Raw genomic sequence first — 56,275 nt, 5'->3', positions numbered from 1 at the left:
TCGACCTGAATGTGCTCTCCGGCGAAGGTCACCGGCTCAGATGAGCTCCACAGTTCGCGCACCACGTGCAGGAACTCTGCGGTCCGGGCGTACCGGGCCTGCTTGTCCAGATAGTCCCCGTAGGCACGCTGCTCGTGTGCTTCACCGCCGGTGACGACGTTGAGCAGTAGCCGGCCGTCCGAGTGCTTCTGGAAGGTGCCGGCCATCTGCGCCGCCAGGGTCGGACTGATCAGCCCGGGGCGAAACGCGATCAAGAACTTCAGCGTCTCGGTGCCCTCGATCAGCATCGCCGTCGTCAACCAGGCGTCCTCGCACCACAATCCGGTGGGCGTCAGCACCGCCTCGAAGCCGTTGATTTCGGCCGCCGCACACACCTGGCGCAGGTACTTCAGCGTGGCCGGGCGGTCGCCACGCATGGATGTACCGTGCCCACCCGCAACCAGGTTGCGCGAATCGCCGTAGGTCGGCAGAAACCAGTGAAATGCCAAGCTCATTGATAAGTTCTCTTTCGCCTCAAGTCCAACGGTCGATCATCTTTGACCCGAGTAGCCCGCACGAGGGTTCTAACCTGCGGGATTAGATATCGAAAAACGAAACGATGATCACGCCGCCGTTACGAGTGCCTTGCAATACGGCGTGGCACGGGCGTCAAAACCCCGTTCGCCCGGCATCATTGACCATCGTGGCCGACCTGACCCGCCGCTCGGTGCTGCGCATGGGTGCCGGCGCCAGCGTCGCGGCGGCCGGCGGATGGGCGCTCGGCGCCCTGCTGGATCCACTGAGCGCGCTTGCGGCGCCATCGGCACCGGCCCCCTTTGATCCCCCGACGGCGGGCAAGACCCTGCCGACCAAGCTCACCGGCTCGTTCGTGTCGGCTGCCCGCGGCGGAATTCCGACCAACTGGGTGATCGCCATGCCGCCCGGCCAGACCAAGATGCTGCGGCCGGTGATCGCGCTGCACGGCAGGGACGGCGACGCCAACACGATGCTGGAAAACGGCGTTGAGGACGCGTTGGCGCAATTGGTCAGCGAGGGCAAGCCGCCATTCGCCGTGGTCGGCGTTGACGGCGGTCCCAGCAGCTACTGGCACCGGCGATCCAACGGCGAGGACTCCGGCACCATGGTGCTCGAAGAACTGCTGCCGATGCTGACCGCGATGGGCATGGACACTTCGCGGGTCGGATTCATGGGCTGGTCCATGGGTGGGTACGGCGCGCTGCTGTTGGGTGCCCGGCTAGGGCCGGCTCGCACCGCCGGCATCTGCGCGATCAGTCCGGCCCTCTACATGACCTACATCGGCAGCGATCCCGGCGCGTTCGACAGCGTCGAGGACTGGAACCGCAACACGGTGTTCGGCTTGCCGGTGCTGAACTCGATTCCACTGCGCATCGACTGCGGCCTGAGCGACCGTTTCTTCTTCTCCTCGAGCCAATTCGCCAGCCACCTCCAGAAACGCCCGGCAGGCACCTTCTCCCCCGGCGGTCACGACGTCGATTACTGGCGTGCGCAGCTGCCCGGTGAGCTGGCCTGGATGGCGACTTGACCGAACCAGAAACACCCAGCCCGCCCCGCCCCGCGGAGCGCATCCCCCGGGCCCCGTTTCGCCCGGACATCGAGGGCCTGCGCGCCATTGCGGTGATCGCGGTCGTCCTCTATCACGCCGGCCTGCCCGGCATCGGCGGCGGCTACATCGGCGTCGACGTCTTCTTCGTCATCTCCGGCTTCCTGATCACCGGTCTGCTCTGGCGCGAGGTCTCCGCCACGAAAACCGTTGCACTGGGCAGCTTCTACGCCGCCCGCGCCCGCCGCTTGCTGCCGGCGGCGGCGACCGTCGGCGTCGTCACCGCGATCACCGCGGCCGTTGTGCTACCCCCGCTGCAGGCCCGCCGGGTGTTCGTCGACGGCATCGCCAGCATGTTGTACGTCGGCAACTACCGATTCGCCGCCCAGGGCACCGACTACATGATCTCGGACTTACCGCCGTCACCGTTCCAGCACTACTGGTCGCTGGGGGTGGAGGAACAGTTCTATCTGGTGTGGCCCGCCCTGATCATCGGCACCGCGTGGCTGGTCGGCCGGTTCCGTCGCACCGCGGTGTCCAGCGCCACGCCGTACGCGGCACTCCTGGCACTGGTGGGTGCCGCGTCACTGGCGGCAGCCGTGATCTGGACCCACACCTCGCCGCCCTGGGCGTTCTTCTCACTGCCCACCCGGGCCTGGGAGTTGGCCGCCGGCGGCCTGGTGGCTCTGACCATCGAACAGTGGCGGCGACTACCGCTGCTACCCGCGACGATCGCCGGCTGGGGCGGGCTGGCGCTGATCCTGCTGACCTGCACCCAACTGGGCCCACACACGCCCTACCCGGGCACCTCAGCGCTGCTGCCGGTGCTGGGCACCGCGCTGGTGATCGGGGCCGGGTGCGTCACCGGCGGCATGGGCGTCGGCCGGGTGCTGTGCCCGCCGGTGATGCGCGCGATCGGCCGGGTGTCGTACTCCTGGTACCTGTGGCACTGGCCGGTGCTGCTGCTCCTACCGCCGCTGTTGGGTGACCCGGGTGGCCTGCCCGGCCGTCTGGCAGCGACGATGGTCTCCGCGGGGCTCGCGGTGATCACCATGCACGCCGTCGAGAACCCCGGCCGGTTCGCCGCGGCGTTGCGCCGATCCGCCAAGCGCAGCCTGGCCGTGGCCGGAGCGGCCAGCGGAGTTGCCGCGTGCGCGTGCGCGCTGCTGTTGACCGCCGTGCCTGCGCCGGTAGGCCACGGCGCCGCCGCCCCGCAGGCCAAGATCGTCGCGTTGCCCCCCGCTTCCGACCCCCAGGTCAGCCCCCAGGAAGCGGCTGTCCGCCAAACGTTCCAGCAGGCGCGCAAGATGCTTGCGGCCTCGGCGGGTCTACGCGCCATCCCGTCCAACCTGAATCCGTCGCTGGCCGTGGCGCCCGGCGACAAGGCGGCGGTGTTCGTCAACGGCTGCATGCGTTCCTGGCGTGATGTCGGGCAAAGCGAGTGCGCGTCGGTTCCGGGGCCGGCTGGCAAGGACTCGCGCACGGTCGCGCTGATCGGCGACTCGCATGCCGCCATGTGGGAACCGGCCCTGCAGCAGGTGGCCGAGCAGCGGCACTGGCGGTTGGAAACCATGGCCAAAGTCACCTGCCCGTTCCTCGACCTGCCGATCGTCAGCCCCTACCTGGGCCGCAAGTACACCGAGTGCGAACAGTGGCGTGGCGAGATCATGGGCAGGTTGATGACCGAGCGTCCGAAGCTGGTGGTGCTCAGCATGAGCCGCCGCTATCACGACGATTTCAGCTTCGCCTCCTACGACCGCGCGTGGATCGACTCACTAGCCCTGGTGGTGACGACGCTGCGCGGGATGGGGTCCGACGTGTTGGTGCTGGGTCCCGTCGCCGACCCCACTTCGTCGGCACCGACCTGCCTGTCGGCGCACCTGGACGACGCCGGCGCCTGTGCGCCGCAGCGGTCGGTCGCGGTCAACGGCGACGGCATCGCTGCCGAACAACGCGCGACTACCGAAGCCGCCGGGTCCTATGCGGATCTGACCGACCTGTTCTGCACGCCGGACCGCTGCCCGATGATCGTTGGCAACACATTGGTGTTCCGCGACGACAACCACGTCACCACCGAGTACGCGCAGCTGTTGGCGCCGGTGATCGGTGCGCTCGCCGACCGCGCCCTGTCCGAGTGACCGAATCGGTCGAAATAGTTACCGACTTTTCCCCCAAATGAACCTCGCGGCGACCACGAACGTGGTCCAATTAAAGGGATTTGGAGGTTTGAGATGAGTCCGATGCTGGTGGTGGTGCTGAGCGCAGCTGCGCCGGTCGCCGGGCTCGGCTTCCTGCAATTGCAAGCGCGCCTTGAACGTTGGGACTACGACAGGCACGCAGAAGACTAGACGTGATCGCGCGACGCTGAAGACGTTGCACGACTGCCGTTTTAGCCCTGAGACAGCTGCCAACGAATAAGCGGCACCATTTTGTCCGCCATATATTCGTGCCCCGCATCGTTGGGATGCACACCGTCAGTGCCGATCAGGTCGGGCCGGTCGACGAACCAACGGTCGCCGATCGGGTCGACGAACGCCGCACCCGCCGCCCAGGCAGCCGCGGCGAGCACGTCGCGAATCACCAGGATCGGCACCGGTACGGCGAGTGTCGGCCAGGGCGGCCCGATCACCAGGAATCGTGCCGCAGGAGCCTGACGACGCGCCAGATCGAAAGCAGCCTTGGCCCGTTGGGCCAGCAGCACCGGATCGACGTCCTGGTCATTGCGGGAACCGAAGAAGACCACCAACTCGTCGTCGGCTTTGACGGCCCGGGCGGTCAGATCCGCAAAGATGCTGCCGTGGTCGCCGATTGCGCCGTATCCGGCGCGACCTTCGGCCGCCACCTCGCTGGCGATGCGCAGGCCGGGACCAGTCAGGGTGCGCCAGGTACGGGAGGTCCATGAGTTCGGACCTTGGCCGCCCTCGTCGGTGCCGGTGGTATAGGAGTCACCGATCACGGCGACGTGCCGCAGGCGCAGATCCAGCGTCAGGACGTGGTACGGCCGGACCTGAACCGGACGCGGCGCATATGTCACAAAGGCCAGGAAGATAGCTGTCGAGAAGGCCACCAGGCGGCCGATGCAGGTGGCGAACGTGGCCAGACGAATCACGATCACCTCCGCAGTCGATGCTTGATTGAGGGGACGCCTGGAATGGCGAGCGCATCTATCTAAATCGTACGAGGTATCGCGGGGAACTCGGCGTCAACTCGCTTGCGGCCCCGACGAACTGGGGCGATCCGCGGCTCTCACACCGCGCGAGACGGAACCCCGGACAAGGTGCCGTCGATGGGATGCAGCTTGGCTCCGGGCGAGTCGTTCGGCAGCGAGCCAGCGGGTGCCGGCCTGGCGCCGATCATTCGGCGCATCCAACGACGTGCCGGCTCTTCGACGAAGCGATACATCAGCATCGACAGCAGTAGCGCGATCACGATCAGACCGAAAATGTTCCATCGCCACGGGTTGTCCTGTTCCCACGGCTGCAGTTGGAAGTTGACCACGGCCCACGTCCACGAGGTGTGTACCAGCTCGTGGACCATGTACAGGCCGAACGAGATCTCCCCGCCGTACACCATCAACCTGGTCGACAGCAGCCTCGGCAAACTGCCCAGGCCGACCGCCAGCGTGATCACGATCGGGACGAACAGCAGGTCGACAACCCCGCTGCTGTCGATCACCCCGGAGATCGGATGCGCGTCGAAAAAGTACAGAATGCCGACCAAGGCGACGACCAGCAGCAGAGACACATAACCGGCGACGAGACGGGCGCGTTCACTCAGGCGCAATCGGCGCACCGCGGCACAAGCCAAGGCGCCGGCGGCGAACTGAGTCACGATGCGCGGCAACCAACTCCACGGCGTGTAGAACACTCCGCTGGACAGCAGCATCAGCACCGGGGGCAACGACGCCGCGAAAGCCAGCAGCATGAGGCCGCGGGCCCTCGTCACGATCTGAATCCGGAAGATCACCAGCACGAGCAGGCCGAACAGAAGGTAGGCCAGCCACTCCGCACTGATCGACCAGGCCGGCCCGTCCCAGCTGGAAAAGTCGAAGTAGGGCTGAAACCAGAGCTGTACCAACAGCACTTGGCGCACATAGCTGATCGCGGTGAACCTGCCCACCTCTGGCGAGGGCGTGTGGCCGACGTGCAGCGTGAGGATCACCCAGAAGGCCGCCAGATGCAAGGTGACCAGGTAGACCGGCCACACCCTGGCCAGCCGCAGCCACAGAAAGTTCAGCGTTGCCCGGGTCGACCACGCCTCGCCCATCCGGTCGAGGTAGTTCCAGGTCAGGACGAACCCACTGAGAATGAAGAACAGGTCGACGCCCTGCGCTCCGCAGTTCAGCACCGGCGCGAGGTTCTCACGGAAATCCGGCGACGCATCGGCCACCATCGGACGGAAGTGAAACAGCACTACCCACAGCGAGGCGATGATTCGCAGCCCGGTCAGGGCTTTGATCTCCCCTTTGATCTGCCCCCTGATCTCATTCTTGGGCTCTCCGCTGGACACGAGGTTATTTCCGCCTGGATTCTGCTGTTCCGCTGTCTGGATTGCCGTTCATCTCGGCCTGATCGGGGCGTAACCGCCCCTATCGCGAGCCCCCGCCTGGGGCAGCGAAAGCAGCCTAACAGCGTGATCGGGGCGCACGGCGGCGAGTCGCTCCTCGCCTGGACAGCGCTTCCTTAGTAAAGAGTTAGTCGCGGCTGTCGGTCTCCTTACATTTAGCGGGCACCTTATAGACAGGGCTTGGTCGTCGCGCCAAGGGGAATGGGGCTGTTCAGTGACTATCGCAATCGCAAGGCCGATCGCCGTCGAATGTGGCGGCGCCCAGATCCGGGCGCACTACCGCCATCTGGCCACAGTGGTGACGATCCGTGGCGAGCTTGACGCCGTCAACGTCGATCAGGTGAGCGAGTACGTACGACGTTTCGTGCTGGCCGACCATCCCGTGGTGCTCGACCTAAGCGATATCAACCACTTCTCGTCAGCTGCCATCGCGTTGTTCTGCACGTTCGACGACGAGTGCCGCGCCGCCGGGGTGGAGTGGACCCTCGTCGCCAACCCCATCGTCAGCGCGCTGCTGGGCGACCCCGAAGAGGCCGCATTCCCGATGACCCACTCGGTGCACAAAGCCCTGCGGAACCTCGCCGACGCGATCGCCTGGCGCCGGCAGCTGGTCCTGCCGCTGGTCAAAAAGTCTGCTTAGCGCGCCTCAACCTGTTCAGGCCGACGACCGCAAAGATTCCCGCGACCGTAGCCAGCGTCAGCGTCAACACGAGTAGCTGCGGGTGGTAGACGACTGACATGGTCGCGGGCTGGCCCTCGGTCACTGGCGCAACAGCGATTGTGGACCGAGTGTGCAGCCAACTCACCGCCATCGCGACCAGAGCAACGCCCGCGACGAGCAGCTCAATCAACGCTCGGAGTCGGCGGTTCACAGAATCGACTCGTTGTCGTCGTCGTCGACTTCTTCGACGGCATCATCAGCGACAAATTTCCCAGTCCGCTGCTCAATCAGTGGAACTAGGACATCACGTAGGTGACGATGGCGCCGCGCCCACGCCTGCGCGGTGCGATCCCCGGTGAGTCTGAGGCCGATGCCGTAGCGGCCGCGCGGCACGCCGAACAGTTCACCGAGCGCGCGCGCCTCCTGCCATCTGGCCAGCGGCTTGTCGGACTTCACCGAGTTCTCGGCCTCCGGATACACCTTGACGATGTCGCGAACCAGGATCGTCTCGGTGCCCTGCCGCAATGTCTTGTCCGTCAGCTCAACCGAGGTGTGGATACGCGCCGCCTTGACCTGCAACGCCACGAAGCCTGTGATCAGCACCAGAAAAATCGTTGGAACCAAGAGCGAGATCGGGACGTGGTTGACGTGCTGGATATAGATCAACGACCCCGCCGCCGCCGGGCCGGCCACGATCCAGTACCAGGTCGCCCCGGGCTCGAAGAACAACCGCCTTTCTGGGGGTTCCTTCGGTGCTGTCATATGAACCTCACGTTTTGATTGTTACCCAGCGGGCTTGTCAGGAAAGCCAACGCGCCACGTCGGCAGCCCAATAGGTGAGCACGATATCGGCTCCGGCCCGCCGGATGCTGGTCAGTGTTTCCAGCGCGACGGCACGCTCGTCGATCCAGTTGTTGGCCGCCGCCGCACAAATCATCGCGTACTCCCCCGACACCTGATACGCCGCCACCGGAACCGGAGACACCGCTGCTGCGGCCGCTACGACGTCCAGATACCCCAGAGCCGGCTTGACCATCACAATGTCGGCGCCCTCGGCGAGATCCAAGTCGATCTCGCGCAGCGCCTCGCGGGCGTTACCGGGCTCCTGCTGATAGGTGCGTCGGTCTCCGGACAGACTCGAGCCCACTGCCTCACGAAACGGGCCGTAGAACGCGGATGCGAACTTCGCGGCGTACGCGAGGATCACCACGTCGGTGTGGCCCGCCGCGTCCAGACCGTCCCGAATCGCGGCCACCTGGCCATCCATCATCCCGCTGGGCCCCACCACGTGTGCGCCGGATTCCGCTTGCGCCACAGCGAGTTTCACGTAGCGAGCCAGGGTGGCGTCATTATCGACCCGGCCCGACGCGTCCAACACGCCGCAGTGCCCGTGGTCGGTGAACTCATCCAGGCAGGTGTCTGCCATCAACACCGTGGTGTCGCCGAGGTCTTTGGCCAGGTCGCGCAATGCGACGTTGAGAATGCCGTCGGGGTCTGTGCCGGCGGAGCCGTATGGGTTCTTGTCTTCCTCCCGGGGCACGCCGAACAGCATCAGCCCACCCACCCCGGCGGCCACGGCGTCGGCGGCGGCACTGCGCAACGAGTCGCGGCTGTGTTGCACCACGCCTGGCATGGATTCGATCGGTCGCGGTCCGTCAAGTCCGTCTGCGACGAACATCGGCAGCACCAGATGCCTTGGCTCCAAGGAGGTCTGCGCCACCAGACGGCGCAAAGCCGGGGTGGACCGCAGCCGGCGCGGTCGCTGCCGGGGAAACGCCACTGAACCTCCTAGCCGCGTGCGCTGACTCTGCGCTGAGGGTGAGAGCTACTCGCACTTTTGCGCCCTGGACGCAGAGTCAACGCCCGAAAAGTCACCGCCTACGGCTCTTTTTGCGCGGCGGGGGCAGCGCTCCCTCGGCGCGCAACCGCGCGGCATGCTCGGCCAGCGCGTCTACCAGCGGTCCGACCGCTGCAGTCTCCGGCTGGACATCCACCCGCAGGCCGAACTCGGCGGCCGTCTCGGCAGTCTTGGGACCGATGCAGGCAATGATGGTGCGCGCATGCGGCTTGCCGGCGATGCCGACCAGGTTGCGCACGGTGGAGCTCGAGGTGAAGCACACCGCGTCGAACCCACCCGTCTTGATCATCTCGCGGGTAGAGGCCGGCGGCGGGGCCGCGCGCACGGTCCGGTAAGCGGTCACGTCCTCGATTTCCCAACCACGCTCGCGCAGACCCTCGGCCAGCGTCTCGGTGGCGATGTCGGCACGCGGCAGCAGCACCCGGTTCACCGGGTCGAAAATGCTGTCGTACTCCGGGAATTCGTCCAGCAGCCCCAGCGAGGACTGTTCGCCGGACGGCACCAGCTCGGGGCTGATTCCGAACGCGCGAACCCGGTCTGCCGTCGACTCGCCGACACACGCGATCTTCACGCCGGAGAACGCACGGGCGTCCAGACCGAACTCGCCGAACTTCTCCCACACCGCCCGCACCGCGTTGGTGGACGTGAACACCACCCACTGGAACCGGCCGTCGACCAGGCCCTTGACGGCGCGTTCCATCTGCGCCGGGCTTCGGGGAGGTTCGACGGCGATGGTCGGCACCTCGATGGGCAGTGCGCCGTAGGACGTCAACCGCTCGCTCATCTCGCCGGCCTGGTCCTTGGTGCGCGGCACCAGCACGGTCCAGCCGTACAGTGCCCGGCTCTCCCACCAGTTCAGCTTGGCGCGGCTGGTCACCGTCTTGCCGATGGTCACCACCAATGGCCCGGTCAACGGACCGGCCGGGTCGCTGCTGCCGCCCAGGACGGCGGGATCGAGCAGACCTTGCAACGTGGTCTCCACCGACCGCTGCTGACAGGTGGTGCCCTGCGCGGTCACCACGCACGGAGTGCTGTCGGCCAGCTCGTGGTCGATCAGTGCGCGCGCGGCCTCAGCCAGGTGCGACGTGGTGGCCTGCAGGATCAGTGGCCCCGGGGCCGCGGCAAGCGCCTCCCAGTCCACGTCGCCCCGCACGTCGGCAACGGTGTGCGAGGAACCCAGCGGCAACCCCGCGTAGGTCGGCACGGCGCTGCTGGGTGCCAGGCCGGGGACGATCTCGACGTGCAGATGGGTCCGCGCGACGGCGTTCACCTCGGTGATCACCGAATCCACGGACAACGGGTCACCCGCCACCAACCGCACCACGTCGAAGCCGGAACGGGCTTCGGCGGTGAGGGTCTTCGCGACCTCGGCGGGATCCCCGAGTGCGGGACGGATGTCGGGACCACCCGACAGCACCGCGCTCGCCGTTTCCGGACTCGACGTAGTCGCACCGGAATCTGAACTGCCGGACGCCGGCTCCGCAGGCGCCGGACCGGAAACCGGAGGCAGATCTTTGCCGATCAGCGCGAGCACAGGCTCGGGCACGTCGGGGTCGGTCAGCACCAACGCTGCATTCGCAAGCACCGTCGCAGCCCTGGTAGTCAGCAGACCGGGGTCGCCAGGCCCAGAGCCCACGAATGTGATGCGGCCCGGTGTCGGCTTACGCCCTCGCGTCATCGTTGTCGCTCCCACGTCTCTTTCAACTTCTCCGCACGGGGTCTTCCCGTGCTCCCCACATCAATTCACGAGCACCCAGTTCGAACAGCTCCGCAGCAACCGAGAGACCTAGCTCCCGTGCCCGATCGGAGGCGCCGATACCGGACGCGCGGATCACATCGGATCCGTCGAGTGCCGCCACACATGCGCGCAGCGACAGCTCTTCGAAGACCCGCCCCTCCTCATCGATCGACTCGACCACTTCCGCGATCGCGCCGACCGGTGCGGAGCAACCAGCCTCCAATTCGGCGAGCAAGGTTCGCTCAGCGGTGACGGCCACACGTGTGTCGGCGTGGTCCAATTCCGCCAACACTGCGACCAACCGGCTGTCGCCGGCCCGACACTCGACGGCGAGAGCCCCCTGAGCAGGCGCTGGCAACATTTGTACCGGCTCCAACGTCTCGGTGATGTCGTCGAGACGACCTATTCGGGCCAGACCGGCCCGGGCCACCACGACGGCATCAAGATCACCACTGCTTACCCTGTTCAACCTGGTATCTAGGTTGCCTCGTAGGGGGCGGATTTCCAAACCGAGACCCAGTGCTCTAAGCTGGGCCGCCCGCCGTGGCGAGGACGTCCCCACCAGCGAACCCACCGGCAACTCCCCGAGCACCATCCCGTCACGGGCTACAACAGCATCGCGGGCGTCGTTCCGTGGCGGTATGGCCGCGATGACGAAGCGTGGGTCATGGGCCGTCGGCAAATCTTTGTGCGAGTGCACAGCAGCGTCGACGCGACCGTCGTCCATGGCCTCCCGCAGCGCGGTTGTGAAGACCCCCACACCTAGCGTCTCGATGGGTGCCGACGATTGATCGCCCACTGTGCTGATCGTCACCAATTCGGCCGGATGGCCGTTGGCGATCAGTGCGTCTCTGACGGTCGCGGCCTGAGTCGTAGCCAGCAGACTGCCCCGAGTGCCTATCCGGATCACATACACCAATCAGTTATTCGGCCGACTGCTTAGGATTATCGAAACTGCTTGGTATGACTGGTAATTCACCAGCCGCTACCGCGTCGACCGCGGTCTGGTCCAGTTCGAAAAGCTCGCGTAGCGCTTCGGCATAGCTGTCGCCGCCGGGCGCACTGGCGAGTTGTTTGATACGTACCGTCGGGGCGTGCAGCAGCTTGTCGACCACCCGTCGCACCGTGCGGGCCACTTCCTCGCGCTCCGTGCGTTCCAGCCCCGGCAACCGGTTATCCAGGCGCAGCAACTCTGCCTCCACCACGTTGGCGGCACGCTGACGAAGTGCGGTAACCGTCGGTGTGACCTCTGCCATACGCTGGCCCGCCAGGTACGCGGCAACCTCTGCGGCAACGATGTGACGGGCGGCATCGACGTCCGCGGCCGCCACGTGCGCCGAAGGTTCGTGTTGCACCCGATCCACGTCGACGACGAGGACACCGGGTAGGCCGGCCACCGCCGGGTCGACATCCCGCGGCATTCCCAGGTCGCAGATGACCAGCGGCTTCGTGGCTTCGTCACGCTGCGAGTTGGCCAGTGCGTTATGGACGTCGGCGAGCGAGATCACCGGGCTGATCGCCCCAGTGCAGCTGACCACCACGTCGGCGTCGGCCAACGCGTCGGCGAGGCGATCCAGAGTCAGCGCCTCGGCCGATATGCCCGATTCGCTGATTCGGCCCGCCAGTCGCTGCGCCCGGGTCAGTGACCGGTTCACGACGTGCACGCGGTCGATACCGGCGCGCGTCAGGTGGGCCACCGACAGCGCACCCATAGCCCCGGCACCGACCACAGCGGCCGTCTTGCCGCCGAGGGTGCCCAGCTTGCGCTCGGCGATGCACAGGGCCACCGACACCACTGAGGCACCGGCGGCGTCGATCGCGGTTTCGGAGTGCACGCGCTTGCCTACCGACAATGCGCGCTGCGCCAGTTCGTGCAGCACCCGGCCTACGGTGCTGTTGGCCTCGGCGGACGCATAGGCCCGGCGCACCTGGCCCAGCACCTGCTGCTCGCCCACCACGGCCGAATCCAACCCGCTGGCCACCGCGAACAGGTGCTCGACGGCGGCCTCGCTGTAGCGGACGTAGGCGTGCTTGGTCAGGTCGCCCATCGGCAGACCGGAGTACTCGGCGAGCACCTGCCCGATCACCGAGAGGCCGCCGTGAAACGCATCCACTACGGCGTAGATCTCAACCCGGTTGCAAGTCGACAGCACCATCGCCTCGGTCACCAACGGTGACTGCAACAGCTGGTCGACGATCTTGACTTGATCCGACTCGTCGATGCTGAGCTGTTCCAAAATGGAAACCGGCGCGCTGCGGTGCGAAACCCCGAAGAGCAAGATGCTCACGGCAGCATCACCCGACCCCCGCTCCCTTACTGCGTCGGAAAGTGAACTTCTACCTACGGTAAACGGTTGTCAGGTGTGTGACCAAATACGCGGGAGTGACGTCGCTCGTGACATGGGGCCAGCGTGACGCCGCTCACCGGGCGATTGCCGCGATGTCGGCCCGCAACCGGGGTTCGTCGACCTCCCAGTAGCTGTGTTCCCGACCGTCCAGCAGCACCACCGGCAGCCGATCACCGAACTCGGCCCGCAACCCGGGGTTTCCGGCGCCGGCAGCCGCATCGACATCGGTGCTGGTCAGATCGAAGTTCAATTCGGCGGCAAGCTCGGCCAACTCGGCGTGCACGCGCACGCAGATCGAACATCCGGCCCGCGTCAACAACTCCACTCGAGGTCGGCTCACGGGCTCGGTCATGCTCACCAGTCTGGCATTCCCTCGGCCGGATAGGGTTGATGCCAGCTCGCTAGCTTCCAGGGACCGGGAACCGGCCTACTCAGCGACTTGGGAGGTGTGTGATGGCTTCCTCTGACCCCACCGACGGCTCCGCCGACCCCGGGGCCCACACCGGTCATTTAGACCTCGAGTCACTGGCCGCCAATGCCAGCGCCGAACGTGCGCTCGACGGCTTGCACGCCGCTTCCCCGGGCGATCGCCCCCAGCCGCCCGTCGATCTGACCGCCGCCGCGTTCTTCGACGTCGACAACACGTTGGTGCAGGGCTCCTCGGCGGTGCACTTCGGCCGCGGACTGGCCGCGCGGGACTACTTCACCTATCGGGACGTGCTCGGATTCGTTTACGCCCAGGCCAAGTTTCAGGTACTCGGCAAGGAGAACGCCGAGGACGTCGCCGCCGGCCGCCGTAAAGCGTTGACCTTCATCGAGGGCCGCTCGGTCGACGAGCTGATTCAGCTTGGCGAGGAAATCTACGACGAGATCATCGCCGACAAGATCTGGTCTGGGACCCGCGAGCTCACCCAGATGCACCTCGACGCCGGCCAGCAGGTGTGGTTGATCACCGCCACGCCTTACGAGTTGGCTGCCACCATCGCCCGCCGACTCGGCCTGACCGGGGCCCTTGGCTCGGTGGCCGAATCGGCCGACGGCATATTCACCGGCCGGTTGGTGGGTGACATCCTGCACGGCGTCGGCAAAGCACACGCGGTGCGCTCCCTGGCCATCCGGGAGGGCCTCAACCTCAAACGCTGTACCGCGTATTCCGACAGCTACAACGATGTGCCGATGCTGTCGCTGGTGGGCACCGCGGTTGCGATCAATCCCGACGCCCGACTGCGCAGCCTGGCCCGCGAACGAGGATGGGAAATTCGCGACTTCCGCACTGCTCGCAAGGCCGCGCGCATCGGGGTGCCGTCAGCCCTGGCGCTGGGCGCGGCGGGCGGCGCGCTAGCGGCTTTGGCGTCCCGTCGTCAATCACGCTGATAAGCTGCGCCGCTGAGCAAACTCTTCGAGCGGAAAGCGGCGTCATGACACTTCCTCAGGGAGCCGAAGGAATCATCGGTAAGCACTACCGGCAGGAAGACCACTTCGTAGTCGGCCGCGAAAAGATCCGCGAATTCGCCCAGTCGGTCCAAGACGAGCACCCGTCCCACTGGGACGAGGCCGCCGCCGCCGAAGCCGGTTACCCCTCGATCGTGGCCCCGCTGACGTTCCTGGCTATCGCCGGACGCCGCGTTCAGCTGGAGATATTCACCAAGTTCAGCATCCCGATCAATATCGCCAGGGTCATGCACCGTGACCAGAAGTTTCGATTTCACCGGCCGATCCTGGTCGGTGACGAGCTGCATTTCGACACCTACCTGGACTCGGTTATCGAGTCCCATGGCACCGTGTTGGCCGAGATCCGCAGCGAAGTGACCGACGGGGAAGGCAACCCCATAGTGACCAGCGTAGTCACCATGCTGGGCGAGGCGGCCAGCCACGACGCCGACGCTGAAGCAACCGTGGCCGCAATTGCATCCATCTGATCGTGGCAGGTAGCGTCGCTTTTATGACATCAGAAGGCACCGGGGGTGGAACCCAGCTGCAGCCGCCAGTAGAGGCAGTGCAGTCGCATTACGACCGTTCCAACGAATTCTTCAAGCTGTGGCTCGACCCGTCGATGACGTACAGCTGCGCTTATTTCGACGAGAACCCGAATATCGACGAGCCCCAGAGTAAGACGCTGGAAGAGGCGCAGTTCGCCAAGCGCAAGCTGGCACTGGACAAGCTCAACCTCGAGCCCGGCATGACCCTGCTCGACATCGGCTCCGGCTGGGGTTCGACCATGCGGCACGCTGTCGAGCACTACGACGTCAACGTCATCGGACTGACGCTCAGCGAGAACCAGTTGGCACACTGCCAGCAGAAGTTCGACGAGATGGACAGCCCCCGCCGCAAAGAGGTGCGGTTGCAGGGCTGGGAGCTTTTCGACGAGCCGGTCGACCGCATCGTCTCGCTGGGTGCCTTCGAGCACTTCGCCGATGGGGCCGGCGACGCCGGATACCAGCGCTACGCGACCTTCTTCAAGAAGTACTACAGCTTGCTGCCCGACGACGGCCGTTTCCTGCTGCACACCATCGTGGTGCCCACCGCCGAAGAGGGTAGGGCGATGGGCTTGAAGACGACGATGACGCTGCTGCGCTTCATCAGCTTCATTCTGAGGGAGATCTACCCGGGCGGTAAGTTGCCTCAGGTGGAGCAGGTGGACCGCTACTCGACGGAGGCGGGCTTCAAGATCGAGCGCCACCACTACATCGGGAAGAATTACGTTCCCACCTTGGACACCTGGTCCGAGGCGCTTATCCGACACAAGGAAAAGGCCATCGAGCTCAAAGGCCAAGAGATGTACGACATCTGGCAGCACTACCTGACCGGTTGTTCGGATCTGTTCCGGGACGGCTACACCAACGTGTGCCAGTTCACCCTGACCAAGTAACCCAAGACGACTAAACGCCGCCGCGAATCCGCGGCGGCGTTTTAGTTTGGGTAGCGGGGAAGGTCAGCCGAAGAAGATGTTGCGACGCCCGGCCAACAGCCGGTACAGCGTCTGCTGGATGGTCTCGCGCACCTGGTCGGTCAACTCGAAGGTGACCATCGGGTCCTCGGCGTCACTCTGGGCATAGTCGGCGGTGTTGATCGGCTCACCAAACGCGATGCGCCACTTCGACGGCAACGGGACCAGTCCGGCCGGGCCGGCCAGCGGGAACAGCGGAGTCACCGGGAAGTACGGCAGACCGAACAGTCGCGCCAGCAGCTTCACATCGGTCAGCATCGGATAGATCTCTTCGGACCCGATGATCGAGCACGGCACGATCGGCGCCTTGGTGCGCAGCGCCGCCGAAACGAAGCCGCCCCGACCAAACCGCTGCAACCGGTAGCGATCCTCGAATCGCTTTCCCAGGCCCTTGTATCCCTCGGGAAACACCGCGGTGAGTTCGCCAGAGGCGAGCAACCGGTGTGCGTCCGCCGTGCACGCCATGGTGTGGCCTGCCTTGCGGGCAGTCGACCCCACGACAGGTAAATCAAAGACCATGTCGGCGGCCAGCAACCGCAGGTCCCGCTCCGCCGGGTGTTCGTCGTGCACCGCCACCGACAGCATCAAACCGTCGAACGGCAGTACGCCGGCGTGATTGGCCACGACCAATGCCGCGCCATCACTGGGGATGTTCTCGATGCCGGTGACCTCGACGCGGAACCAGGACTTGAAGAAGAACCTCAGCAGCGGCCGGACGATGGCGTCGTTGAAGTGCGGATCGAACCCGAATTCGTCGACGGTGTAGTCGCCGAGCAACCGCTGCCGGAAGAATCCGGCAACTGCGGCGACCCGCTGCGCAACGTCGGTGAGGGGTGCTTCTTCCGGCGTCGCAGCACCCGCGGCACGCCGGTGCTGATCGATTTCCCGGACGACGGCGGCGAGTTCTTCGGCCGAGGCGCGACCGCTCGGGTCAGAGAGCAACGAAGGATGTTGACCGGACGCATCTGCCCGCTGAGCGGCGCGACGCCGCGCAGCTACACGACCCCGATTGGTGTGCAGTGGTATGACATTGGCTTTGGAATCACCCGCCACGTTGCTTATCCAAATCTATCTTTTACCCGATCGCGGAAGGGGACTTTGTCTACCCCAGCGCTGCGCCAACGATATGGCACGACCCTCCCAGGAGCGTACCCGATGCGGGTCGATTATGGGAGTCATGGCGCGGCCGCGCAGGTAGTCGTCGAAGGCCTCTGCCGTCGACCATTTTGGCTGGTAGCCGAGGTCTGTTCGCATCCTGGTGGTGTCCATCACGCGGCCGTAACTGAGGTAGTTGAACTGCTCGCGATTGATCTCGGTATACCGATTGGCCCGTCGCAGCGAATCCAGGGCCCACACACCAAAACCTGGAACTGGCAACGGAATTCGACCGGACCGGCGAATTGCCTGGGACAGCATGATGATGCCGCTGCCGCCGATGTTGAACGTGCCGGCCCGTCCGGCCATCGCCGCCCGCTCCAACGCACCCAGCGCGTCCTGCTCGTGTAGCAGTTGGAATCTCGCGTCACGACCGAACATCGTCGGCACCACAGGGCCGGCCAAGTATCGCGACAACGTGGTGTCCATCGCCGGCCCGATCATGTTGGCCAACCGCAGGATGGTGACCGCGATATCGGGTCGGCGCCGGCCGAGCCCACGCACGTAGCCCTCGATATCGAGGCTGTCCTTGGCGAAACCCTCCCGGAAGGGTTTACGGCTGCTGCTGTCCTCGGTGAACATCACCGGATCGTGTTCGCTCGACCCGTACACCTCGGACGTCGACTTGAGCACGACGCGGCGCACCGTGGGCGCCTTCTGACAGGCAGCGAACAACTGCATCGCGCCCATCACGTTGAGTTCCTTGAGCGCCGCGCTACCGCCGGACCGCGGCGCATAGGACGCGGCCGCGGCGTGCACCACGGTATCGACATCGCCGTTTCGAATCACCTTGGCGATGAAAGGATTACGGATGTCGGCGCGCACAAACTCGGCGCGCCCCATCCGGCGCAGCATGTCTTTGCTCGGCGCGATCGCATCCACCGCGATGACGCGGTTGATCAGCGGGTTCTGCACGAGCCGAGCAGTTAGATAACCGCCCAGGAATCTGCACGCACCGGTGACCAGCACCACCTTCGGGTAGTGCACGGCATCCCCGCCGCTGGTCCCCCCGCCATCACGATCATTCGACGGATCCACTCCGACAGCCTAACGAGGAGCAGGGACGACGGCGTTACGGACTGGTGACAGCGCGCGCCGGCAAGACTTACTTGCCAAGTTTTCTGCGCTGCACCCGGGTGCGACGTAGCAGCTTGCGGTGCTTCTTCTTGGACATACGTTTGCGCCGCTTCTTAATTACTGAACCCATGAACTCCGCTATCTGACCCGTGACCGCATTATGAATTGACCGTGTAACTTTACCCAACTGCTTACCCGCAACACCAAACCGGCTAGATGCCTACCGGCTTGACCACGGCTTTCGCAATTTGGAACCCGCCATCCGCGCAACCGCTGACGGCGACTGTCGAAGCTGGGCCCCAGCTGTCGCTGTGCCCGACCTGAGACCGAGGCTAGTCCGAATGGTCGCGGCCCGCCGCACCCGGCTACGCCGCGCTTGCGACCGCTCCCGGCCCGACTGGTCGCGGCCCGAATGGTCGCGGCCCGCCGCACCCGGCCACGCCGCGCTTGCGACCGCTCCCGGTTAGCCCGCGTCGAAGTAGGACGTCTCCAACATGTCGTGGACGGCCTTGGCGTGGACCCGGAAAGAACGGCCGACCCGAACCGCGGGCAGCTCGCCGTTGTGCACCAGCCGGTACACCGTCATCTTGGAGACCCGCATCAGCGCCGCAACCTCGGCGACAGTCAGAAACTGCGCACGTGCTTGCTGCGCATCGGCCGGACCGTTGTCTCGTGCCCCTTTGCCTGCGGAATCCCGTACCGACGGCCCGTTCGTTGACGTCATCGCAACCCAATCCTGTCAGGCCCGAGCAATGCCAGCGGCTTCCCCTCCGCTGGCACCCACACAGGCATACAAGAGGAGAATAGCGGGACCAGTGGGGTTACTGGTACTGGTGAGAGACAATCAGTTCGAAATTCTTTTATTACTCCGATGTAATTCTTAGCTGCTCAGAACGGTTTTTGGCAGCTTGGATGGCATCATCGACCGCCACCCGGAATCCACCCCGTTCGAGCGCGCGCAGCGCCGCTGCGGTGGTACCACCGGGCGAAGTGACCGATGCCCGCAGCTGGGCAGGCGACGAGTCGACCCGCAAGCCGATCGGCTCGCCGTCGGCGGGTCGCCGCTCTTCATCCATGCGCTCCAACAGCATCGCCGCCGACCCCGCCATGGTCTGGGCGGCCAGATCCGTGGCCACCTGCCGGCTCAACCCCACCGCGACGCCTGCGTCCACCAGGGCTTCGACGAGCAGGAAGAAATACGCCGGTCCAGAACCCGACACCGCGGTGACCGCATCCATGTGCTGCTCGGGAACCGTCAGCACGCCGCCGACCGCGTCAAACAGTGCGGAAACCTCATCAAGCTGGTGCGGGGTGACGAACCGGCCCTTGGCCAGTGCGGTGACACCCGCCCCCACCAGCGCCGCCGCGTTGGGCATGGCCCGGATCACCGGGGTTCCGGCCGGAAGTTTGGATTCGAAGAAGCCGACGGTGACGCCGGCCGCGACGGTGACGAAAACCTGCTCAGCGCTGTCGTGCTCGGCCGCGGCGGCGGCGCTGGTCAGGTCGCCCATCACCGCCTCGACGTCGGCCGGCTTGACTGCGACCACCACGAAGGCCGCGTTCTGCGCCGCGTCCTTGGCCGAGGGGACCACCAGCACCCCGTAGGTCGTCGACAGATACTTGGCCCGATCCGGCATGCGTTCGGCCACTACCAGGTCTTTGACCTGGCGGCCCGCCCGCAGCAGACCCGACAACAATGCCTCGCCGATACTCCCGCCACCGATGATCGCGATTCTCGCCATGCGGGAAAGCATGGCAGACATCGGACTTGGGCTACCGGGTAGGCAGCTCAGGCGGCACCAGGGCCAGCTGGCGCGTTTGCACCACCAGGCGCCCCGCCGAATCGACGACGGTGTGGTCTTCATCGAACCAGTCCTGGCCGATCTCGACACAGGTGCAGATCACTCTCAGCCAGCCGTCGACCGGCAATGCCCGCAGGAAGCCGGTGATTTGCACGGTCGGCGCCCAGCCCATGCGGTCGACAGCGAAGGTCACCGGCGCCGACAGATCGCCGCACAGGAGGGCGAACAGCGCATCCGGTGCCACCCCGCGTGGTCGCGCCCACATCTGCAGCAGTGGCGGCCGGCCATCGGTCACCGGGTCCATGGTGGAAAGCACCGGCCGGATATCGCAGCCCGCACTCAGATGCACCAGGCCCGCCGACCGGTGGCCGGGTCCGATCGGTGCCACGTCATCAGGCGGCTCGGGTGCCATCAGATCCAATACCGGGTTCGCCGACAGTAGCGGCTGGCTCTTACCCGGAAGATGATGCTCCGGCTCACCCAACGTGACCACGGCGTGCACCGCGGCGCGTTCGCCCTGGACGAGTTCGACGTCGACCACGCTGATCCGGCGGCCACGCTTACGGATCGAGGTCACCAGTTGCATCGGCCCCGGATCAGGCGCGGACAGAAAATTCGCCGAGACCGCCACCGGCTGCAGGTTTGCTCCGCCGACGGCCGTACGCGCCGCCTTGGCGCACAACGCGATCATGGCCCCGCCGTGCACCTTGGCGCCGATGGTCCAATGCTCGTTGAGCTCGCCCTCGAATACCGGACCGTCCGGTCCAGCAGTCACCTCACGCAGCGCCATGGCCGCGGTGAACAGTGTGCTCATGTCACCGCAGCAGGTGGGTGCGGGCGAATTGAAGCGACTCGACGAGCATGGCCTCGCGTTCCGCGGCGGAACGGGCGCTGGAAGTGGAGACTTCCAGAACGACGTGACCGGCGAAGTTGCTGTTGGCCAGCATCTGGCACACCTCGGCGGTCGGCTGGGTACCGCGACCTGGCACCAGGTGCTCGTCGGCAGGCAGACCGCTGCCGTCGCACAGGTGCAGGTGCACCAATCCCGGCCCCATCCGGCGCGCCATTTCCACCGAGTCGGTTCCCGCGGTCGAAGTGTGCGATAGGTCCAACGTGTAGTGCGCGTGCTCGCCGTCCAGCGGATCGTAGGACGGTGCGAACGCCGAGATGGCAACGCCCGGGCCGCCGCCGCGCCGGCGCATCCGTTCTCTGGTCTGATCGAGCCCGAAGAACCGGTCCGCGCGGAAGGGGAACATGTTCTCCACGGCGACCATCACGTCGCTGGACGCTTCCAGCGCCTTGACCTGCTCGCTGAATCCCTCGGCATAGCGCCGTTGCCACCGAAAGGGCGGATGCACGACGACTGTCTGTGCCCCCAACTGTTCTGCGGCACGCACACTGCGGTCCAGCTTGTGGATCGGGTTCGCGCCCCACACGCGCTGCGATATCAGCAGGCAGGGTGCGTGCACAGACAGCACCGGCACGCCAAAGCGCTCCGACAGCTTGCGGACGGCGTCGATGTCCTGGCTGACGGACTCGCTCCAGACCATCAGCTCGACTCCGTCGTAGCCGAGTCTGGCGGCATACTCGAACGCGGCCTCGGCCCGCAGGGGGTATACCGAGGCCGTCGACAAGCCGACTTTGATTGCTGGGCGCACTGTGTGTCTGTGACGCCTAACCCGTTTGCAACAAGGCCATCGGCCCCAGAGTGATCAGCGCACCCACCGCAACGGCGATCAGGGTGCTGGCGATGTCCTCGGTCTTGCGAACCACCCGGACCCCGACCACCAGGCCAAGGATGACCAACACCGAGAGCACCAGAGCCACGATGGCATTCCAGCGCCACAGCTGGTCGAACGCGATGAACAATCCCCCGCCGAACGCCACGGCCAGAATCGACTGCAGCACGGTCAAGATGCCGCGCCCCACAGCCGCCATCTTGCGGCCCGAGCTGCGTGGCGTCGCCGCGTCACCCGGACGGGAAGGATCCTCGGCGAACACCGCTGGTTGCTGCTGCTCGCCGCGACGCCGGGCGACCTCGTCGGCGATGGACTGGCCACCGAAAAGGGTCTGTTCGGTGTTGCCGTCCAGGCCTTCGGGACCATGTAGGTAGGAGCGCACGTACGCGGAGTCCTCGACCGACGATTCCGCCTCGCGCACCTCGCTGTCCATCACATCGACGGAGGCGTCGGTGTAATGGCCTACCGGATCCGGGCTCATGCCCTCGGCGCCGGACCGAGCGTCGGCGTCGTTGACGCTGATATGACGCAGTGGGCGCGGATACTCGCTGCGCTCCGGTCCGGAGCCGCGCTTGGTGAACGGGTCGGACTTGGGCCAGCGCGGTTCAGGTTCCGACCAGTACACCGTCCTGGCGGCGGGTTCGACGGCCTTCTCGGCGGCGGGCTCGGGAGCCCGCGGAATGACCGGTTGGGGCGGTGCCGAGACAGCCGGTTCGACGACCTGGACACCGCCGTTGGGCGGGGCCGAGGGTGGCGCCGGAGCGGCGGGAGCCGACGGCGCGGGGTGTTGCTGGGGGGCCTTGATGTCGGGCTGTCGGGCCGGCGCATCCGGTGGGCGAGGAACGTCCCGAATGATGGGGATCTCGCCGGTCAGCTCGGCGACGGAGACGGAGTCGTCACCGCGTCGTCGGCGGCGGCGCCGCGTGACCGTCGGCTCTCCGATGGTTCCATTCCTGGCCAACAGCTCGGCCACCGAAACCTGCTTGGCGTCCTCGGTCTCCGAGTGTGGACCGCTCATGGTTTGCTGCCTCTCGATCGGGTGGGCGTGCTCCGATCAACTAACTGACCTCCAGCATCGCGCACCGGCGTCTCAACGAGTGCGGTTCCGTCCGCTTCGCTGTCGAGTTTTCGCAAGATGAGACCTTCCCGTAACGCCCACGGGCAGATGTCAACCATTTCCAACGACAGCGCACGCATGCTCGCCTCCGCTACCAGAGCGCCCGCAACGATCTGCGGTGCCCTCTCGGCGCTGACTCCTTCCAGTTCTGCCCGGTCGGCGGTCGTCATCCTAGAGATGAAAGATATGAGTTGTCTGAGGCTGTTTGCTGTCAGCGTTCGCTTCACCCGCGGTCCGGCAGCGGACGGGGCGGCACCGGTCAGACGCGCCAGCGACCGGAACGTCTTCGACGTCGCGACCGCGAGATCGGGTGCCCCGGCGTCGAGGACCGAGGCGCTGGCATCGGCCAGTTCGGCGTCCAGCCAGTCGCGCAGCATGGCCATCCGACGTCGCCCCGGCGGATCCTCGGACAACCATTCGCGGGTCAGCCGTCCGGCGCCCAGCGGCAACGACAGCGCGACATCGGGCTCTTCATCCACCCCACTGGACACCTCCAGCGAGCCGCCCCCGATGTCGAGGTTGATGATGCGTCCCGCGCTCCAGCCGAACCACCGCCGCACGGCCAGGAAGGTCAGCCGCGACTCGTCGACTCCCTGCAGGGCTTGCAACTCGACGCCGGCCTCTTTGCGTACCCGCGCCAGCACGTCATCGGAATTTTCCGCGTCGCGCACCGCGGAGGTGGCGAACGCCATCAGTTCGGCGCAGCCGGAGCTGACCGCAATCTTGGCGAACTCGTCGATGGTTGAAACCAGCTTGTCGGCCCCGCGCTTGGTGATCTTGCCGGAACTGTCAGTGGCCTCCGCCAAGCGCAGAGTCGCCTTGGTCGAACTCATCGGCGTCGGATGCCCGCCGCGGTGAGCATCGACCACCAGTAAGTGGACGGTATTGCTACCCACGTCCAACACGCCCAATCGCACGCAACAAAACTAGCCGGGATGACGACGCGCCCAAATCGCGACCCGCTCCATCAACCGGACGACACCGCGGACTCGCGCTGAGCGGCGAAGCCGGTACCAACCGAAATCCTGGACTAACGTTGCATCCGTGGCTAACTCGCTGCGCGGACAAGAGGTCGAACTGGATTTCGCCCGTGAATGGGTGGAGTTCTACGACCCCGACAATCCCGAGCACCTGATCGCGGTGGATCTGACCTGGCTGCTGTCGCGCTGGACGTGCGTATTCGGCACGCCGGCCTGTCAGGGCACCGTGGCGGGTCGCCCGGACGACGGTTGCTGCTCGCATGGCGCGTTTCTGTCCGACGACGACGACCGGGCGCGACTCGACGACGCGGTGAGCAAGCTGACCAAGGCCGACTGGCAGTTTCGCGATAAGGGACTGGGCCGCAAGGGGTACCTGGAACTCGACGAGCATGAGGGCGAACCGCAATATCGCACCCGCAAATACAAGGACGCCTGCATCTTCCTGAACCGGCCCGGATTCTCCGGCGGCGTCGGCTGCGCGCTGCACAGCAAAGCCCTCAAGCTGGGTGTCACACCGCTTTCGATGAAACCCGATGTCTGCTGGCAGCTGCCGATCAGGCGCAGCCAGGACTGGGTGACCCGGCCCGACGGCACGGAGATTCTGAAGACCACCATCACCGAGTACGACCGCCGCGGCTGGGGATCCGGTGGGGCCGACCTGCACTGGTACTGCACGGGAGACCCAGCCGCCCACGTCGGCGCCAAGCAGGTGTGGCAGAGCCTCGCCGACGAACTCATCGAACTTCTCGGCGAGAAGGCATACGCGGAGTTGGCCGCAATGTGCAAGCGCCGCAGTCAATTAGGGCTTATCGCGGTGCATCCGGCGACCCGCGCGGCCGAATAGCCGGAGCATTCTCACCGAGCAACCGAGTCGCGTCCGGCTAGTCCTTGGCGCCCCTGGTGTACGCCAGAACCATCCGCAGCGCACTCGCGTTCAGGTATGTCTCGACCGCCGCCGCAGCCCGCGCTGCATCGTGCTCGAGTACGGCTTCGGTGATCGCCAGCAGGTCGGCAATCACCGGATCGGGATCGTCATAGGCGCCGGTGAGCTCGTGCTCACGCCCACCGAAGGCATGTTCGACCCAGCGGTACAGCAACCCCAGAGCCCGGTTGCGCGTGCTGTGAATCAGCACATGAAAGTAGGCAAGATCGGCCGCCTGGCGTGCCTCGGAGGTGTCGGTTTCCCGAACCGCGGCCAGTGCGGCGCGCAATGCCTCGCCGTCGTCGGGCGTACCTCGTTCGGCTGCCAACCGGCCCATCAAGGGACCTAGCGCCGCGCGGATCTCCAGGAGTTCCACCAGAAATTCGGGACCCAGCTTGCGGACCAGCGCCTCCACCACGGCCGGATGGGTGAGTCCTTCGGGATCGCGAACCATGCTGCCGCTGCCCTGGCGGACTTCGATCAGACCCATCTGCTGCAGCCGGGCCAACCCCTGGCGTAGCGAGGTGCGGTTGACACCGAGCTGATCAGCGAGTTCGCGCTCCGGCGGCAACGTCGTGCCGGGCGGAAACACGCCATCCAGGATGGCGTCCGCGATCGACGCAGCGATCTGTTCGTCGACTCGCTGACGTTCGGGCGGTGGGATCGGACTTGACTGGTTCATTGGCTCAACCAATTATAGTAGGTAACCGACACCGCGGTCTAGACGGTCCAGTCCCAGGAGTGCGTGTCGCAACCGGAGGTAAGCGATGGACGACGAGATGCGATCGGCGGTGACGCCGCGCTGGCAGGGCGCGTCGGGCCGCCTGGAGGTTTGGTACGCGACCCTTTCGGATCCGGTGACGCGCGCCGGACTCTGGGTGCACTGCGAGACGGTGGCCCCCTCGACCGGGGCGCCGTACGCGCACGGCTGGATCACCCACTTTCCGCCCGACGCTCCACCTCGTACCGAGCGCTTCGGCCCCGAGCCTGTTCAACCCGCGACGGGTCCAGCCTGGTTCCAGGCGGCGGGAGCCTTGATCGGGCCGGAGCAGCTGACCGGACGCGCGGGCTCACTGGCCTGGGACCTGTCCTGGAAGGACGCCGCGGCGCCGCTGTGGACGTTCCCTCGCATCGCCTGGGAGCGCGAGTTGTTGCCCGGCGCCCAAGTGGTACTCGCACCGACCGCGGACTTCGCCGGCTCGCTGACGGTCGACGGCGCCGCCACTCCCGTCGACGGGTGGCGCGGGAACGTCGCCCACATCTACGGGCACGGTAACGCCAAGCGCTGGGGCTGGATTCACGCCGATCTCGGCGACGGCAACGTTCTGGAGGCCGTCACCGCGGTGTCGCACAAGCCCGGACTGAACCGCCTCAAACCCTTGGCGTTCGTCCGCCTGCGCGTGGACGGAAAAGACTGGCCCACAGGGCCTTTGCCGTCGCTGCGGATGCGAACCACGCTCGGCCTGGAGCACTGGCAGCTCGAGGGGCACATCGGCCGACGCGAGGTTCTGATCCGGGTCGACCAGCCGGCTGACCGGTGCGTGAGCCTGGAATACATCGATCCCGATGGAGGCCGGTGTGTGTGCACCAACACCGAACGGGCCGACGTCCACATCGAAATCAGCCGCCGGGTGAATGGCACCCGAGTGGTGGAGCGCCGCTGGTCGGTAGTCGGCACCGGCCATACCGAGGTCGGCCTGCGCGGAGACCAGGCACCCGTCATCAACGAAAGGATCCCGTCATGAGCTTTGCCCTTGACCCACCACTGCTGTTCGCCTCCGGAGTGCTCATCGAACGCCGCTTCCCCGCTGCGCGTCGCGACGTCGTCGAAGCCGCGGTCCTCGGCATATTCTTCGCTGGGTCGTTCGGCCTCTACAACAATGTGCCCGGACTGGGCTTCCTGTGGCGCCCGTTCCGTGCCCAGAACGGCCGCGACTTCATGTGGAACAGCGGCGTTTTCGCGGTGAACACCGACGAGCTGGACTGGCCTGCACACGCCACCGCCGGCGGTATTTTCGCGACCTACCCGTTCTTCCTCAAGCTGGGTCGCGGGCTCGGGCGCCTGCTTTCGTCGCGCGCATGAGTCGGCTCGCAGAGCGAGCGACGGCGTCGTTCGGCACGGCGCTGCTCCCCGAGGAACACGGCGGTCCGCCACCGGCCAAGTTCGTCGAGCGCGTTGACCGGTACCTGTCCCAAATGCCGGCCACCACGCGACTGGCGGTGCGCGCCGGACTGATCTCGATGTCCGCCGCGAGCTACCTCACCACCGGCCGGTCGTTGGCAAAGCTGCCACCGGCCGAACGAGAACGGGTGCTGCGCCGCATCGCCGCGCTGAACACCGACGCGGGCGCGGCCGTCGAGGGAATGAAGGTAATCGGGCTGTTGGCCAACGGCGCCGACAACTTCGCACAGGAACTGCTGTCCCGCGCCGAGGATGACATCGTGGTACGCCCGGACGCGGTCTTGAACGTCACCCCGTCAGCCGAAAGCGCCTCCGTCGTCACCACCGATGTGGTGATCGTCGGTTCCGGCGCCGGCGGCGCGATGGCAGCCCGCACCCTGGCCCGCGCAGGCCTGGACGCCGTCGTTCTGGAAGAGGGACGGCGGTGGACGGTCGAGGAATTTCGGACCACCCACCCGATCGACCGCTACGCGGGCCTCTACCGGGGTGCCGGCGCCACGTTTGCGCTGGGACGCCCGACCGTGGTGTTACCGGTGGGCCGGGCGGTCGGCGGCACCACCGTCGTCAACTCGGGCACCTGCTTCCGGCCCCCGGATGCCGTGCAGCGACGCTGGCGCGACGAGTTCGGCCTGGCCATTGCCGACCCGCAGCGGTTGGGCAGCCACCTGGACGAGGTCGAGCGCACGCTGCAGGTCGCACCGGCGCCGCGCGGCGTCATGGGCCGCAACGGCAACTTATTGCTCGACGCCGCCGACTCACTGGGCTGGCGGGCGGCGCCCATCCCACGCAACGCGCCGGGCTGTGCGGGCTGCTGCCAATGCGCGATCGGCTGCCCGCACAACGCCAAATTCGGTGTGCACCTCAATGCGCTGCCGCAGGCTTGTGCGGCCGGAGCCCGCATCATCTCGCAAGCGCGCGTCGAGCGGGTGCTGCACGAGAACGGCCGCGCCACAGGAGTGCGGGCCCGTAGGCCCGACGGCACCGCGATCGACATCCTGGCCGAGACCGTGGTGATCGCGGCTGGCGCAACCGAGACGCCAATGCTGTTGCGGCGCAGCGGACTTGGCCGACATCCACGACTGGGCCGCAACCTGGCGCTGCATCCCGCGACCTTGCTCGCCGGGCGCTTCTCCGAAGACGTCTACGCCTGGCGCGGCGTTCTGCAAAGTGCAGCCGTCCACGAATTCCACGAGTCCGACGGGGTGCTGATCGAGGCAACCTCCACGCCCCCGGGCATGGGGTCGATCATCTTTCCCGGCTTCGGCACCGAGCTGCTGCACTGGCTTGACGAAGCACCACGGATTGCGACGTTCGGCGCGATGGTGGCCGACGAGGGCGTCGGCTCGGTGCGCTCAATCGGTGGCGAGACAGTGGTGCGCTACGACATCGCCCAGGGCGACGTCGCAAAGCTGCGAGTCGCACTGCAGGCAATCGGCCGGTTGCTGTTCGCTGCCGGAGCCGTCGAGGTACTCACCGGGCTACCCGGTGCGATGACGGTGAAGTCGGAGACGGAACTGCAGGACGTGCTGGCGCGTACCAACCCGAAGAGCCTGCACCTTTCTGCTTTCCACCCGACCGGCACCGCGGCCGCCGGATCCCGTGAGCAGTTGTGTCCAGTCGACGAGGCGGGCCGACTGCGGGGCGTCAACGGCGTGTGGGTCGCCGACGCATCGATCCTGCCCAGCTGCCCCGAGGTCAATCCGCAGTTGTCGATCATGGCGATGGCGCTGGCCGTCGCCGACGAAGTGGTCGGTGGGGCACGCTAACTACACTCCGACGCCGTGGGCGACTATCAGTGGATTCTGGACGCCATACATCCGTTTGAGTACGACGTCGCATCTTGCGTACCGCCGGTCTTCGATGCCTATGCACGGGTGTTTCATCCCGCGTACGGCACCGACGCCCCGCAGCTGGACCAGCCGGTGGCATGGGCAACAGTGGCAGCGGCCAACAATCGGATAGCCCATCCCGCGATGGAGTGGGGATCCCTCGTCGGCTCGTGGCAGTTGCAGTCTCAGCCAGGGGTCTGGGCCCGTCGGCCGGATACCGGCCGGTTGCCCGCTCCTACCACCCGAGAACTCAGCCGCATTCTGCGATCTTGTTCGCGCACAGACGACGTCATCTACGCCCTCTGGAATGGCTACGGCGAAATGCCGGTCGGAAATGCCGCGCTGATCGAACTGCCGCACCGACCCATGTATGCGCTGGGCGGGTCAATCGACCATGCGACCCGGCCGTTCGGAATACCGGGTCGCACTGCGAATTTGTGGTGGGCGCGCGATCAGCAATGGTGCGTCGCCACCGACGTTGACTTGATGACCACCTACGTGGGCGCCGGAACGCGCTGCGTGCAGGAAATACTGCGCAGCAACGCACTGGAAGCGTTCGAAGTTGCCAGCGATCAGCGCGTGACCTGGGACGCTGACACCCTCAATCCGCGCCCCGAACCTCCGGACGGCTACCCCTCCAGTTTGTAGCCCAGGCCGCGCACCGTGACCAGGTGCACCGGATTGGCCGGGTCGGCCTCGATCTTGGAACGCAGACGCTTGACGTGGACGTCGAGCGTCTTGGTGTCGCCAACGTAGTCCGCACCCCAGACCCGGTCGATCAACTGGCCACGGGTCAACACCCGCCCGCTGTTGCGCATCAGGTATTCCAGCAGATCGAATTCCTTGAGCGGCAGGGTGATCGCGTCGCCGTTGACCGAGACGACATGGCGTTCGACATCCATCCGCACCGGCCCTGACTCGAGCACCCCATCGCTGATCTCGGTGTCGTCGTCGCCACCGCGACGCAATACGGCCCGGATCCTGGCGATCAATTCACGTGCGGAATAGGGCTTGGTGACGTAGTCGTCGGCGCCCAGTTCCAGTCCGACCACCTTGTCGATCTCACTGTCCCTGGCGGTCACCATGATCACCGGCACGCCCGAACGTGCCCGCAACTGCTTGCAGACGTCGGTGCCCGACATACCGGGCAGCATCAGGTCGAGCAGCACGATGTCAGCGCCGGCCCGATCGAACTCGGCGAGCGCCGCGGGACCGTCGGTTACCACCGTGGCCTCGAAACCCTCCTTGCGCAGGAGAAACGCCAGCGGATCGGCCAGCGACTCCTCGTCTTCAACGATCAGCACGCTAGTCATTTGCGCAGTTCCCTTTCTCCGTCTAGCTCCGCATGGTCGTAACCGATGGTCATCGACTCAGCTCTTCCTCTCGTTGTGGTCTGCTGGGCTTGACGTCACGGCTCAGCTTTGACTCGGCTTGCTCGTCGTTGAGCGACTCATCGGCGTCCGATTCGAACGCCGGTATGGACAACGTGAAAGTGGATCCGGTTCCCGGCTTGCTCCAGACGCCGATGCTGCCGCCGTGGTTGGCCGCAACATGCTTGACGATGGCCAGGCCGAGACCGCTGCCACCGGTAGCGCGCGACCGCGCCTTGTCGCCACGGAAGAACCGCTCGAAGACCCGCTCCTGGTCTTCCAGTGCGATGCCGATCCCCCGGTCGGTGACCGCGATCTCGATGTTGTCACCTTTTCTGCGCCGGCTGATCGAGACCAACGAGCCGCGCGGCGAATAGGCGATCGCATTGGACACCAGGTTGGCCAGCGCGGTCACCAGCAGCGTTTGGTCACCCAGCACCTGCAGTCCGCTGGCGGCGTCGGTGCGAACCTCGATAGAGGCGTTATCGGCAGCCACCTTATGGCGAGAAATCGCCTCGGTCACGACGCTGTCGATCTCGACATCGGTCGTGTTGGACAACCGCTCGGCACCCTGCAGTCGGGACAGTTCGATCAGTTCGGCGACCATGTCGCCCAACCGGTTGGCCTCGATGAGTACCTTCTCGGCGAACCGGCGGACGGTTTCGGAGTCATCTGCGGAAGCCAGCAACGCCTCGGCTAGCAGCGCCATGGCGCCGACGGGGGTTTTGAGTTCGTGGCTGACATTGGCAACGAAATCGCGCCGGGTCGCTTCCATGCGGGCGTAATCGGACTGGTCGAGCACGAACACCACGGCGAACCGCCGGTCCTCCTCGCTCAGCAACCGCGCGTGCCCGTGCACCGATAATCCGGATCTGCCGCCGGAACGCTTGGCCGGCGACAGATCGAACTCGAAGTCCTCACCACGCAGCGCATGTTGTGCGGCCTTCCAGGCGTCTTCATCAAGCTGCCGGTCGCGGACCAGACCCAGTTCCCTGGCTCGATCGTTGAGATAGACGACGTCGCGATGGCTGTCGACCACGGCCGCGCCCATCGGCATCAGCGCCACGATCCGTTGCAGCATCTGTGCGACGGTGATACCCGTCCACTCGGCGGTCCCTTGCTGGCGGCCTTTCCGGCGACCCAGTCCGGCCCTCGAGGACAGCCGGACTCCCGCCGCAACACCGACGGCCAGTGCCACCGCGGACAAGACCCCGGCCAGCAACAGTGCCGAGAACACAGTCACACCCGAAATCCTACAAATCAGGTGAACGTAGCCCTAGCGGAGCGCGGACAAAATCGGACAAGTCACACCCTTCGCCACAGCTATTCGGCCGCAGTTCACGCGATGTTTAGCGACGTGGCCTTTTACGGACCGGCAACGGTCTTTCGCTCAGGCTTTCGCCGCACCCTGGCTAGCTACCGCGGCGGCTCCGGCGGCGGCCGCATCGGGGTCCAGATACGTGCCACCCGGCACGGCCGGACGCAGTTCGGCGTCCAGGTCGTAGCGCAGCGGAATGCCCGTCGGGATGTTCAATCCGACGACGTCCTCGTCCGACATCTGGTCCAGGTACTTCACCAGCGCCCGCAACGAATTTCCGTGCGCGACGATCAGGACCGTCTTGCCGAGACGCAGATCCGGAACGATCACGTCGGTGTAGTACGGCAAAAAGCGGTCAACCACGTCGGAAAGGCACTCTGTGAGCGGGCCGCCGCCGACATTCGCGTATCGGGGGTCGGCGTCCTGGCTGAACTCGCTGCCCTTCTCGATCTCCGGTGGTGGAGTGTCGTAGCTGCGGCGCCAGGCCATGAACTGCTCTTCGCCGTAGCGTTCCTTGGTCTTGGCCTTATCCAGGCCCTGCAGCGCACCGTAGTGGCGTTCGTTGAGCCGCCAACTGCGATGAACCGGGATCCACAACCGGTCGGCGGCGTCGAGAGCCAGGTTCGCGGTGGTGATGGCGCGTCGCAGCAGCGAGGTGTACAGCACATCGGGAAGCAGGTCCTGCTCGGCCATCAGTTCGCCGCCACGCACGGCCTCGCCGCGACCCTTCTCGGTCAGCCCGACATCGACCCAGCCGGTGAAGAGATTCAGCGCGTTCCATTCGCTCTCGCCGTGGCGGAGCAGCACCAGCGTGCCAGCATCACCCATGAGCGCAAGTCTCTCACGCGGTCAGTTCCGGCCGTCATCCTCGTCGTCGTCGGAACTGATGAGGTGTGCGAACGCTTCGAGATTCTTCAACGACTCGCCGCGGGACACCCGCCATTCCCACTCTTTTTCGATCGAGGTGCGAAAGCCCAACTCCAGCAACGTATTAAAGTCCGAGTCCACCGCCTCGAGCACCTGCCCGAGCACGCGGTCTATTTCGTCGGCGTCGACCGAAGCCAACGACATTCGGCCGACCAGATAGATGTCGCCCATATTGTCGAGTGTGTACGCGACCCCATAAAGACGGCGGTTGCGTTTGAGCAGGAACCGGTAGACGCCTTCGTGGTTTTCGTCCGGCTTGCGGCACACGAATGCTTCGACACGCACCGAGTGCTCACCGATGCTCAGGATGGTGTTGGTCGTGAGTCTGCGCTCACCGGGCAGCTCCACGATCAGCCCCGGCAGTCCGCCCGCGGCGCCGGCGTGTTTCGAATACGGCAGCTCGCTGGCCAATAGCGCGTCCTCGATCACGCGTTCCACAGTTGAGGTCATGCGTCCACCCCGCGACGCGCCGTCCAGCGCCGAGGTTTGCGCTTGGCGACGAGGTCGCGTACCCGGCGCTGACGCTCGATGTTGAAGTCGCCGATGGCACGCCGATAGCTGGCCAAAAGCGCGTCGGTGGTGTTCTCCCAGGAGAACGTGGCCGCGTGCAGGGCAGCGGCGCGGCTCATCGCCGACCCCTGCGGTCCGGCGGTGACCCGCAGCAGGTCGCCGATTGCGTCAGCCCACTGGCCGACCTCGTGACCGGCTACCAGCGTGCCGGTGACGCCGTCGCGCACTGCAACCGGCAACCCACCTACCGCGGCCGCGACCACCGGCGTGCCGCACGCCTGCGCCTCGACCGCGACCAGGCCGAATGATTCCGAATAGCTGGGCACCGCAACAAGATCCGCCGCGTGAAACAACCTGGCCAGATCCACGCGGGACTGCGGCGGCAGAAACGTCACGCGCTCGGAGATGCCGAGTTCGCCGGCGAGCCGCGCCAGTCCGTCCGGCGAGGCCAGACCACTGCCCGACGGTCCCCCGGCCACGACGATGCGCACACCCGGCAGCCGCGCGGCCGCCCGCAGCACGATGTCGGGTGCCTTCAGCGGCTGGATACGACCGACGAAGGCCACCACCGGCTCTGCCGGATCGAGCCCGAGCGCTGCCCGGGCCGCCAGCCGATCACCCGGCCGAAACACCGCCAGGTCGACCCCGGGGTGCACCACGTCGATTCGCGCCGGATCGGCGTGATGCAAAGAAATCAGTTGCTTCGCTTCGTCATCGGTGTTGACGATGAGCCGATCAGCCTCGTCGACGACCTGTTGTTCGCCGACGGTGCGCAGGGGCGGCTCGGCCGTGTCGCCCTCGGCCAGCGCCGCGTTCTTCACCGCGGCCAGCGTGTGCGCGGTGTGCACCAACGGCACCGCCCAGCGATCGCGGGCCAACCAGCCCACCTGACCGGACAGCCAGTAGTGCGAATGCACGATGTCGTAATAGCCCGGCTCGTGGGCCGCCTCGGCGCGTAATACTCCGGCGGCGAAGGCGCACAGCTGGGTGGGCAGGTCGTACTTGTCCAGTCCCTCGAAGGGCCCCGCGACGACATTGCGCACCAGCACACCGGGTGCGGCGCGCACGATCGGCGGGTCCGCCGACGCGGTGGCCCGGGTGAAGATCTCCACCTCGATGCCCCGTCGGGCCAGGTGTAACGCGCTCTGCAGCACATAGACGTTCATGCCGCCCGCATCGCCGGTGCCGGGCTGCGCCAGCGGCGAGGTATGGACCGCCAACAGAGCAACCCGGCGGGGGTTCTGATTTGTGTCCGAATTGCCTCGGCCCGGCAGATTAGCGCCCCGGGCCTGAGTCCTGTTCAAGGGAGGAACGTCTTGGCCGGACATTGGGTACCGCACACTGCCATCTTTACAGGACGCAGCCAGCCGCCTGATTCTGCGTGCGGATTGTGCAGCTCAGGGGCTACTTGGCCAGAACCTCGGGCTCGACCTCGGTTAGCCGCGCCCCCAACGCTCCGGAGCGTCGCATCGCCCCAAGGGGGTCGGCGTAAAGCCCGTCCAGCGAGACGATGCCCGCGCCAGCTTCCTGTACCCGGTTGCCGAAAGCGGTGACGCGGATATCACGCGGCGCCAGTACCGAGCGCGCCGCAAACGCAGCGGTCACGTTCTCCATGCCCTCCGGGTACTCGGTGAACGCTTGGCCACCGACCACCACTTCGTCAGGGTTGAGCAGATCGCGCAGCAAAGCAACCGCCTCGCCCAGCACCCGGGCCCGCTCTGCCAACAACTCACGCGCCTGCTCGTTGCCGGCGCGAGCGATACGGAGCAGATCGGCCATCCCGGTGCTCGCGGCACCGGTGCGGTTGTTGGGCGCGATCCCCGGCAGGATGCGCAACCGTCGCGCAGCAGCCAGCACGGCCTCGTCGCTGACCGTGGATTCCAGTTGCCCGGACCCACCCAGCAGCTCGGATTGGACCGGCAGCGGCGCGATGGTGCCCGGTCCGCTTGCCGGGCAGTGCACCCGCCCACCGATCACCAGGGCGTATCCCACAGTTTCGCGTGCGTAGACATACAAGCTGGTCGACGAGTTCGGCCCGAAACGCCGCTTGCCCAGCAACAGTTCTGCTCCGGCCATCGCGTCCACGTGGGACGCCACCGAAACCGGCAGGCCCAGCGCATCGGCGAGCACCGGCCCGACCGGGGCCTGGCGCCAGCCGAGCCTGGGATGGTCGACCAGGCCAGTGGTGCTGTCGACGGTGCCGCCGATCGCCACGCCGACCCAGAGCGGACGGCGGCGGTGCCAACGTCGCAAATAGCGGCTGGCGCTGTGGCTCAGCGACGTCAGCGCCGGACCGGCGGCGTTGAGCGGCGTCGGCGTCTCGACGGTGTCGAGGGTGCGGCCGAACAAGTCGGTGGCCACGATGCTGGTGGTACGCGCGCCGACGTGGATGCCCAACGTGACGAACGGTTCGTGGTTCACCTCCACCGGTACCCGCGGGCGTCCGATCGCCCCCGAAACAGCCAGGTCGGCGCGCTCACGCAGCAAACCTGCGTCTAACAAGGCAATGACCTGACGGTTTACCGTCGCGATGCTCAGTGAGGTGACATTGGCGATGACGTCGCGGCCAACCGGCCCGCGCAACCGCACCGCGCGGAAGACCGATGCCGCGGCGGAGTCCGACAGATGCAGGGCCGGCGGCACCACCTGGCGGTACGCCCCCAGCGGGCCCTTGTGGCCCGTGCGGCTGTGCGAATGATGGTGGGTGAGAGATGTGGAATGCACTGGTGTCCTATCCGAGTTCCGATGGCCGGGTCCTTGGCCACACCAGTTGACTTGCGTCAGTTCAGGCGCGGCAAAGTGCGCGGCGACAACACGCGCCCGCGTAGAGACACGCGGTCGTCGTGCGGAACAGGGCGCTGCAGTACACACCGAAAACGTAGCACTGTTTATTAAAGTTGTCCCAATGACTCTCCCCGACGCTGACAGCCGAGTCGCGGTGGTAACCGGAGCAAGTTCCGGGATCGGCGAGGCCACTGCGAAAACCCTTGCAGCTCAGGGCTTTCACGTTGTGCCAGTGGCGCGCCGGGCAGACCGCGTAAACGCGCTGGCCGCCGAGATCGGCGGCACTCCGTTTGTGGCAGACGTCACAAAAGACGAAGACGTAGCCGCATTGGCCGCCGCCCTGGACCGAGTGGACGTGCTCGTCAACAACGCCGGCGGGGCGAAAGGACTGGCATCGGTGGCCGACGCCGACCTGGAGCACTGGCGTTGGATGTGGGAGACCAACGTGCTGGGCACCTTGAGGTTGACCCGCGCACTGCTGCCCAAGCTGATCGAATCCGGCGATGGACTGATCGTCACCGTCACGTCGATTGCCGCCTTTGAGATCTACGACGGCGGGGCCGGCTACACGGCCGCAAAACACGCTCAGGGCGCACTGCACCGGACGCTGCGTGGCGAACTGCTGGGCCTGCCGGTCCGTCTTACCGAGCTCGCGCCCGGCGCGGTCGAGACGGAGTTTTCGCTGGTGCGCTTCGACGGCGATCAACAACGCGCGGATTCGGTCTACGCGGGGATGACCCCGCTGGTGGCTGAAGACATCGCCGAAGTGATCGGGTTCGTGGCCTCGCGACCGCCACACGTCAATCTCGACCAGATCATCATCCGGCCGCGCGACCAAGCCTCAGCTACGAGGAGGTTTAACCACCAGGCCCAGAGCTAGGCGACGTCGTCGTTGTGGTGGTTGTCGTCGGCGTGCCCGAAAGGCTGGGCGCGGTCGACGGGGTGGCCGGCGCGGTGACGGGGATGTGAGTGCCCGGCGGGTGCGCCGAAGGCGGCGGTAGCGCCGACATGCCCACCCAGGTGTCCCAGTCCACTGCCCAGTCCCAGATGTCGCCATCGGAGTACGAAAGTTGGATCGTGCTGCCGGTCACCTCGACCGGGTCGCCGTAAATCGCGGTGGCGTAGTACTCCGAAGCGTCGCTGGTCGACAGATTGATGCAGCCGTTGGTGACGTTGCTATTGCCCTGAGCACCGGCGCTCGACGGGTTGGCGTGGATGAATTCGCCGTTGTTCGAGATCCGCACCGCCCAGCGTTCGTGCGCGTTGCTGTAGCCGGCGGCCGGGTTGGACATATAGAAGTCGGCGTACTTCTCGGTGACGACGTGAATCCCGTTCCGGGTGACGTTGCGGGCCTTGTCGGCCTCGCCGTAACTGCACGGGAAGTCCATGATCACGCCGGCGTCAGTGACGACCTGGATGCGGTGCGAAGACACCTCGGCCTTGACGACCTGGCGCCGACCGACCTGGATGTTCAATGAGAAGTCCTGGGCGCCGAAAGCGTTGTCCCCGAAGGGAACGCCGTACAGCTTGGCCTCGACGTTGACGCTGGTGCCCGCCGGGTAGTACTCACGGGGCCGGTAGTGGATGCGGGCGCCCTTCGACTCGTCAGGCAACCACGCCCAACTGCCCTCGACCGGCGGATTAGTGGTTACGCTCAACGCCCGCTCTACAGCCGCCTTGTCAGTGATCGGTGCGTCGAACTGGATGATCACCGGCGCCGCGACCCCGACGGTCTGACCGTCGGACAGCTGGAATCCGCCGTCGATCTTCTTCTTCGGCGTGACGGTGATGAACTTGCCCGCCACCGGAATCGCCTTGCCGTCGTGACCAACGGCCGACCCGCCCCAGATGTAGGTGGTGTCATAGCCCAGCGGCTCGGTCGTCATGAAGACGGTGCGGTCCTGGTTGAACGTGCCGGCTACCGGCTTTCCGTCCTTATTTGTCAGGGTGACCTTCTGGAACCAGCCTTCAGCGACCTGGACGCTGATCGGTGCGATCGGCACCACGTCCTCGGTGGCATCAGCCGGTTGGTAGGTCAGGTGGACTGCCGCAGGTGGCTTTTTCTCTGCTTGGGGGGTGACTTTGCCGCCGGCGCAGGCGGCCAGCACGCTCGGAGCGAAAACCCCGAGTCCGAGGGCCGCCAGAGCCGCGCGCCGATTGATCGGCCCGGGACTCGGAGGGGTGCTGGATGTGGTCACAACCGTCAAGAATACCGGGCCAAACGCCCTCTCCCCCACCGTGAAGACGCCCGCGACAGTGTTCGGCGGTCACCGCCGACGCGAAAACGAGCAGCTACAAGGCGCATCCGACCAGGACGGGCTCCGGTTTCAATGTGATACCAAACACGTCACTCACACCGTCGCGAACCGCGCGCGCCAGTAATATCACGTCCTCCGCGGTGGCACTGCCCCGGTTGGTGAGGGCGAGCGCGTGCTTGGTGGACAGCCGGCACGAGGCCTCATTCTCATTGGCCCCCGGCACCGGATAGCCCCTGCCGAATCCAGCCCGTTCCACCAGCCAGCCCGCGGCCAGCTTCACCCCGTCCGGTGCCGGATAGTTCGGCACCGGCCCGTCGGTCGCCCCGACGATCCGCTCATAGTCCTGCGGTGCGACCACCGGGTTGGTGAAGAACGAGCCCACGCTCCAGGTGTCGTGGTCGGCAGCGTCGAGCACCATGCCCTTACGGGTCCGCAGCGCCAGCACGGCCTCGCGGACGGCTTGTGGGTCCCCTCGCTCCCCGCTCGACGCCCCGAGAGCCGCCGTCAGTTCCCCGTAGCGCAATGGCGCGCTGCGTCCCGCCGGATCGAGAGCGAACTCCACTTCGAGGACGACAGCCGGCAAATCGAGACCATCTGCCCGTTTGAGCACGCTGCTGCGGTAGCCGAATCCCATTTCGTCGGCCGATGCCCAACGCACCTCGCCGCTGCTTCGGTCCAGCAGTCGAACCCGGGTGACCGTGTCCGACACCTCTACGCCGTACGCGCCGACATTCTGGACCGGGGTGGCACCGGCCGAGCCGGGGATCCCGGACAAACACTCCAGACCGCCCAGACCTTGCTGGATGGATCTGACGACCACGTCATCCCATACCGCGCCCGCCTCCGCGCGCACCAGGTTGCCCTCGACGGTGATGCCCGCGTTGGCCAACCGCACCACCGTCAGGTCGGCGAGCCCGTCACCAATCACCAGGTTGGAACCGCCAGCAAACACCAGCACAGGTCCACATCCGTCGTCGTGGGCTTGGCTATCCAGGTGCTGCAGCACCGCGACCACTTGATCGCTGGTGTCGCAGGTGATTACACGTCGCGCCACTGGACCGACCCGCAACGTAGTCAGCGGCGCGAGCGATACCGACTCGGCGACGCGCGCACCGGCAAAGACCGGCCGGGCATCGCTCGGTTTCATGGGCCGTAACGGTAGCGTGGCCAGCTATGCCGCGTTCATTCGACATGTCGGCCGACTACGAGGGCACCGTGAAAGACGTCCACCAGGCCTTTCACGACCTGGGCTATTGGCGGGGCCGGTTAGCCGAGACACCGGTCGACGTCGCCACCTTGGAATCGATGCGAATCGGTGGTGAGTCCGGAAACGACGGCACCATCGAAGTCGTCACGCATCAGACCATGCTCGGTCAGAATCTGCCTGCGCTGGTCACGCAGCTACATCGGGGCGATTTGTGCGTGCGGCGCGAGGAGCTGTGGGGCCCGATCACAGACGGCATCGCGACCGCTGTCATTTCCGGATCAATCGTGGGTGCGCCGGTGAATCTGTCGGGCACCGCGTTGCTGACACCTATCGCCGATACGGGCGGCTCCCGGATGACGCTGCAGCTGACCATCCAGGTGCGCGTCCCGTTCATCGGCGGAAAGCTGGAGCGGATCATCGGCAGCGAACTGGGCCAGCTGGTGACCATAGAGCAGCGCTTCACCACGCTGTGGATCAGCAGCGCCAACGGGCCTGCATCGACCAACGGGGTCGGTTAGTCGCTGTCGCTTCGCGCAAATCGGCGGCGAGCCCCGTCCTGATTTGCCCACCTTCTCCTCGCGCCGCACGCGGCGCGCATCGGCGGCGAGCCTAAGCTGGCGGCCATGCGAGTCGCATTGGCCCAGATCCTCAGCGGCACCGATCCGGCCGCGAATCTGCAGCTGGTGCGCGACTACGCCGAACGTGCCGCCCAGGCCGGAGCCAAGTTGGTGGTGTTTCCAGAAGCGACGATGTGCCGATTCGGTGTCCCGCTGGGGGCGATCGCCGAGCCTGTCGACGGGCCCTGGGCCGGCGGCGTCCGGCAGATCGCGAGGGACACGGGCATCACCGTGGTCGCCGGCATGTTCACCCCATCGGGAGACGGCCGGGTGACGAACACTTTGATCGCGGCGGCACCAGGCAGCGGCGACGGGCAGATTGCCAGCTACGACAAGATCCACCTCTACGACGCGTTCGGCTTCACCGAGTCGCACACCGTGGCGCCGGGTCGCGAGCCGGTGGTCATCACGGTCGACGGCGTCGGTGTGGGGCTCAGTCTCTGCTACGACATCCGATTCCCGGCGCTGTACGCCGAGTTGGCCGACCGCGGAGCGCAGCTGATCGTGGTGGGCGCGTCCTGGGGTGCTGGCCCCGGCAAGCTCGAGCAGTGGACGTTGCTGGCCAGAGCGCGTGCATTGGACTCGACGAGCTATCTGCTCGCCACCGGCCAAGCAGACCCGGGCGACTCAGCCGGCGCCTCGGGTGCTCCAACCGGCGTAGGTGGAAGCCTGGTGGCATCCCCGTTCGGCGAGGTGGTGACGTCAGCAGGCTCCGAGCCACAATTGCTGGTCACCGACATCGACCTCGCCAAGGTAACGACCGCCAGAGACAACATCGCAGTGCTCCGTAACCGCTCAAGCTTCGTTCAGGTTGATAGGGCAGAATCGCGAAGGTGACGACTCCGCAGGGACCACGGAACGAAGGCCCATCGGGTTGGGCGCGTCCTGGCGAACAGGGCCCGTTCGGCAGACCCCCGACTCCCGGTGACCCCCCAGGCGGGCGGCTGCACCCCAATGATCCCCGAGCGGGGCGGCCTCAGCCGCCTCCACCTCCCTCCCAGCAGCAGACCGAGCACATCGCCGCTGCCAACGCTGACACGAGGCGAATCAACCAGCCACCGCACCCTCTGGCGAGCACCGACCAGACAACTTCGGTCGCTACGCCGAAGGACGAGCCGGCCGAGGTAAAGAAGAAGCGCAAGCGGCGCGATCCACTCGCGATCGTGCTGGTGCTGATCATCGTGTTTTCGCTGGTCGTCGCCGGGCTGATCGGTGTAGAGCTCTACATCCGTCACGAGGCCAACAACAAGATCGCCGCGGCCACGGCGTGCGTGGTCAAAGACCAAGCCACCGCATCCTTCGGGGTGACGCCACTGGTGATGTGGCAGGTGGCCACCGACCACTACTCCAACATCACGATCGAGACGGCGGGCAACCAGATCCGCGACGCCAAAGGCATGAAGCTGCAGCTCAGCATTCAAGACGTCAAGATCGACAACACCGCAAACTCCAAGGGCACGATCGGTGCGATCGACGCGACCGTCACCTGGACGTCTCAGGGCATCAAAGAGTCAATCCAGAACGCGATTCCAATTCTGGGTGAGTTCGTCACCAGCAGCGTGACCACTCATCCCAAGGACGGCACCATCGAGTTGAAGGGCATGCTCAACGACATCGTCGCCAAGCCGGTGGTGTCGGGTGGCGGCCTGCAGCTGAATATCGTCAGCTTCAACACGCTGGGCTTCTCGCTGCCGAAGGAGTCGGTCCAGTCGACGCTGAACGAGTACACGTCGAACCTGACCAAGAACTACCCGCTCGGCATCCAAGCCCAGAGTGTTGAGGTCACCGACAGCGGCGTGGTCAGCAAGTTCGCGACCCGCAACGCAACCATCCCGGCCGGCAACAGCGACCCCTGCTTCGCCGATCTCTGACGGTTGGTCCGATGGCGGCGACCCGCTGCACCCGGCCTCGCCGCGCTTGCGATCGCCGCTAGCCCCATGGCGGCGACCCGCTGCACCCGGCCTCGCCGCGCTTGCGATCGCCGCTAGCCCAGGCCGTCCAGTACGGCCCGGGTGCCGGATAAACCCAGCCTGGTGGCGCCGGCGTTCAGCATCGTGAGAGCGTCGGCGGTGGTGCGAATACCGCCGCTCGCCTTCACACCGAGCCGTCCGCCGACCGTCGCAGCCATCACCTCGACGGCGCGCACGGTCGCACCGCCGGCCGGATGAAAGCCCGTCGACGTCTTCACGAAGTCAGCACCGGCGTCCTCGGCGGCGCGGCACACTGCCGCGAGCGTGTGCTCGCCTGCCTGGCCCAGCAGCACCGCCGACTCAACGATCACCTTCAGCACGGCACCGGTGGTGGCCGCGCGTACCGTCGCGATGTCGGCCCGCACTGCATCGACGTCGCCCGCCAGCGCGGCACCGACGTCGATCACCATGTCGATCTCGACCGCTCCGGCGGCGACGGCAGTCGCCGCCTCTTGCGCCTTGACCGCGGAGGAATGCTTGCCCGACGGGAACCCCGCCACCGCCGCGATGCGCACCTCACCGGCGCTGACGGCGACCGGCACCATCGACGGCGATACGCACGCCGCATATGCGCCCAGCTCAGCGGCTTCAGCCACCATCGAGACAACGTCGGCCGCAGTGGCCTCGGGTTTGAGCAGAGTGTGGTCGACGAGTGCCGCCAACTGCTGTCGGGTCGGTTGGTTCGTCATCAGAACGGCTCCTCCGAGCCGCCGGGATTGCAGCCGGCGGCCACCATTTCCGCGTCGTCGACGACCGGCCGCCACGGCTCGAGGTTCCAGCTGGTCTTGCCCGGTTGGGCCAATTCGGCGAACTGCCAATGGCAGACGAACTGCGCCCGCATGCCAGGCGTGTCTGCATCGGGTGATCGCGTGAGAACCTCAGTCCAAGCCTCGTCGACCGCCGACGGCGTACCGGCTTGCCGGGATGCGGCGCGTCCGGATGGAGTCGGATAGACGCGCAAACTGGAAAGCCGACCCCAGTGCACCCACTCGGTGTGGTCCACGAAGGGCGGCGAGTAGGCGGCGGTACCAGGTTCAGCGGCGGCCGTCGGCTGAAAAGGAGCGACGGCAAGCAGCGATAGCAGCACCGCCGCCGGCGCAAAAACCAGAAGTTTCATCCGCTAGTGCGACTTACCCTGCACTTCGAGAAGCTTGGGCCGCACGTCGACCAGGTAAACACCGGTTGCGACCGCGGCAATCGCGATCCCGAGCACACCGAAGAGGAAGCCCAGTACTGAGGTCAGCGCCACGGCGCCGGCGAGAATTATCAACCACACCGGCTTGGTGAGCTTCTCGGCGGCCGTATAGGCGTCGTGCCGCTGCATCGCTGCGTGCACGAACGCGTACACCGACGCCACCAGGACGGCGATCTGCAGCACGTTCATGACGAGATTCACGGTGCGCACGTCATAAGCGTAAGCGGGCACCCTCAAAAACGTCGACTCCGAGCCACCGACGTGCGGTGACTCGGAGTCGAGTTGAGCTTTCCGATCCGAGCCACCCGTCGTGCGGTGACTCGGAGTCGAGTTGAACTTTCCGATCCGAGCCACCCGTCGTGCGGTGACTCGGAGTCGACTTCTAACTATGCGAGTCCGGTGAGACCGGACACCGACTACTTCTGGGTGACCTTCTTGGCGGGAGCCTTCTTGGCCGGGGCCTTCTTGGCGGCCGGAGCCTTCTTGGCCGGAGCCTTCTTGGCCGGGGCAACCTTCTCAACAGCCTCTTCCGCCTTCTTCGGCAGCTCGATGCCGACCAGCTTGGCGGCACGCTCGCCGACCGCACGCGTCTGGTTAGCGACGGTGCCCAGCGCCTCCTGGGTCAGCTCGACGGCCTGGTCCACATAGCCCTCGGCACGCGCAGACGCGTCCTCGAAAGCGGACTGGCTGCGCAGCCGCTCCAGAGCGGCCTCGCCGCGCTCGACCAGCTCGTTGTAGCGGTTGGTGGCGGCGTCCAGGTAGCCCTCGGCGGCCTTACGCAGCTCGTCGGAGGTGAAGCGCTCGCGCAGCTCGGCGACCTGGTCCGGCAGGTCCTCCTGCAGCTTGGTCAGGCGGTCGCGGGTTTCCTCCACCCGGCTGCGGGTGTCGGTGCGGGTCTCTTCGGCCTTCTCACGCAGGTCCTCGGCGCGCTCACGCAGGTTGGTGAGCAGGTCGTTGACGGTGGCCAGAGCCAGGTCAGCCGCACCCAGCGCGGCCAGCAGTGGGGCCTTCAGGTCGTCGATGTTGTTGTTCTCAGCCATTATTAATTTCCTTTCACTGATTTCGTAATTGGCGTTATTAACAAGAGTTTTGGAAGTTGGCGCAAGCGCGGCTCCTTAGGGGGAGGAGTAGTCAAGACCCGCGGATTGACATAGCACGCTACTTGTCGAAAACCTCCTGGTTGGTCGGGTCGGTTGACGGTCGAGTTTGCGGTGGTAGGCACCTATGGCGCCGACTGAACTACCCTAAAACACCTGTTCACTGCGAGTCTCCTTAGCTAGGGGATATTCGCGAAGAATTACCTTGGGCTAATCACCTGGCGGTGGTGGATCACTCGGACACTCCGCCCGAAGAGCTTCGTTCTCCTGGATGAATGACGCGTAGCTGTCCAGCAGAAGTTGCTTTTGACGCTCAGTGATCGCCGTATCGGAGATGATGGCGTCCCGCACCTGACTGGTCTCTCTGGGCTCGAGCATCCCCGCTCGGACGTAGAGGACCTCGGCGGACACCCGGAGCGCTTTCGCGATCTGGTTGAGGACCTCGGCGGACGGCTTGCGCAATCCGCGCTCCACCTGACTCAGGTAAGGATTGCTCACACCGGACTTTGCGGCCAGTTGACGCATTGAGAACTGCGCTGTCTCACGCTGCGACTTGATAAAGCTGCCGATGTCGGAAGCCTTCGCGGACACCGAGGTCTTCGCGGACGCCGCGGACACCTTGGCGTCCGTCTTGTCCTCCGATGACATCTCGACTCCTCGTATCGTTTGATCCGCTTACATGACCAGATTACGAAGAGGTGCTTGCTTTTGCAAGCGGTTGTTAGCTGCGTCTCAGAAGAGCACCTGCGCGACGGCGTAGATCGCCAGACCGGCCAGGGCGCCCACGACAGTCCCATTTATCCGGATAAATTGCAGGTCACGACCCACATGCAGCTCGATGCGCTCACTGGCCTCCGAAGCGTCCCAGCGCTCGATGGTCTCGGTAATGATCGCTGTGATCTCTACCCCATAATGCGAAACCAGGTGCTGAGCCGCGCGCACCATCCAGCCGTCGACCTTGTCGCGCAGCTGCGCGTCGTCGCGCAGCGACTCCCCGATCCGGATCACCGTGTCGGCGATGCGAGTGCGCAAAGTGCTGGACGGGTCGTCGACACCCTCGAGTACCAGGCGCTTCAGCGTCCGCCAGGCGCTCGCAGCCGCGTTGGCGACCTCCTCGCGCGCCATCAACTGCTCCTTGACGGCATCGGCGCGCGCAATGGTGTCCGGATCGTTCTGCAGGTCGTCGGCGAACTCGAAAAGAAACTTGGTCGCGGAGCGCCGCAGTTCGTGATCGGGGTTGCGGCGCACCTTGTCGGTGAAATCCATCAGCTCCCGGTGGATGCGGTCTCCGACCAGGTGATCGACGAAGCGCGGCGACCAGGTCGGCGAGTCCCGCTCGATGACGTTCTGGATGACCACGCCAGCGTTCAGCGACCACTGAAACGCCCGGTCGGCCAACAGCTGGATCAGCGCCTCCTGGCGGTTCTCAGCCAGCAGAGTCTGTAACACCCGGCCCACCGGTGGGCCCCACTGAGGTTCGGCGATGCGTCGGACAATCATCCGGTCGATTACCTGCTGCACGTCCTCATCGCGCAGCAGTTCCACCCCGACACGCAGCACTGTCGCAGCCTCGGCCGCTACCCGTTGCGCGTGCGGCGGGTCAGCGAGCCATTTACCCAACCGACTCGGCACCTGAGCATCACGCAGCTTGGTCTCCACGACCTCGGCCGACAAGAAGTTCTCGCGCACGAAGGTGCCCAAGCCCTCGCCCAGCTGGTCCTTCTTGCGCTTGATGATCGCCGTGTGCGGGATCGGAATGCCCAACGGATGCTTGAACAACGCAGTCACCGCGAACCAGTCCGCCAGGGCGCCCACCATGCCCGCCTCCGAAGCGGCGCCTACGTAGCCGACCCAAACCGGTGCGGCGCCTTGCGCCTGCGCCCACCGGCAGACCAGGAATACCACCGTCGCACCGATAAGGAAGCTCAGTGCCATCGCCTTCATCCGGCGCAGTGCCGCCCGGCGTTCCCCATCGGCCTCGCTGTCGGCACCGGCGAAAGATTCCGCGAACGAGGAGCGGGGCGCACTCGTCTCAACTGACCGCGCGCTCACGCGTGAACTCGAGGTTTCCCCTGCCGGCAAGGCTCCGTCTGACACCACACCATCATCCGCTATCACAGTCACCGGTTAGTGTTACCCACACTGGTCGGAGGGCTCACGCACTGTGGTCAACCCGACGAGCGCGAGTCGGCAAGCCGTATCATCGATCCGTCAATGTACTGAATGGGAATCGGCGACAGTGGCAGAGCACATCCCCGCTCGGACGGCCAAGACCGACGGCCGCAAGCGGCGCTGGCACCAGCACAAGGTGGAGCGTCGTAACGAACTTGTCGACGGCACCATCGAGGCGATTCGCCGTCAGAGCCGCTTCCTGAGCATGGACGAGATCGCCGCCGAGATCGGTGTGTCCAAAACCGTGCTGTATCGCTACTTCGTCGACAAGAACGATCTGACGACCGCCGTGATGATGCGGTTCGCACAGACCACCCTGATCCCCAATATGGCCGCAGCGCTGTCGTCGAACCTGGACGGCTACGACCTGACCCGCGAAGTGATCCGTGTCTATGTGGATACCATGGCCGCCGAGCCGGAGCCGTACGGCTTCGTGATGGCGAACAGTTCGGGCAGCAAGAGCAAGGTCATCGCCGACTCCGAACGGATCATCGCCCGCATGATCGCGGTGATGCTGCGTCGCCGCATGCAGGAGACGGGCATCGACACGGGCGGAGTTGAGCCGTGGGCTTACCTGATCGTCGGCGGCGTGCAACTGGCGACCCACTCGTGGATGTCCAACCCCCGGATGACCAGCGACGAGCTGATCGACTACTTGACGATGCTGAGCTGGAGCGCCCTGTGTGGGATCGTCGAAGCCGGCGGATCGCTGGAGAAATTTCGAGATCAACCTCACCCTTCACCGGTCCTGCCGATGTTGAAGCCGCTCGAAGAGGATTAAGGCTGCAGGGTGGTCGGAGCCTATATTCCGTCGCGGATCGCAGTTTTTGAGAAACGCGCGTGAATCCCGTGTTGGCTCACATGTGGACCAAGATGGCGACTAGGACCGTTGGCAACCGTTACGCTGCATGAGGTGCATCGGGGGTCGTGCTTGACGATTCGTTGTTGATCAGCCCCAGGCCCCCCGATCGACAGAAAGGCTGATTTCGTTATGGCTGTGCAGCTCACGCCGCATTTCGGCAATGTGCAGGCGCACTACGACTTATCCGATGAGTTCTTCCAGCTGTTCCTGGACCCCACCCAGACCTACAGCTGTGCTTACTTCGAGCGCGACGACATGACGCTGCACGAAGCCCAGCTGGCCAAGATCGACCTGGCGCTGGGCAAGCTGAACCTCGAGCCCGGCATGACCCTGCTCGACATCGGCTGCGGCTGGGGTGCCACCATGCGGCGCGCCATCGAGAAGTACGACGTCAACGTCGTGGGACTCACGTTGTCTGCGAACCAGGCCAACTACGTCCAGAAGAAGTTCGACGAACTGGACACCCCCCGCTCCCGGCGAGTGCTGCTGGAGGGCTGGGAGAAGTTTCACGAACCCGTTGACCGCATCGTCTCGATCGGCGCGTTCGAGCACTTCGGCCGCCATCGCTACCGGCGCTTTTTCAAGATGGCCAACGAAGTTCTGCCGAGTGACGGCATCATGTTGCTGCACACCATCCTGCGACTGTCGATGCGGGAGGCGCGCGCCAAAGGCCTGCCGTTGACCCACGAAATCGTGCACTTCAGCCAGTTCATCCTGGCCGAGATCTTCCCGGGCGGTGACCTGCCCACGGTTGATGTGGTCGAAGAGCAGGCCGAGGCGGCCGGCTTCAAGATGCAGCGGATCCAGTCCCTGCAACTGCACTACGCCCGGACCCTGGAGATCTGGGCTGCCGCGTTGGAGTCACGGAAAGACGAGGCCATCGCCGTTCAGTCGGAATTGGTCTACGACCGCTACATGAAGTACCTGCTGGGCTGCGCGAAGCTGTTCCGCGACGGTTACACCGACGTCGATCAATTCACCCTGGCGAAGTAGCCAAAGACGAGGGCGGGGGCAATCGGGGCATACGCTCCGAGCACCCCCGCCGTCAGTCGATCGCCTTACTTGGCGAGCGTGAACTGCCCTATGTTGCAGACGCCCTTATTGAAGAAGTTTTCGCAACCGGTCAAGTAGTGCATGTACTTGTCATAGATTTCTTCGGACTGTAGCGCGATAGCTTCGTCCTTTTTGGCTTCCAGATTCTCGGCCCAGATGTGCAGTGTGCGCGCGTAATGCTCTCCCAGCAAATGCATTCTTTCCACGGAATAGCCGATATGCTGCGCATGCGCGAAGATATCTTCCTGCGCTGGCAACTGCCCACCCGGAAAAATCTCCTGACCGATGAACCGCATAAATCGAATGTCGGTCATGGTCAACGCGACACCGCGCTCATGTTGCTGCTTCTGGGTGTACGTTAGAATCGTGTGCAACAGCATCCGGCCGTCGTCGGGAAGAATATTGAAAGAACGTTCAAAGAAGGCACCGTAGCGCTCTGACTTGAACGCCTCGAAAGCACCGATCGTGACGATGCGGTCGACTTTGTCCTCGAACTCTTCCCAACCCTGCAGCCTTACCTCGATGGTGCGCTCGGTGGGAATCTTTGCGAGTCTTTTCTTGCTGTATTCAAATTGATTGCGACTGAGCGTGATCCCGATGACGTTCACATCGAACTTCTCGACCGCCCGCTGCAGCGCACCGCCCCAACCACAACCGATGTCGAGCACCGTCATGCCGGGTTCCAGATTCAATTTGCCCAGCGCCAGGTCGAACTTGGCGTTCGATGCCTCTTCCAGCGTCATGTCGTCGCGCTCGAAGTAAGCGCACGTGTACGCCATCGTGGGGTCTAAGAATAAAGCGAAAAATTCGTCTGAAACATCGTAGATAGATTGCGACTATTCGCAGTACGGATTCAAATTAGTCATGCCCGATGAATACCTCTCCGTCCGTTTGATCGCAGAAAATAATACCCGATTCCGGACACAACTCGTTGCACGACGCGGACTGGCGCGCGGGCGCGACCCTGCCCTTTTAATATCGGTAAAAGCCCTGACCGGATTTCTTACCCAACAAGCCCGCCTCAACCATTCGCTGCAATAGCGGCGGTGGGCCATAGAGCGGTTCTTTGAATTCCTCGTACATCTTATCGGCGATTAGTTTGAGAGTGTCGAGACCAACGAGGTCCGACAGCTTCAATGGGCCCATTGGGTGCGACAACCCCGCGACGATCGCTTTGTCGACGTCTTCGACAGTCGCGAATCCGGCCTCGACCATCCGGACCGCCGAGAGCAGGTAGGGCACCAGCAGCGCGTTGACCACGAATCCAGACCGGTCAGAGCAGCGCACAACTTGTTTGCCCAGCACGGCACTGGCAAATTCCTCGGTGCGTGCGGCGGCACCCTCGTCGGTCACCAGTGTGCTGACCAGCTCGACCAGCGGCAGCACGGGGACCGGGTTGAAGAAATGCAGACCGAGCACTCGCTTCGGGTTCTTGGTGGCTGCGGCGATTTTCATGATCGGAATGCTGGAGGTATTCGATGCAAGGACCGCTTCGGGATCGGTGATCACCCGATCCAATTCAGCGAAGACGCCGGCCTTCACTTTCTCGTCTTCGATAATCGCCTCAATCACCAGTTGCCGATCGGCGAGGTCACCGAGGTCGGTGGTGAACGTCAGCAGACTGAGAGCATGGTCGCGCTCCCGCTCAGTCACCTTGCCCCGGCTGACGCCGCGCTCCAGCGACTGGACGATGCGATTGCGGCCCGCGGTGACCAACGCCTCGGTGGTCTCGAACACGGTCACGCCGACACCCGCGCGTATCGACACTTCGGCAATGCCGGCACCCATCTGGCCGGCCCCGACAACACCTACGCGCTGGATTGCTGCGTCACTCACTTATTTCTCCAGATGAATTTCGACAAGGGTTCGCCACGGAATAGTCCTGCATCGCAATAAGCCCCGCCCAGGGTGGCCGGGCGGGGCCTATGCTACTTCAGCGCGAGCGGGGGGTCGCCCTGCTCGGCACTGGTCTCACTCGCGAGCAGACGCAAAGTCGCATCACTTGGGCTGTAAGAGTGCGACTCTGCGTCTGTTCGGTTCGGGGGTTTATCGCCTAGTGGCCTAATCCCTAGTGAAACTGACCCTCTTCGGTGGAACCGGCCAGAGCCGTGGTGGAGGAGGTCGGGTCCACAGTGGTGGCGATCCGGTCGAAGTAACCGGCGCCCACCTCGCGCTGGTGCTTGGTGGCGGTGTAGCCGCGCTCCTCGGCTGCGAACTCGCGCTCCTGCAGCTCGACGTAGGCACTCATCTGACGGCGGGCGTAGCCGTGGGCCAGATCGAACATCGAGTAGTTGAGGGCGTGGAAGCCGGCCAGCGTGATGAACTGGAACTTGAAGCCCATCGCACCGAGCTCCTTCTGGAACTTCGCGATGGTCTCGTCGTCGAGGTGCTGCTTCCAGTTGAACGACGGCGAGCAGTTGTAGGCCAGCAGCTGGTCGGGGAACTCGGACTTGACGCCCTCGGCGAACTTCTTGGCCAGCTCCAGGTCCGGAGTACCGGTCTCCATCCAGATCAGGTCGGAGTAAGGCGCGTAGGCCTTGGCGCGGGCGATGCAGGGCTCGAGACCGTTCTTGATCCGGTAGAAGCCCTCGTTGGTGCGCTCACCGGTGATGAACGGACGGTCCCGCTCGTCAACGTCGGAGGTGATCAGCGTGGCAGCCTCGGCGTCGGTCCGGGCGATGACAACGGTCGGGACGTCCGCGACGTCAGAGGCAAGCCGGGCCGAGGTCAGGGTACGGATGTGCTGCTGAGTCGGGATTAGCACCTTGCCACCCAGGTGGCCACACTTCTTCTCCGAGGCCAACTGGTCCTCCCAGTGCGAGCCCGCGACACCGGCGGCGATCATCGCCTTCTGCAGTTCGTAGACGTTGAGCGCGCCACCGAAGCCGGCCTCACCGTCGGCGACGATCGGGGCCAACCAGTTGTCGATCGAAGTGTCGCCCTCGACCTTGGCGATCTCATCAGCGCGCAGCAGCGCGTTGTTGATGCGGCGAACGACCTGCGGCACCGAGTTGGCCGGGTAGAGGCTCTGGTCCGGGTAGGTGTGGCCGGACAAGTTAGCGTCACCCGCGACCTGCCAACCCGAGAGGTAGATGGCCTTGAGGCCCGCGCGCACCTGCTGGACGGCCATGTTGCCGGTCAAAGCGCCAAGCGCGTTGACGAAGTCCATCTCGTGCAGTTGCTCCCAGAGCACCTCGGCGCCACGACGGGCGAGAGTGCTTTCCTCGACGACGTGGCCTTGCAGCGCGACGACGTCCTGGGGCGTGTAGGTACGGGTAATGCCCTTCCAGCGGGGGTTGTGGTCCCAGTCGTGCTGGATTGCCTCAGCGCTCTTGGGGGTACCGACGACAGACATAGGACAGCTCCTTAACGATCACTACTTGCTGAATTTGCGAGTCCACCGCCACCGTCCGGCGGCTGAAAGGTCTCCCGAAAGGACCTCGTGGGCTCAACTTCACTGACGTGCTAACACGACCATGGCACAGTACATTCCTGCAGGTCCACCCATTTCACTTGCAAATTTCGGCCACGACTTACGAGTGTTTTGCGAATCTTGCGAAGCCGCAAATAAACTGAACCGGTTCAGAAGCTACCGAGGGGTAACAAGAACCGCAGGTCAACACCAATTTAACAGAACGCTTGTCCGGTTAGAGAGCGAAGAGCGCGGCGACGGCTTTCGTGTCGTCGCCAACCGCATATGTGAGCGTTGTAACAGTTCGGTCGAGGAGTCCGGGACCGAACTTCTCGGTCGAACCGGCCGGGTGGACGTGGGAGATGATCTCCAACTTGTCGCCCAGCGCGACCGCCGCCTCGTGCTCGATGGTCACCCGCAGCGGCGCGTCCAACAGTTCTGGATGCGACGCCAGATAGTCCTCGATCACGCTCCAGTACACGGAGTTGTTCATGTGGTCGAACAAGTCGATATCGGTCACCCGAACCGGGAACTCGTGGATCTCGGTTGCGTCCTCACGGCTACCCGGCTTCAGGTAGCCCTTCCAGCGCAGCCGATCCACAGACGTCGTCTTGTGCAGAGCTGCCAGGAAGTCGTCGGCGATACGCGACGGCGTCTCGGTCTCTCTGTTGACGTGAATCCAGAAGGCCTCGGACTCGATCAGGCCACCCTTGCGGCCGTCGATCCGGACCCGCATTTCACACCAGCGGTTCGAGCTGCCCGAGCACCAGCGCCGGCACCGCAGCAAGTCCTGAAACTCGATTGGACGGATGAAGTCCACCATGGTGCGGCGGACGATCCACAGCGGGTGAGTTTCCTCGAACCCCATCTCGCGGAGCTGGTCCTGGCCGATGTCCTGGATGTGCCGGCACGCCGCGTCCAGACGCAGCCGTCCCGTCCGGTTGATGTCGCCGACCCGCAGCGGCCACTCACGACCGAAGACATGGGAGTTTCCGTCAGGCACGGGCATCAGTTGTTTGTCCAGGCTCACGGCTCCGCTCCCCGTTTCCTCCTCTGCGACCCCCAGGTGTGCCCAGAGACTTCGTTGCGAATCATGCCAACGACATCTCCGAAATACCAACCCAAACCGTCTTGCCAAGTCTGCAAAGCGCACCTTCACAAACGCGAGTACGCTGCTTGAAGTGTCCAAGACGTATGTCGGCGCACGCGTCCGCCAGCTCCGCAGCGAGCGCGGATTCAGCCAGGCCGCGCTGGCGCAAATGCTGGATATCTCGCCGAGCTACCTCAACCAGATCGAGCACGATGTCCGCCCGCTGACGGTCGCCGTGCTGCTGCGGATCACTGAGGTGTTCGGCGTGGACGCGACCTTCTTCGCCTCCCAGGACGACACCCGATTGGTTGCCGAGCTCCGCGAGGTGACCATGGAGCGCGATCTGGGCATCGATGTCGACCCGACTGAGATTGCCGAAATGGTCAACTCGCACCCAGCTCTGGCACGGGCGGTGGTGAACCTGCACCGGCGCTACCGCATCACGACCGCGCAGCTCGCCGCCGCCACCGAGGAACGGTTTTCCGACGGCAGCAGCGGCACCGGGTCGATCACCATGCCGCATGAAGAGGTGCGCGACTACTTCTATGAGCGTCAGAACTACCTACACGAACTGGACACCGCCGCCGAGGAACTGACCGTCAAGATGCGGATGCACCATGCCGACTTGATCAGCGAGCTCACCCGCAGGCTCAGCGAGGTACACGGGGTGCACGTCACCAGACGCATCGACCTGGGCGATTCGGTGTTGCACCGCTACGACCCCGCCAGCAAGACCCTGGAGATCAGCAATCACCTCGCACCGGGACAACAGGTGTTCAAGATGGCCGCCGAGCTGGCCTACCTCGAGTTCGGCGACCTGATCGACGGCTTGGTCGAGCAGGGCAACTTCACCAGCGACGAGTCGCGCACGCTGGCACGGCTCGGACTGGCGAATTACTTCGCTGCGGCCACCGTGCTGCCCTACCGGCAGTTCCACGACGTTGCCGAGAATTTCCGCTACGACGTCGAACGGCTGTCGGCGTTCTATTCGGTGAGCTTCGAGACCATCGCGCACCGGCTCTCTACGCTGCAGCGACCGGCGGTGCGGGGCGTTCCGCTCACGTTCGTCCGGGTCGACCGTGCGGGCAACATGTCAAAACGACAGTCGGCCACCGGTTTTCACTTCTCGTCAACTGGGGGCACCTGCCCGTTGTGGAATGTGTACGAGACTTTCGCGAACCCGGGCAAGATCCTGGTTCAGATCGCTCAGATGCCCGACGGCCGCAATTATCTGTGGGTGGCCCGCACCGTAGAGCGGCGTGCGGCGCGGTATGGTCAGCCCGGAAAGACCTTCGCGATCGGGCTTGGCTGCGAACTTCGCCACGCACACCGACTCGTCTACTCGGAAGGACTCGACTTGTCGGGCGACCCGAAGATTGCCGCCACACCGATCGGCGCCGGTTGCCGAGTCTGCGAACGGGATAACTGTCCGCAACGGGCCTTCCCCGCACTCGGGCGTGCGCTCGATCTCAACGAACACCGCAGCACGGTGTCCCCCTACCTGGTTCAGCAGGCATGACCGGCAATCAGATCGCTCGAATACCGTCCGGCCGCTTTCGCCAACTGGGCCCCATCAACTGGGTGGTGGCCAAACTGGCGGCGCGCAAGGTCCGGGCTCCGGAGATGCACCTGTTCACCACATTGGGTTCGCGTCAGGCGCTGTTCTGGACGTGGGCAATCTATTCCGGCCGTCTGCTGCGGGGCCGGCTGCCGACGATCGACACCGAGTTGATCATCTTGCGGGTAGCGCATTTACGGTCCTGCGAGTACGAACTGCAGCACCATCGCGGGATGGCCCGTCAGGCGGGACTCGATGCGCAGACGCAAGCCACGATTTTCGCGTTTCCTGACCATCCCGACGCCGACGGCCCGCGGCGGGTGCTCAGCGCCCGACAGCGCGCGTTGCTTGCGGCCACCGACGAGCTGATCAAGGATCGGTCTATCACCGCCGAGACGTGGCGGCAGCTCGCCACGCATCTCAACCGGGCTCGACTCATCGAATTCTGCATGCTCGCAACACAATACGACGCCTTGGCCGCGACAATCACGGCGCTGGAGATCCCGTTGGACAATCCTCGCTGAATCAGAGGTAGATGTTGGCCAACAGAGCCAACGTCAGTATCACGGGGACGACCGGTACACCGAACGCGAAAGCCGACCACCCGGCCTTGCGGCGCCAGCGCATCAGCAGGCCCCCGATGACGGCGCCGACCACCAGCGCGGCCGACAGCACCGCCACCGCCAGGCTCCACCTGGCCACCGTCGTGACGTCGTCGCCGATCGTGATGGCAGCAAGCCAGAGCACATAGCCGGCGATCAGGCCGCCTATCGCGCCGACGATCTTTTGGGGGGTCTGCGTTGGCATGCTCTAGAAGTTGATCATGTGGCCGATGAGGCCATGGAAGCATTCCTGCAGCGCCTCGGACATGGTCGGGTGGGTGTGCACGTTGCGGGCGAGTTCAGTGGCGGTGAGGTCCCACTTCTGCGCCAGCGTGAGCTCGGGCAACAACTCGGACACATCGTGGCCGACCAGGTGCCCACCGATCAGTTCGCCGTACTTGGCGTCGGCGATCAGCTTGACAAATCCGCTGGGGTCGCCCACGCCGTGCGCCTTCGCGTTCGCGGTGAAGGGGAACTTGGCCACCACCACGTCGTAGCCTTCGTCGCGGGCCTGCTCCTCGGTGAGCCCGAAGCTGGCGACATTGGGCTGGCAGAACGTCGCGCGCGGCAGCATCCGGTAGTCACCGAGCTCCAAAGTCTCTGCGCCCGCGATGGTTTCGGCCGCAACCACACCCTGCGCCTCAGCCACGTGGGCCAACTGGAGCTTGCCGGTGACGTCGCCGATCGCGTAGATATGCGGCACGGAAGTCTGCATGTGATCGGTGATGCCGATGGCCTTGCGGTCGGTCAGCTCAACCCCGGCCTTGTCCAGGCCGTAGCCCTCGACGTTGGGCGCAAACCCGATGGCCTGCAACACCTTCTCGGCCTTGAGTTCCTCTGACTTGTCGCCCTTACTGACGGCAATGGTGACTTCGGAACCGTTGTCGGTAATGGATTCGACCTTGGTGCCGGTGAGGATCTTGACGCCGAGTTTCTTGAACTGCTTCTCGACTTCCTTCGACGCGTCGGCATCCTCGTTCGGCAGCGCACGTGGCAGGAATTCCACGATGGTCACGTCGACGCCGTAGTTCTTCAGGACGTAGCCGAACTCCATGCCGATGGCGCCGGCGCCGGCGATGACAATCGATTTCGGCAGTTCCCTGGTCAGAATCAGCTTCTCGTAGGTGACCACGTTTTCCGACAGCGAGGTGCCGGGTACCAGCCGGGTGCTGCTGCCGGTAGCGATGATGGCGTTGTCGAAGGTGACCGTCTCGGTTCCTCCGTCGTTGAGGTCAACCTCAATGGTGTTGGCGTCGGTGAACTTGCCGTACCCGTTGATCTCGGTGATCTTGTTCTTCTTCATCAGGAAGTGCACTCCGGCCACCCGGCCCTCGGCCACTTTGCGGCTGCGGTCGAACGCGACGCCGAAGTCGAAGGTCACTTCACCGCTGATGCCGAAGACCTTGGCCTCTTTGGTGAAGATGTGGGCGAGTTCGGCATTGCGCAGCAACGCTTTCGACGGAATGCAACCGATATTGAGGCAGACGCCGCCCCAATATTTCGGTTCGATGATTGCGGTGTTCAACCCGAGCTGTGCGGCGCGAATGGCTGCGACATATCCGCCGGGACCTGCTCCGAGAACGACGACGTCATAGTGGGTCACGGCCCCTACCTTAGTGGTGATCGCAAGCCCCGCGCTGCGGGGCGCAGCGGGTCGCCACCATCCAACCCCGCTGTGATCGCAAGCGCCGCGTAGCGGGGCGCAGCGGGTCACCACCATCCAACCCCGCTGTGATCGCAAGCGCCGCGTAGCGGGGCGCAGCGGGTCACCACCATCCAACCCCGCTGTGA

General features: G+C 65.2%; 59 protein-coding genes (1 of these 59 only partly in view). 19 read left to right on the top strand and 40 right to left on the bottom strand.

Annotated features, from left to right (window positions below; genetic code table 11):
* Window positions 1–494, bottom strand: the 5' portion of a protein-coding gene (locus ACZY1I_RS00520; protein ID WP_463752347.1) for an LLM class flavin-dependent oxidoreductase. 649 nt of this gene lie to the left of the window's left edge; only the first 494 of its 1,143 coding nucleotides appear in the window; the start codon lies at window positions 492–494; its stop codon lies beyond the left edge, outside the window.
* A gap of 221 nt (window positions 495–715) precedes the next feature.
* On the opposite strand from ACZY1I_RS00520, the gene ACZY1I_RS00515 reads away from it, so the two are divergent.
* Window positions 716–1,543 carry an alpha/beta hydrolase gene (locus tag ACZY1I_RS00515; protein WP_463753438.1) on the top strand — a complete coding sequence of 276 codons (828 nt, stop codon included), beginning with the start codon at window positions 716–718 and terminating at the stop codon, window positions 1,541–1,543.
* A complete protein-coding gene (locus ACZY1I_RS00510; RefSeq protein ID WP_463752346.1) occupies window positions 1,540–3,699 on the top strand; it encodes an acyltransferase family protein in 2,160 nt (719 codons plus the stop codon). Before ACZY1I_RS00515 ends, ACZY1I_RS00510 begins: the two co-directional genes overlap by 4 nt.
* Before the next feature lie 251 nt (window positions 3,700–3,950).
* On the opposite strand, the gene ACZY1I_RS00505 is transcribed toward ACZY1I_RS00510, so the two are convergent.
* Both ACZY1I_RS00505 and ACZY1I_RS00500 read right to left on the bottom strand, forming a co-directional pair.
* On the bottom strand, window positions 3,951–4,640 hold the full coding sequence (locus ACZY1I_RS00505; protein ID WP_463753437.1) for an Rv0518 family GDSL lipase: 690 nt from the start codon (window positions 4,638–4,640) through the stop codon (window positions 3,951–3,953).
* Window positions 4,641–4,807: 167 nt separating this feature from the next.
* Window positions 4,808–6,043 carry an acyltransferase family protein gene (locus tag ACZY1I_RS00500; RefSeq protein ID WP_463753436.1) on the bottom strand — a complete coding sequence of 412 codons (1,236 nt, stop codon included), beginning with the start codon at window positions 6,041–6,043 and terminating at the stop codon, window positions 4,808–4,810.
* Window positions 6,044–6,341: 298 nt separating this feature from the next.
* On the opposite strand from ACZY1I_RS00500, the gene ACZY1I_RS00495 reads away from it, so the two are divergent.
* Window positions 6,342–6,767, top strand: coding sequence for an STAS domain-containing protein (locus ACZY1I_RS00495; RefSeq protein ID WP_463752345.1), 426 nt, complete (start codon window positions 6,342–6,344; stop codon window positions 6,765–6,767).
* On the opposite strand, the gene ACZY1I_RS00490 is transcribed toward ACZY1I_RS00495, so the two are convergent.
* The 7 genes from ACZY1I_RS00490 to ACZY1I_RS00460 form a co-directional block, all read right to left on the bottom strand.
* On the bottom strand, window positions 6,751–6,999 hold the full coding sequence (locus ACZY1I_RS00490; protein WP_463752344.1) for a hypothetical protein: 249 nt from the start codon (window positions 6,997–6,999) through the stop codon (window positions 6,751–6,753). The two genes, ACZY1I_RS00495 and ACZY1I_RS00490, sit on opposite strands and share 17 nt — an antisense overlap.
* Window positions 6,996–7,550 carry a DUF3093 domain-containing protein gene (locus ACZY1I_RS00485; RefSeq protein WP_463752343.1) on the bottom strand — a complete coding sequence of 185 codons (555 nt, stop codon included), beginning with the start codon at window positions 7,548–7,550 and terminating at the stop codon, window positions 6,996–6,998. Before ACZY1I_RS00485 ends, ACZY1I_RS00490 begins: the two co-directional genes overlap by 4 nt.
* A 37-nt stretch (window positions 7,551–7,587) precedes the next feature.
* The gene (gene hemB / locus ACZY1I_RS00480) at window positions 7,588–8,568 is read right to left on the bottom strand and encodes a porphobilinogen synthase (protein ID WP_463752342.1); all 981 of its coding nucleotides are present in this window, start codon (window positions 8,566–8,568) and stop codon (window positions 7,588–7,590) included.
* A gap of 91 nt (window positions 8,569–8,659) precedes the next feature.
* Window positions 8,660–10,324 (bottom strand): bifunctional uroporphyrinogen-III C-methyltransferase/uroporphyrinogen-III synthase, encoded by a 1,665-nt coding sequence (locus ACZY1I_RS00475; RefSeq protein ID WP_463752341.1) that lies wholly within the window; start codon window positions 10,322–10,324, stop codon window positions 8,660–8,662.
* A 22-nt stretch (window positions 10,325–10,346) separates the two neighbouring features.
* Entirely contained in the window at window positions 10,347–11,294 is a 948-nt protein-coding gene (gene hemC / locus ACZY1I_RS00470) for a hydroxymethylbilane synthase (RefSeq protein ID WP_463753435.1), read from the bottom strand.
* Window positions 11,295–11,307: 13 nt separating this feature from the next.
* Window positions 11,308–12,672, bottom strand: a complete 1,365-nt coding sequence (locus ACZY1I_RS00465) for a glutamyl-tRNA reductase (RefSeq protein ID WP_463752340.1) — start codon at window positions 12,670–12,672, stop codon at window positions 11,308–11,310.
* 133 nt (window positions 12,673–12,805) lie between these two features.
* The gene (locus ACZY1I_RS00460) at window positions 12,806–13,072 is read right to left on the bottom strand and encodes a glutaredoxin family protein (protein WP_463753434.1); all 267 of its coding nucleotides are present in this window, start codon (window positions 13,070–13,072) and stop codon (window positions 12,806–12,808) included.
* Window positions 13,073–13,185: 113 nt separating this feature from the next.
* Here ACZY1I_RS00460 and ACZY1I_RS00455 point away from each other — a divergent pair, with 113 nt between their 5' ends.
* Genes ACZY1I_RS00455 through ACZY1I_RS00445 form a run of 3 tightly spaced genes read left to right on the top strand, consistent with a single transcriptional unit; the run spans window position 13,186 to window position 15,601 of the window.
* The gene (locus tag ACZY1I_RS00455; protein WP_463752339.1) at window positions 13,186–14,106 is read left to right on the top strand and encodes an HAD family hydrolase; all 921 of its coding nucleotides are present in this window, start codon (window positions 13,186–13,188) and stop codon (window positions 14,104–14,106) included.
* A gap of 44 nt (window positions 14,107–14,150) precedes the next feature.
* Window positions 14,151–14,651 carry an FAS1-like dehydratase domain-containing protein gene (locus ACZY1I_RS00450; protein WP_463752338.1) on the top strand — a complete coding sequence of 167 codons (501 nt, stop codon included), beginning with the start codon at window positions 14,151–14,153 and terminating at the stop codon, window positions 14,649–14,651.
* 23 nt (window positions 14,652–14,674) lie between these two features.
* The gene (locus ACZY1I_RS00445) at window positions 14,675–15,601 is read left to right on the top strand and encodes a cyclopropane mycolic acid synthase family methyltransferase (protein ID WP_463752337.1); all 927 of its coding nucleotides are present in this window, start codon (window positions 14,675–14,677) and stop codon (window positions 15,599–15,601) included.
* A 63-nt stretch (window positions 15,602–15,664) separates the two neighbouring features.
* On the opposite strand, the gene ACZY1I_RS00440 is transcribed toward ACZY1I_RS00445, so the two are convergent.
* The 9 genes from ACZY1I_RS00440 to ACZY1I_RS00400 form a co-directional block, all read right to left on the bottom strand.
* Window positions 15,665–16,741, bottom strand: a complete 1,077-nt coding sequence (locus tag ACZY1I_RS00440) for a lysophospholipid acyltransferase family protein (protein ID WP_463753433.1) — start codon at window positions 16,739–16,741, stop codon at window positions 15,665–15,667.
* Window positions 16,742–16,747: 6 nt separating this feature from the next.
* On the bottom strand, window positions 16,748–17,872 hold the full coding sequence (locus ACZY1I_RS00435; RefSeq protein ID WP_463752336.1) for an SDR family oxidoreductase: 1,125 nt from the start codon (window positions 17,870–17,872) through the stop codon (window positions 16,748–16,750).
* A gap of 67 nt (window positions 17,873–17,939) precedes the next feature.
* Window positions 17,940–18,041: a 30S ribosomal protein bS22 gene (locus tag ACZY1I_RS00430; RefSeq protein WP_003402602.1), complete on the bottom strand. Its 102-nt coding sequence runs from the start codon at window positions 18,039–18,041 to the stop codon at window positions 17,940–17,942.
* Between the two features lie 333 nt (window positions 18,042–18,374).
* Window positions 18,375–18,635, bottom strand: a complete 261-nt coding sequence (locus ACZY1I_RS00425; RefSeq protein WP_463752335.1) for a cell division/environmental response transcriptional regulator — start codon at window positions 18,633–18,635, stop codon at window positions 18,375–18,377.
* Window positions 18,636–18,774: 139 nt separating this feature from the next.
* Window positions 18,775–19,653, bottom strand: coding sequence for a pyrroline-5-carboxylate reductase (proC, locus tag ACZY1I_RS00420; protein WP_463752334.1), 879 nt, complete (start codon window positions 19,651–19,653; stop codon window positions 18,775–18,777).
* A 31-nt stretch (window positions 19,654–19,684) separates the two neighbouring features.
* Window positions 19,685–20,527: a thioesterase family protein gene (locus tag ACZY1I_RS00415; RefSeq protein ID WP_463752333.1), complete on the bottom strand. Its 843-nt coding sequence runs from the start codon at window positions 20,525–20,527 to the stop codon at window positions 19,685–19,687.
* A gap of 1 nt (window position 20,528) precedes the next feature.
* Entirely contained in the window at window positions 20,529–21,371 is an 843-nt protein-coding gene (locus ACZY1I_RS00410) for a sugar phosphate isomerase/epimerase family protein (protein WP_463752332.1), read from the bottom strand.
* A 16-nt stretch (window positions 21,372–21,387) separates the two neighbouring features.
* On the bottom strand, window positions 21,388–22,470 hold the full coding sequence (locus ACZY1I_RS00405) for a hypothetical protein (RefSeq protein WP_463752331.1): 1,083 nt from the start codon (window positions 22,468–22,470) through the stop codon (window positions 21,388–21,390).
* Window positions 22,467–23,486: a Ppx/GppA family phosphatase gene (locus ACZY1I_RS00400; RefSeq protein ID WP_463752330.1), complete on the bottom strand. Its 1,020-nt coding sequence runs from the start codon at window positions 23,484–23,486 to the stop codon at window positions 22,467–22,469. Before ACZY1I_RS00400 ends, ACZY1I_RS00405 begins: the two co-directional genes overlap by 4 nt.
* 127 nt (window positions 23,487–23,613) lie before the next feature.
* Between ACZY1I_RS00400 and ACZY1I_RS00395 the strand changes: the two genes are divergently transcribed.
* Window positions 23,614–24,393 carry a DUF3109 family protein gene (locus ACZY1I_RS00395; protein WP_463752329.1) on the top strand — a complete coding sequence of 260 codons (780 nt, stop codon included), beginning with the start codon at window positions 23,614–23,616 and terminating at the stop codon, window positions 24,391–24,393.
* A 37-nt stretch (window positions 24,394–24,430) separates the two neighbouring features.
* Here the strand turns inward: ACZY1I_RS00395 and ACZY1I_RS00390 are convergent, their stop codons facing one another.
* Window positions 24,431–25,153, bottom strand: coding sequence for a FadR/GntR family transcriptional regulator (locus ACZY1I_RS00390; protein ID WP_463752328.1), 723 nt, complete (start codon window positions 25,151–25,153; stop codon window positions 24,431–24,433).
* An 85-nt stretch (window positions 25,154–25,238) separates the two neighbouring features.
* Between ACZY1I_RS00390 and ACZY1I_RS00385 the strand changes: the two genes are divergently transcribed.
* The 4 genes from ACZY1I_RS00385 to ACZY1I_RS00370 are packed head-to-tail and all read left to right on the top strand — an operon-like array spanning window position 25,239 to window position 29,130.
* Window positions 25,239–26,216: a hypothetical protein gene (locus tag ACZY1I_RS00385; protein WP_463752327.1), complete on the top strand. Its 978-nt coding sequence runs from the start codon at window positions 25,239–25,241 to the stop codon at window positions 26,214–26,216.
* On the top strand, window positions 26,213–26,554 hold the full coding sequence (locus ACZY1I_RS00380; protein ID WP_463752326.1) for a hypothetical protein: 342 nt from the start codon (window positions 26,213–26,215) through the stop codon (window positions 26,552–26,554). Before ACZY1I_RS00385 ends, ACZY1I_RS00380 begins: the two co-directional genes overlap by 4 nt.
* Window positions 26,551–28,419, top strand: coding sequence for a GMC family oxidoreductase N-terminal domain-containing protein (locus ACZY1I_RS00375; protein ID WP_463752325.1), 1,869 nt, complete (start codon window positions 26,551–26,553; stop codon window positions 28,417–28,419). The genes ACZY1I_RS00380 and ACZY1I_RS00375 overlap by 4 nt, the downstream gene beginning before the upstream one ends.
* Window positions 28,420–28,434: 15 nt before the next feature.
* Entirely contained in the window at window positions 28,435–29,130 is a 696-nt protein-coding gene (locus ACZY1I_RS00370) for a hypothetical protein (protein ID WP_463752324.1), read from the top strand.
* Here ACZY1I_RS00370 and regX read toward each other — a convergent pair.
* The 6 genes from regX to ACZY1I_RS00340 form a co-directional block, all read right to left on the bottom strand.
* A complete protein-coding gene (gene regX, locus ACZY1I_RS00365; RefSeq protein ID WP_463752323.1) occupies window positions 29,112–29,795 on the bottom strand; it encodes a two-component sensory transduction protein RegX in 684 nt (227 codons plus the stop codon). The two genes, ACZY1I_RS00370 and regX, sit on opposite strands and share 19 nt — an antisense overlap.
* Window positions 29,796–29,844: 49 nt before the next feature.
* Window positions 29,845–31,095: a sensor histidine kinase gene (locus tag ACZY1I_RS00360; protein ID WP_463752322.1), complete on the bottom strand. Its 1,251-nt coding sequence runs from the start codon at window positions 31,093–31,095 to the stop codon at window positions 29,845–29,847.
* A 147-nt stretch (window positions 31,096–31,242) separates the two neighbouring features.
* Window positions 31,243–31,998 (bottom strand): phosphoglyceromutase, encoded by a 756-nt coding sequence (locus ACZY1I_RS00355; protein WP_463752321.1) that lies wholly within the window; start codon window positions 31,996–31,998, stop codon window positions 31,243–31,245.
* A gap of 21 nt (window positions 31,999–32,019) precedes the next feature.
* Entirely contained in the window at window positions 32,020–32,547 is a 528-nt protein-coding gene (locus ACZY1I_RS00350) for a type III secretion system chaperone family protein (protein ID WP_463752320.1), read from the bottom strand.
* Complete coding sequence (gene mshA, locus ACZY1I_RS00345) at window positions 32,544–33,881, bottom strand: D-inositol-3-phosphate glycosyltransferase (RefSeq protein WP_463753432.1); 1,338 nt, start codon at window positions 33,879–33,881, stop codon at window positions 32,544–32,546. Before mshA ends, ACZY1I_RS00350 begins: the two co-directional genes overlap by 4 nt.
* A 130-nt stretch (window positions 33,882–34,011) precedes the next feature.
* A complete protein-coding gene (locus ACZY1I_RS00340) occupies window positions 34,012–35,271 on the bottom strand; it encodes an ROK family protein (RefSeq protein WP_463753431.1) in 1,260 nt (419 codons plus the stop codon).
* Between the two features lie 241 nt (window positions 35,272–35,512).
* Here ACZY1I_RS00340 and ACZY1I_RS00335 point away from each other — a divergent pair, with 241 nt between their 5' ends.
* Window positions 35,513–36,271: an SDR family NAD(P)-dependent oxidoreductase gene (locus ACZY1I_RS00335; RefSeq protein WP_463752319.1), complete on the top strand. Its 759-nt coding sequence runs from the start codon at window positions 35,513–35,515 to the stop codon at window positions 36,269–36,271.
* Here ACZY1I_RS00335 and ACZY1I_RS00330 read toward each other — a convergent pair.
* Together ACZY1I_RS00330 and ACZY1I_RS00325 are read right to left on the bottom strand one after the other, a co-directional pair.
* The gene (locus tag ACZY1I_RS00330) at window positions 36,249–37,628 is read right to left on the bottom strand and encodes a L,D-transpeptidase (RefSeq protein WP_463752318.1); all 1,380 of its coding nucleotides are present in this window, start codon (window positions 37,626–37,628) and stop codon (window positions 36,249–36,251) included. The two genes, ACZY1I_RS00335 and ACZY1I_RS00330, sit on opposite strands and share 23 nt — an antisense overlap.
* 55 nt (window positions 37,629–37,683) lie before the next feature.
* Entirely contained in the window at window positions 37,684–38,796 is a 1,113-nt protein-coding gene (locus tag ACZY1I_RS00325; protein ID WP_463752317.1) for a UDP-N-acetylmuramate dehydrogenase, read from the bottom strand.
* Between the two features lie 26 nt (window positions 38,797–38,822).
* Here ACZY1I_RS00325 and ACZY1I_RS00320 point away from each other — a divergent pair, with 26 nt between their 5' ends.
* The 3 genes from ACZY1I_RS00320 to ACZY1I_RS00310 all read left to right on the top strand — a co-directional run bounded on the left by ACZY1I_RS00320 (window position 38,823) and on the right by ACZY1I_RS00310 (window position 41,344).
* Entirely contained in the window at window positions 38,823–39,374 is a 552-nt protein-coding gene (locus tag ACZY1I_RS00320; protein WP_463752316.1) for a DUF2505 domain-containing protein, read from the top strand.
* Window positions 39,375–39,479: 105 nt separating this feature from the next.
* Window positions 39,480–40,310 (top strand): carbon-nitrogen hydrolase family protein, encoded by an 831-nt coding sequence (locus ACZY1I_RS00315; RefSeq protein ID WP_463752315.1) that lies wholly within the window; start codon window positions 39,480–39,482, stop codon window positions 40,308–40,310.
* Window positions 40,307–41,344, top strand: coding sequence for an LmeA family phospholipid-binding protein (locus ACZY1I_RS00310; protein WP_463752314.1), 1,038 nt, complete (start codon window positions 40,307–40,309; stop codon window positions 41,342–41,344). The genes ACZY1I_RS00315 and ACZY1I_RS00310 overlap by 4 nt, the downstream gene beginning before the upstream one ends.
* Window positions 41,345–41,457: 113 nt before the next feature.
* Here the strand turns inward: ACZY1I_RS00310 and deoC are convergent, their stop codons facing one another.
* From deoC to ACZY1I_RS00280, 6 genes are all read right to left on the bottom strand, one after another.
* Window positions 41,458–42,132, bottom strand: a complete 675-nt coding sequence (gene deoC / locus ACZY1I_RS00305) for a deoxyribose-phosphate aldolase (RefSeq protein WP_463752313.1) — start codon at window positions 42,130–42,132, stop codon at window positions 41,458–41,460.
* On the bottom strand, window positions 42,132–42,560 hold the full coding sequence (locus ACZY1I_RS00300) for a DUF2599 domain-containing protein (RefSeq protein WP_463752312.1): 429 nt from the start codon (window positions 42,558–42,560) through the stop codon (window positions 42,132–42,134). The genes deoC and ACZY1I_RS00300 overlap by 1 nt, the downstream gene beginning before the upstream one ends.
* A 3-nt stretch (window positions 42,561–42,563) precedes the next feature.
* Window positions 42,564–42,827: a DUF2516 family protein gene (locus ACZY1I_RS00295; protein WP_463753430.1), complete on the bottom strand. Its 264-nt coding sequence runs from the start codon at window positions 42,825–42,827 to the stop codon at window positions 42,564–42,566.
* A gap of 227 nt (window positions 42,828–43,054) precedes the next feature.
* Window positions 43,055–43,678, bottom strand: a complete 624-nt coding sequence (locus tag ACZY1I_RS00290) for a heparin-binding hemagglutinin (protein WP_463752311.1) — start codon at window positions 43,676–43,678, stop codon at window positions 43,055–43,057.
* Between the two features lie 267 nt (window positions 43,679–43,945).
* The gene (locus tag ACZY1I_RS00285) at window positions 43,946–44,383 is read right to left on the bottom strand and encodes a helix-turn-helix domain-containing protein (RefSeq protein WP_463752310.1); all 438 of its coding nucleotides are present in this window, start codon (window positions 44,381–44,383) and stop codon (window positions 43,946–43,948) included.
* A gap of 84 nt (window positions 44,384–44,467) precedes the next feature.
* A complete protein-coding gene (locus ACZY1I_RS00280; protein WP_463752309.1) occupies window positions 44,468–45,787 on the bottom strand; it encodes a DUF445 domain-containing protein in 1,320 nt (439 codons plus the stop codon).
* Between the two features lie 187 nt (window positions 45,788–45,974).
* On the opposite strand from ACZY1I_RS00280, the gene ACZY1I_RS00275 reads away from it, so the two are divergent.
* Window positions 45,975–46,688 carry a TetR/AcrR family transcriptional regulator gene (locus ACZY1I_RS00275; protein WP_463752308.1) on the top strand — a complete coding sequence of 238 codons (714 nt, stop codon included), beginning with the start codon at window positions 45,975–45,977 and terminating at the stop codon, window positions 46,686–46,688.
* 210 nt (window positions 46,689–46,898) lie between these two features.
* Window positions 46,899–47,762: a cyclopropane mycolic acid synthase family methyltransferase gene (locus ACZY1I_RS00270; RefSeq protein WP_463752307.1), complete on the top strand. Its 864-nt coding sequence runs from the start codon at window positions 46,899–46,901 to the stop codon at window positions 47,760–47,762.
* 65 nt (window positions 47,763–47,827) lie between these two features.
* Here ACZY1I_RS00270 and ACZY1I_RS00265 read toward each other — a convergent pair whose 3' ends face one another.
* From ACZY1I_RS00265 to ACZY1I_RS00250, 4 genes are all read right to left on the bottom strand, one after another.
* Window positions 47,828–48,649, bottom strand: a complete 822-nt coding sequence (locus ACZY1I_RS00265) for a cyclopropane mycolic acid synthase family methyltransferase (RefSeq protein WP_463753429.1) — start codon at window positions 48,647–48,649, stop codon at window positions 47,828–47,830.
* A 145-nt stretch (window positions 48,650–48,794) separates the two neighbouring features.
* A complete protein-coding gene (locus ACZY1I_RS00260) occupies window positions 48,795–49,658 on the bottom strand; it encodes a 3-hydroxybutyryl-CoA dehydrogenase (protein ID WP_463752306.1) in 864 nt (287 codons plus the stop codon).
* A gap of 232 nt (window positions 49,659–49,890) precedes the next feature.
* Window positions 49,891–51,177 carry an isocitrate lyase gene (aceA, locus tag ACZY1I_RS00255; protein WP_463752305.1) on the bottom strand — a complete coding sequence of 429 codons (1,287 nt, stop codon included), beginning with the start codon at window positions 51,175–51,177 and terminating at the stop codon, window positions 49,891–49,893.
* Window positions 51,178–51,469: 292 nt separating this feature from the next.
* Window positions 51,470–52,264, bottom strand: a complete 795-nt coding sequence (locus tag ACZY1I_RS00250; RefSeq protein WP_463752304.1) for an acyl-ACP thioesterase domain-containing protein — start codon at window positions 52,262–52,264, stop codon at window positions 51,470–51,472.
* Window positions 52,265–52,415: 151 nt separating this feature from the next.
* Here ACZY1I_RS00250 and ramB point away from each other — a divergent pair, with 151 nt between their 5' ends.
* Both ramB and ACZY1I_RS00240 read left to right on the top strand, forming a co-directional pair.
* A complete protein-coding gene (gene ramB / locus ACZY1I_RS00245; protein WP_463752303.1) occupies window positions 52,416–53,843 on the top strand; it encodes an acetate metabolism transcriptional regulator RamB in 1,428 nt (475 codons plus the stop codon).
* Window positions 53,840–54,406 (top strand): carboxymuconolactone decarboxylase family protein, encoded by a 567-nt coding sequence (locus tag ACZY1I_RS00240; RefSeq protein ID WP_463752302.1) that lies wholly within the window; start codon window positions 53,840–53,842, stop codon window positions 54,404–54,406. The genes ramB and ACZY1I_RS00240 overlap by 4 nt, the downstream gene beginning before the upstream one ends.
* 1 nt (window position 54,407) lies before the next feature.
* On the opposite strand, the gene ACZY1I_RS00235 is transcribed toward ACZY1I_RS00240, so the two are convergent.
* Together ACZY1I_RS00235 and lpdA are read right to left on the bottom strand one after the other, a co-directional pair.
* Window positions 54,408–54,689 (bottom strand): hypothetical protein, encoded by a 282-nt coding sequence (locus tag ACZY1I_RS00235; protein WP_463752301.1) that lies wholly within the window; start codon window positions 54,687–54,689, stop codon window positions 54,408–54,410.
* A gap of 3 nt (window positions 54,690–54,692) precedes the next feature.
* Window positions 54,693–56,087, bottom strand: a complete 1,395-nt coding sequence (gene lpdA, locus ACZY1I_RS00230; protein WP_463752300.1) for a dihydrolipoyl dehydrogenase — start codon at window positions 56,085–56,087, stop codon at window positions 54,693–54,695.
* Between the last annotated feature and the right edge of the window lie 188 nt (window positions 56,088–56,275).

It is taken from the genome of Mycobacterium sp. IDUB_37, assembly GCF_055419245.1.
Note: the sequence above shows the minus strand (reverse complement) of the source record. Positions and strands in the feature narration are given on the sequence as shown.

What these genes read in the sequence shown, in the direction of transcription:
- ACZY1I_RS00385 (WP_463752327.1), top strand. Translation starts at nt 25,239, where the DNA reads ATGGACGACGAGATGCGATCGGCGGTGACGCCGCGCTGGCAGGGCGCG.
- ACZY1I_RS00240 (WP_463752302.1), top strand. Translation starts at nt 53,840, where the DNA reads ATGACCGGCAATCAGATCGCTCGAATACCGTCCGGCCGCTTTCGCCAA.
- deoC (WP_463752313.1), bottom strand. Translation starts at nt 42,132, where the DNA reads ATGACGAACCAACCGACCCGACAGCAGTTGGCGGCACTCGTCGACCAC.
- ACZY1I_RS00430 (WP_003402602.1), bottom strand. Translation starts at nt 18,041, where the DNA reads ATGGGTTCAGTAATTAAGAAGCGGCGCAAACGTATGTCCAAGAAGAAG.
- ACZY1I_RS00390 (WP_463752328.1), bottom strand. Translation starts at nt 25,153, where the DNA reads ATGAACCAGTCAAGTCCGATCCCACCGCCCGAACGTCAGCGAGTCGAC.
- ACZY1I_RS00285 (WP_463752310.1), bottom strand. Translation starts at nt 44,383, where the DNA reads ATGTCATCGGAGGACAAGACGGACGCCAAGGTGTCCGCGGCGTCCGCG.
- ACZY1I_RS00375 (WP_463752325.1), top strand. Translation starts at nt 26,551, where the DNA reads ATGAGTCGGCTCGCAGAGCGAGCGACGGCGTCGTTCGGCACGGCGCTG.
- regX (WP_463752323.1), bottom strand. Translation starts at nt 29,795, where the DNA reads ATGACTAGCGTGCTGATCGTTGAAGACGAGGAGTCGCTGGCCGATCCG.
- proC (WP_463752334.1), bottom strand. Translation starts at nt 19,653, where the DNA reads ATGGCGAGAATCGCGATCATCGGTGGCGGGAGTATCGGCGAGGCATTG.
- ACZY1I_RS00415 (WP_463752333.1), bottom strand. Translation starts at nt 20,527, where the DNA reads ATGAGCACACTGTTCACCGCGGCCATGGCGCTGCGTGAGGTGACTGCT.
- ACZY1I_RS00450 (WP_463752338.1), top strand. Translation starts at nt 14,151, where the DNA reads ATGACACTTCCTCAGGGAGCCGAAGGAATCATCGGTAAGCACTACCGG.
- ACZY1I_RS00235 (WP_463752301.1), bottom strand. Translation starts at nt 54,689, where the DNA reads ATGCCAACGCAGACCCCCCAAAAGATCGTCGGCGCGATAGGCGGCCTG.
- ACZY1I_RS00290 (WP_463752311.1), bottom strand. Translation starts at nt 43,678, where the DNA reads ATGGCTGAGAACAACAACATCGACGACCTGAAGGCCCCACTGCTGGCC.
- ACZY1I_RS00455 (WP_463752339.1), top strand. Translation starts at nt 13,186, where the DNA reads ATGGCTTCCTCTGACCCCACCGACGGCTCCGCCGACCCCGGGGCCCAC.
- ACZY1I_RS00350 (WP_463752320.1), bottom strand. Translation starts at nt 32,547, where the DNA reads ATGACCTCAACTGTGGAACGCGTGATCGAGGACGCGCTATTGGCCAGC.
- ACZY1I_RS00325 (WP_463752317.1), bottom strand. Translation starts at nt 38,796, where the DNA reads ATGAAACCGAGCGATGCCCGGCCGGTCTTTGCCGGTGCGCGCGTCGCC.
- ACZY1I_RS00300 (WP_463752312.1), bottom strand. Translation starts at nt 42,560, where the DNA reads ATGAAACTTCTGGTTTTTGCGCCGGCGGCGGTGCTGCTATCGCTGCTT.
- ACZY1I_RS00425 (WP_463752335.1), bottom strand. Translation starts at nt 18,635, where the DNA reads ATGACGTCAACGAACGGGCCGTCGGTACGGGATTCCGCAGGCAAAGGG.
- ACZY1I_RS00475 (WP_463752341.1), bottom strand. Translation starts at nt 10,324, where the DNA reads ATGACGCGAGGGCGTAAGCCGACACCGGGCCGCATCACATTCGTGGGC.
- ACZY1I_RS00380 (WP_463752326.1), top strand. Translation starts at nt 26,213, where the DNA reads ATGAGCTTTGCCCTTGACCCACCACTGCTGTTCGCCTCCGGAGTGCTC.
- ACZY1I_RS00295 (WP_463753430.1), bottom strand. Translation starts at nt 42,827, where the DNA reads ATGAACGTGCTGCAGATCGCCGTCCTGGTGGCGTCGGTGTACGCGTTC.
- aceA (WP_463752305.1), bottom strand. Translation starts at nt 51,177, where the DNA reads ATGTCTGTCGTCGGTACCCCCAAGAGCGCTGAGGCAATCCAGCACGAC.
- ACZY1I_RS00405 (WP_463752331.1), bottom strand. Translation starts at nt 22,470, where the DNA reads ATGAGCGGTCCACACTCGGAGACCGAGGACGCCAAGCAGGTTTCGGTG.
- ACZY1I_RS00445 (WP_463752337.1), top strand. Translation starts at nt 14,675, where the DNA reads ATGACATCAGAAGGCACCGGGGGTGGAACCCAGCTGCAGCCGCCAGTA.
- ACZY1I_RS00335 (WP_463752319.1), top strand. Translation starts at nt 35,513, where the DNA reads ATGACTCTCCCCGACGCTGACAGCCGAGTCGCGGTGGTAACCGGAGCA.
- ACZY1I_RS00270 (WP_463752307.1), top strand. Translation starts at nt 46,899, where the DNA reads ATGGCTGTGCAGCTCACGCCGCATTTCGGCAATGTGCAGGCGCACTAC.
- ACZY1I_RS00355 (WP_463752321.1), bottom strand. Translation starts at nt 31,998, where the DNA reads ATGGGTGATGCTGGCACGCTGGTGCTGCTCCGCCACGGCGAGAGCGAA.
- ACZY1I_RS00515 (WP_463753438.1), top strand. Translation starts at nt 716, where the DNA reads ATGGGTGCCGGCGCCAGCGTCGCGGCGGCCGGCGGATGGGCGCTCGGC.
- ACZY1I_RS00315 (WP_463752315.1), top strand. Translation starts at nt 39,480, where the DNA reads ATGCGAGTCGCATTGGCCCAGATCCTCAGCGGCACCGATCCGGCCGCG.
- ACZY1I_RS00485 (WP_463752343.1), bottom strand. Translation starts at nt 7,550, where the DNA reads ATGACAGCACCGAAGGAACCCCCAGAAAGGCGGTTGTTCTTCGAGCCC.
- ACZY1I_RS00320 (WP_463752316.1), top strand. Translation starts at nt 38,823, where the DNA reads ATGCCGCGTTCATTCGACATGTCGGCCGACTACGAGGGCACCGTGAAA.